Source organism: Cupriavidus sp., assembly GCF_057315035.1.
The window spans coordinates 1-52,216 of record NZ_DBHKYV010000053.1 but is presented as its reverse complement, the minus strand read 5'-3'; the positions used below and the strand labels follow the sequence as shown (position 1 = coordinate 52,216).

Annotated in this window: 53 protein-coding genes; 20 read left to right on the top strand and 33 right to left on the bottom strand. The window is 64.3% G+C overall.

What is annotated here, in order from left to right:
- From ACO550_RS35975 to pruA, 3 genes are all read right to left on the bottom strand, one after another.
- The coding region (locus ACO550_RS35975) for an ATP-binding cassette domain-containing protein (RefSeq protein WP_315597149.1) at positions 1-175 on the bottom strand (175 nt) is incomplete at its 3' end.
- A 110-nt stretch (positions 176-285) separates the two neighbouring features.
- The gene (locus ACO550_RS35970) at positions 286-1,494 is read right to left on the bottom strand and encodes an ABC transporter substrate-binding protein (protein WP_315597145.1); all 1,209 of its coding nucleotides are present in this window, start codon (positions 1,492-1,494) and stop codon (positions 286-288) included.
- A 37-nt stretch (positions 1,495-1,531) separates the two neighbouring features.
- The gene (pruA, locus tag ACO550_RS35965) at positions 1,532-3,157 is read right to left on the bottom strand and encodes an L-glutamate gamma-semialdehyde dehydrogenase (protein ID WP_315597144.1); all 1,626 of its coding nucleotides are present in this window, start codon (positions 3,155-3,157) and stop codon (positions 1,532-1,534) included.
- A gap of 118 nt (positions 3,158-3,275) precedes the next feature.
- On the opposite strand from pruA, the gene ACO550_RS35960 reads away from it, so the two are divergent.
- On the top strand, positions 3,276-3,947 hold the full coding sequence (locus ACO550_RS35960; RefSeq protein ID WP_315597143.1) for a GntR family transcriptional regulator: 672 nt from the start codon (positions 3,276-3,278) through the stop codon (positions 3,945-3,947).
- Between the two features lie 57 nt (positions 3,948-4,004).
- Here ACO550_RS35960 and ACO550_RS35955 read toward each other — a convergent pair whose 3' ends face one another.
- On the bottom strand, positions 4,005-4,604 hold the full coding sequence (locus ACO550_RS35955) for a helix-turn-helix domain-containing protein (protein WP_315597142.1): 600 nt from the start codon (positions 4,602-4,604) through the stop codon (positions 4,005-4,007).
- 98 nt (positions 4,605-4,702) lie between these two features.
- On the opposite strand from ACO550_RS35955, the gene kbl reads away from it, so the two are divergent.
- Together kbl and ACO550_RS35945 are read left to right on the top strand one after the other, a co-directional pair.
- Positions 4,703-5,905 (top strand): glycine C-acetyltransferase, encoded by a 1,203-nt coding sequence (gene kbl / locus ACO550_RS35950; RefSeq protein ID WP_315597141.1) that lies wholly within the window; start codon positions 4,703-4,705, stop codon positions 5,903-5,905.
- Entirely contained in the window at positions 5,902-6,861 is a 960-nt protein-coding gene (locus ACO550_RS35945; RefSeq protein ID WP_315597140.1) for an L-threonine 3-dehydrogenase, read from the top strand. Before kbl ends, ACO550_RS35945 begins: the two co-directional genes overlap by 4 nt.
- 1 nt (position 6,862) lies before the next feature.
- Here the strand turns inward: ACO550_RS35945 and ACO550_RS35940 are convergent, their stop codons facing one another.
- The 12 genes from ACO550_RS35940 to ACO550_RS35885 all read right to left on the bottom strand — a co-directional run bounded on the left by ACO550_RS35940 (position 6,863) and on the right by ACO550_RS35885 (position 18,691).
- Positions 6,863-7,360 carry a type II secretion system protein gene (locus tag ACO550_RS35940; protein WP_315597139.1) on the bottom strand — a complete coding sequence of 166 codons (498 nt, stop codon included), beginning with the start codon at positions 7,358-7,360 and terminating at the stop codon, positions 6,863-6,865.
- On the bottom strand, positions 7,332-7,754 hold the full coding sequence (locus tag ACO550_RS35935) for a type II secretion system protein (RefSeq protein ID WP_315597138.1): 423 nt from the start codon (positions 7,752-7,754) through the stop codon (positions 7,332-7,334). The genes ACO550_RS35940 and ACO550_RS35935 overlap by 29 nt, the downstream gene beginning before the upstream one ends.
- A gap of 1 nt (position 7,755) precedes the next feature.
- On the bottom strand, positions 7,756-8,238 hold the full coding sequence (locus ACO550_RS35930; RefSeq protein ID WP_315597137.1) for a prepilin-type N-terminal cleavage/methylation domain-containing protein: 483 nt from the start codon (positions 8,236-8,238) through the stop codon (positions 7,756-7,758).
- On the bottom strand, positions 8,235-10,121 hold the full coding sequence (locus ACO550_RS35925) for a secretin N-terminal domain-containing protein (protein ID WP_315597148.1): 1,887 nt from the start codon (positions 10,119-10,121) through the stop codon (positions 8,235-8,237). Before ACO550_RS35925 ends, ACO550_RS35930 begins: the two co-directional genes overlap by 4 nt.
- Positions 10,122-10,182: 61 nt before the next feature.
- Entirely contained in the window at positions 10,183-10,746 is a 564-nt protein-coding gene (locus ACO550_RS35920; protein ID WP_315597136.1) for a hypothetical protein, read from the bottom strand.
- Positions 10,743-11,273 carry a hypothetical protein gene (locus tag ACO550_RS35915; protein ID WP_315597135.1) on the bottom strand — a complete coding sequence of 177 codons (531 nt, stop codon included), beginning with the start codon at positions 11,271-11,273 and terminating at the stop codon, positions 10,743-10,745. Before ACO550_RS35915 ends, ACO550_RS35920 begins: the two co-directional genes overlap by 4 nt.
- Positions 11,270-11,788: a hypothetical protein gene (locus tag ACO550_RS35910; RefSeq protein WP_315597134.1), complete on the bottom strand. Its 519-nt coding sequence runs from the start codon at positions 11,786-11,788 to the stop codon at positions 11,270-11,272. Before ACO550_RS35910 ends, ACO550_RS35915 begins: the two co-directional genes overlap by 4 nt.
- Entirely contained in the window at positions 11,785-12,540 is a 756-nt protein-coding gene (locus ACO550_RS35905; RefSeq protein ID WP_315597133.1) for a hypothetical protein, read from the bottom strand. Before ACO550_RS35905 ends, ACO550_RS35910 begins: the two co-directional genes overlap by 4 nt.
- Positions 12,521-14,236, bottom strand: coding sequence for a GspE/PulE family protein (locus tag ACO550_RS35900; RefSeq protein WP_315597132.1), 1,716 nt, complete (start codon positions 14,234-14,236; stop codon positions 12,521-12,523). The genes ACO550_RS35905 and ACO550_RS35900 overlap by 20 nt, the downstream gene beginning before the upstream one ends.
- Entirely contained in the window at positions 14,233-15,408 is a 1,176-nt protein-coding gene (locus ACO550_RS35895) for a type II secretion system F family protein (protein WP_315597131.1), read from the bottom strand. The genes ACO550_RS35900 and ACO550_RS35895 overlap by 4 nt, the downstream gene beginning before the upstream one ends.
- 7 nt (positions 15,409-15,415) lie before the next feature.
- Positions 15,416-15,859, bottom strand: a complete 444-nt coding sequence (gspG, locus tag ACO550_RS35890) for a type II secretion system major pseudopilin GspG (protein WP_315597130.1) — start codon at positions 15,857-15,859, stop codon at positions 15,416-15,418.
- Positions 15,860-15,961: 102 nt separating this feature from the next.
- Positions 15,962-18,691 (bottom strand): glycoside hydrolase family 18 protein, encoded by a 2,730-nt coding sequence (locus ACO550_RS35885; protein ID WP_315597129.1) that lies wholly within the window; start codon positions 18,689-18,691, stop codon positions 15,962-15,964.
- Positions 18,692-18,950: 259 nt separating this feature from the next.
- Here ACO550_RS35885 and ACO550_RS35880 point away from each other — a divergent pair, with 259 nt between their 5' ends.
- The 7 genes from ACO550_RS35880 (at position 18,951) to msuE (ending at position 25,724) form a co-directional block, all read left to right on the top strand.
- Positions 18,951-19,415 (top strand): MarR family transcriptional regulator, encoded by a 465-nt coding sequence (locus tag ACO550_RS35880; protein ID WP_315597128.1) that lies wholly within the window; start codon positions 18,951-18,953, stop codon positions 19,413-19,415.
- A 5-nt stretch (positions 19,416-19,420) separates the two neighbouring features.
- Positions 19,421-21,397 carry an FUSC family protein gene (locus ACO550_RS35875; protein WP_315597127.1) on the top strand — a complete coding sequence of 659 codons (1,977 nt, stop codon included), beginning with the start codon at positions 19,421-19,423 and terminating at the stop codon, positions 21,395-21,397.
- Positions 21,397-21,606, top strand: coding sequence for a DUF1656 domain-containing protein (locus tag ACO550_RS35870; RefSeq protein ID WP_315597147.1), 210 nt, complete (start codon positions 21,397-21,399; stop codon positions 21,604-21,606). The genes ACO550_RS35875 and ACO550_RS35870 overlap by 1 nt, the downstream gene beginning before the upstream one ends.
- On the top strand, positions 21,603-22,604 hold the full coding sequence (locus tag ACO550_RS35865) for an efflux RND transporter periplasmic adaptor subunit (RefSeq protein WP_315597126.1): 1,002 nt from the start codon (positions 21,603-21,605) through the stop codon (positions 22,602-22,604). Before ACO550_RS35870 ends, ACO550_RS35865 begins: the two co-directional genes overlap by 4 nt.
- On the top strand, positions 22,601-24,094 hold the full coding sequence (locus ACO550_RS35860) for an efflux transporter outer membrane subunit (RefSeq protein ID WP_315597125.1): 1,494 nt from the start codon (positions 22,601-22,603) through the stop codon (positions 24,092-24,094). Before ACO550_RS35865 ends, ACO550_RS35860 begins: the two co-directional genes overlap by 4 nt.
- 108 nt (positions 24,095-24,202) lie before the next feature.
- Positions 24,203-25,015, top strand: coding sequence for a MetQ/NlpA family ABC transporter substrate-binding protein (locus ACO550_RS35855; protein WP_315597124.1), 813 nt, complete (start codon positions 24,203-24,205; stop codon positions 25,013-25,015).
- A 145-nt stretch (positions 25,016-25,160) separates the two neighbouring features.
- Positions 25,161-25,724 carry an FMN reductase gene (msuE, locus tag ACO550_RS35850; protein WP_315597123.1) on the top strand — a complete coding sequence of 188 codons (564 nt, stop codon included), beginning with the start codon at positions 25,161-25,163 and terminating at the stop codon, positions 25,722-25,724.
- Between the two features lie 53 nt (positions 25,725-25,777).
- Here msuE and ACO550_RS35845 read toward each other — a convergent pair whose 3' ends face one another.
- The 5 genes from ACO550_RS35845 to ACO550_RS35825 all read right to left on the bottom strand — a co-directional run bounded on the left by ACO550_RS35845 (position 25,778) and on the right by ACO550_RS35825 (position 31,808).
- Positions 25,778-27,259, bottom strand: a complete 1,482-nt coding sequence (locus ACO550_RS35845) for an amidase (protein ID WP_315597122.1) — start codon at positions 27,257-27,259, stop codon at positions 25,778-25,780.
- A gap of 180 nt (positions 27,260-27,439) precedes the next feature.
- Complete coding sequence (fghA, locus tag ACO550_RS35840; protein WP_485995117.1) at positions 27,440-28,288, bottom strand: S-formylglutathione hydrolase; 849 nt, start codon at positions 28,286-28,288, stop codon at positions 27,440-27,442.
- Positions 28,289-28,297: 9 nt separating this feature from the next.
- Positions 28,298-29,404 (bottom strand): S-(hydroxymethyl)glutathione dehydrogenase/class III alcohol dehydrogenase, encoded by a 1,107-nt coding sequence (locus ACO550_RS35835; RefSeq protein WP_238265859.1) that lies wholly within the window; start codon positions 29,402-29,404, stop codon positions 28,298-28,300.
- A 99-nt stretch (positions 29,405-29,503) separates the two neighbouring features.
- Entirely contained in the window at positions 29,504-30,865 is a 1,362-nt protein-coding gene (locus tag ACO550_RS35830) for an NTP/NDP exchange transporter (RefSeq protein ID WP_315597120.1), read from the bottom strand.
- 19 nt (positions 30,866-30,884) lie between these two features.
- Complete coding sequence (locus ACO550_RS35825) at positions 30,885-31,808, bottom strand: aldo/keto reductase (RefSeq protein ID WP_315597119.1); 924 nt, start codon at positions 31,806-31,808, stop codon at positions 30,885-30,887.
- Between the two features lie 248 nt (positions 31,809-32,056).
- Between ACO550_RS35825 and ACO550_RS35820 the strand changes: the two genes are divergently transcribed.
- From ACO550_RS35820 to ACO550_RS35795, 6 genes are all read left to right on the top strand, one after another.
- Positions 32,057-32,923 (top strand): branched-chain amino acid ABC transporter permease, encoded by an 867-nt coding sequence (locus ACO550_RS35820; RefSeq protein WP_485995118.1) that lies wholly within the window; start codon positions 32,057-32,059, stop codon positions 32,921-32,923.
- Positions 32,924-32,934: 11 nt separating this feature from the next.
- Complete coding sequence (locus tag ACO550_RS35815) at positions 32,935-33,930, top strand: branched-chain amino acid ABC transporter permease (RefSeq protein WP_315597146.1); 996 nt, start codon at positions 32,935-32,937, stop codon at positions 33,928-33,930.
- On the top strand, positions 33,927-34,679 hold the full coding sequence (locus ACO550_RS35810) for an ATP-binding cassette domain-containing protein (RefSeq protein WP_315597117.1): 753 nt from the start codon (positions 33,927-33,929) through the stop codon (positions 34,677-34,679). The genes ACO550_RS35815 and ACO550_RS35810 overlap by 4 nt, the downstream gene beginning before the upstream one ends.
- Positions 34,672-35,391, top strand: a complete 720-nt coding sequence (locus tag ACO550_RS35805; RefSeq protein ID WP_315597116.1) for an ATP-binding cassette domain-containing protein — start codon at positions 34,672-34,674, stop codon at positions 35,389-35,391. Before ACO550_RS35810 ends, ACO550_RS35805 begins: the two co-directional genes overlap by 8 nt.
- 200 nt (positions 35,392-35,591) lie before the next feature.
- The gene (locus ACO550_RS35800) at positions 35,592-35,876 is read left to right on the top strand and encodes a hypothetical protein (protein ID WP_315597115.1); all 285 of its coding nucleotides are present in this window, start codon (positions 35,592-35,594) and stop codon (positions 35,874-35,876) included.
- A 55-nt stretch (positions 35,877-35,931) separates the two neighbouring features.
- Complete coding sequence (locus ACO550_RS35795) at positions 35,932-36,438, top strand: GNAT family N-acetyltransferase (protein ID WP_315597114.1); 507 nt, start codon at positions 35,932-35,934, stop codon at positions 36,436-36,438.
- Here ACO550_RS35795 and ACO550_RS35790 read toward each other — a convergent pair.
- The 4 genes from ACO550_RS35790 to ACO550_RS35775 all read right to left on the bottom strand — a co-directional run bounded on the left by ACO550_RS35790 (position 36,428) and on the right by ACO550_RS35775 (position 39,705).
- On the bottom strand, positions 36,428-36,733 hold the full coding sequence (locus ACO550_RS35790) for a c-type cytochrome (protein WP_315597113.1): 306 nt from the start codon (positions 36,731-36,733) through the stop codon (positions 36,428-36,430). The two genes, ACO550_RS35795 and ACO550_RS35790, sit on opposite strands and share 11 nt — an antisense overlap.
- Entirely contained in the window at positions 36,730-37,989 is a 1,260-nt protein-coding gene (locus ACO550_RS35785; RefSeq protein ID WP_315597112.1) for a PQQ-dependent sugar dehydrogenase, read from the bottom strand. Before ACO550_RS35785 ends, ACO550_RS35790 begins: the two co-directional genes overlap by 4 nt.
- Before the next feature lie 159 nt (positions 37,990-38,148).
- The gene (locus tag ACO550_RS35780) at positions 38,149-39,330 is read right to left on the bottom strand and encodes an ABC transporter substrate-binding protein (RefSeq protein WP_315597111.1); all 1,182 of its coding nucleotides are present in this window, start codon (positions 39,328-39,330) and stop codon (positions 38,149-38,151) included.
- Positions 39,331-39,510: 180 nt separating this feature from the next.
- Complete coding sequence (locus ACO550_RS35775; protein WP_315597110.1) at positions 39,511-39,705, bottom strand: DUF1059 domain-containing protein; 195 nt, start codon at positions 39,703-39,705, stop codon at positions 39,511-39,513.
- A gap of 164 nt (positions 39,706-39,869) precedes the next feature.
- On the opposite strand from ACO550_RS35775, the gene ACO550_RS35770 reads away from it, so the two are divergent.
- Complete coding sequence (locus ACO550_RS35770) at positions 39,870-40,517, top strand: DsbA family oxidoreductase (protein ID WP_315597109.1); 648 nt, start codon at positions 39,870-39,872, stop codon at positions 40,515-40,517.
- Between the two features lie 156 nt (positions 40,518-40,673).
- Here the strand turns inward: ACO550_RS35770 and ACO550_RS35765 are convergent, their stop codons facing one another.
- The 4 genes from ACO550_RS35765 to ACO550_RS35750 all read right to left on the bottom strand — a co-directional run bounded on the left by ACO550_RS35765 (position 40,674) and on the right by ACO550_RS35750 (position 45,013).
- A complete protein-coding gene (locus tag ACO550_RS35765; RefSeq protein WP_315597108.1) occupies positions 40,674-42,032 on the bottom strand; it encodes a GntT/GntP/DsdX family permease in 1,359 nt (452 codons plus the stop codon).
- A gap of 175 nt (positions 42,033-42,207) precedes the next feature.
- Entirely contained in the window at positions 42,208-42,600 is a 393-nt protein-coding gene (locus ACO550_RS35760) for a RidA family protein (RefSeq protein WP_238265870.1), read from the bottom strand.
- Between the two features lie 14 nt (positions 42,601-42,614).
- Entirely contained in the window at positions 42,615-44,105 is a 1,491-nt protein-coding gene (locus ACO550_RS35755) for an amidohydrolase family protein (protein WP_315597107.1), read from the bottom strand.
- Between the two features lie 2 nt (positions 44,106-44,107).
- A complete protein-coding gene (locus ACO550_RS35750) occupies positions 44,108-45,013 on the bottom strand; it encodes a MurR/RpiR family transcriptional regulator (protein WP_315597106.1) in 906 nt (301 codons plus the stop codon).
- Between the two features lie 135 nt (positions 45,014-45,148).
- On the opposite strand from ACO550_RS35750, the gene ACO550_RS35745 reads away from it, so the two are divergent.
- The 3 genes from ACO550_RS35745 (at position 45,149) to ACO550_RS35735 (ending at position 48,108) form a co-directional block, all read left to right on the top strand.
- Positions 45,149-46,417, top strand: coding sequence for an alanine racemase (locus ACO550_RS35745; protein ID WP_315597105.1), 1,269 nt, complete (start codon positions 45,149-45,151; stop codon positions 46,415-46,417).
- Positions 46,418-46,436: 19 nt separating this feature from the next.
- Positions 46,437-47,372, top strand: coding sequence for a PfkB family carbohydrate kinase (locus tag ACO550_RS35740; RefSeq protein WP_315597104.1), 936 nt, complete (start codon positions 46,437-46,439; stop codon positions 47,370-47,372).
- Positions 47,373-47,466: 94 nt separating this feature from the next.
- Positions 47,467-48,108 carry a bifunctional 4-hydroxy-2-oxoglutarate aldolase/2-dehydro-3-deoxy-phosphogluconate aldolase gene (locus ACO550_RS35735; RefSeq protein ID WP_315597103.1) on the top strand — a complete coding sequence of 214 codons (642 nt, stop codon included), beginning with the start codon at positions 47,467-47,469 and terminating at the stop codon, positions 48,106-48,108.
- A 130-nt stretch (positions 48,109-48,238) separates the two neighbouring features.
- On the opposite strand, the gene ACO550_RS35730 is transcribed toward ACO550_RS35735, so the two are convergent.
- From ACO550_RS35730 to ACO550_RS35715, 4 genes are all read right to left on the bottom strand, one after another.
- Positions 48,239-48,370: an entericidin A/B family lipoprotein gene (locus tag ACO550_RS35730; protein WP_315597102.1), complete on the bottom strand. Its 132-nt coding sequence runs from the start codon at positions 48,368-48,370 to the stop codon at positions 48,239-48,241.
- A gap of 143 nt (positions 48,371-48,513) precedes the next feature.
- Complete coding sequence (locus tag ACO550_RS35725; RefSeq protein WP_315597101.1) at positions 48,514-49,851, bottom strand: EAL domain-containing protein; 1,338 nt, start codon at positions 49,849-49,851, stop codon at positions 48,514-48,516.
- Between the two features lie 470 nt (positions 49,852-50,321).
- Positions 50,322-51,635 (bottom strand): CNNM domain-containing protein, encoded by a 1,314-nt coding sequence (locus ACO550_RS35720; protein ID WP_315597100.1) that lies wholly within the window; start codon positions 51,633-51,635, stop codon positions 50,322-50,324.
- Between the two features lie 110 nt (positions 51,636-51,745).
- Positions 51,746-52,096: a HigA family addiction module antitoxin gene (locus ACO550_RS35715; RefSeq protein WP_315597099.1), complete on the bottom strand. Its 351-nt coding sequence runs from the start codon at positions 52,094-52,096 to the stop codon at positions 51,746-51,748.
- Between the last annotated feature and the right edge of the window lie 120 nt (positions 52,097-52,216).

Here is a 52,216-nt window from a genome sequence, read left to right as displayed (position 1 = left end):
TGGTGGGCTCCAGGAATTTGGTAAGCAGGTTGAAGCAGGTGGTCTTGCCCGCGCCGTTCGGTCCGATCAAGGCATGGATCGAACCGCGACGCACCTGCAGGTCCACCCCGCTGACCGCTGAAAAGCCCTTGAAGGACTTGGTCAGGTTGCGGACTTCCAGTACGTTGGTGGTCATCTGATGCGTAAAAGAATGCGTGGTTGGCTCCCCTCTCCCGCGTGCGGGAGAGGGGTTGGGGGAGAGGGCAGGCCGTCAATCGACCCACCACCCAACCCGATGCGCGTGTTTTACTTCTTCACCAGCGAGCAACGCGATTGCGACAGCGGCTGGAAGGCTTCTTCGGCCGGCACGGTGGCCACGAGCTTCAGGTAGTCCCACGGCGTCTTCGATTCGGCCGGCTTCTTGACTTCCATCAGGTACATGTCGTGCATCATGCGGCCGTCGGCGCGGATGTAGCCGTTCTTGGCAAACGCATCGTTGATCTTTGCCTTCTTGAGCGCGGCCATGACGGTGTCGGAGTCGTCGCTGCCGGTGGCCTGCACGGCCTTCAGGTAGTTCAGCACCGCCGAGTACGTGCCGGCATGGACCATGTTCGGCATGCGCTTCATGCGTGCGAAGAAGCGGGTGCCGAATTCGCGTGTTTGCGGATTCAGGTCCCAGTACCAGGCATCGGTCATCTTCATGCCTTGCGTGAGCTTCAGGCCCAGGCTGTGCACGTCGCTGATCGTCATCAGCAGGCCCACCAGCGTCTGGTTCTTCGGCAGGCCGAAGTCGTTGGCGGCCTTGATCGCATTGATGGTGTCGCCACCGCCATTGGCCAGCGCCACCACCTGTGCTTTCGAAGCCTGCGCCTGGAGCACGAACGACGAGAAGTCCGACGCGTTCAGCGGGTGCTTGACCTGGCCTACCACCGTGCCGCCCGACGACTTGACAACATCGGCCGTGGCGGTCTCCAGCGATGCACCGAACGCATAGTCGGCGGTCATGAAGTACCAGCTCTTCAGGCCCTGCTTGACCATCGCCTTGCCGGCCACGTTGGCCAGCGCGTACGTGTCATATACCCAATGCACGATATACGGCGAGCATTCCTCATTGGTGTGACGCAGGTTGGCGCCGCCGGTGATCAGCGAGATGCGCTTTTTCTCCGACGCAATGCGCGAGACGGCCAGCGCGACCGACGAGTTCGGCAGGTCGACGATGGCATCGACGCCGTCGCGGTCGATCCATTCACGCGCCTTGGCGCTGCCAATGTCGGCCTTGTTCTGATGGTCGGCGGTGACCAGTTCGATTTTCTTGCCGGGCAGGCCATTGCCGAAGTCCTCGATAGCCAGCTTCGCTGCTTCAACGGAACCCTTGCCGGCGTAGTCCAGGTACACGCCCGACAGGTCGGTCATCACGCCGATCTTTACGGTATCGCCGGAAATGGCTGCATTTGCCGCGCCGGCGAATATGGTCAGGCTGAACGCCAGGGCAGACAACAGGGTGGCTCGCTTCATCTTTTTCTCTCCGTGGTGGTGTGGCTTGAAATCTGGCTTACGCTGCCATGTGCGGGTAGCGGTATTCGACCGGTGGCACGAACGTTTCCTTGACGGTGCGCGGCGATACCCAGCGCAGCAGGTTCAGCGGAGAACCGGCCTTGTCGTTGGTGCCGCTGCGCCGCGCGCCGCCAAACGGCTGCTGCCCGACCACGGCGCCGGTTGGCTTGTCATTGATATTGAAGTTGCCCGCGGCAAAGCGCAACGCATCGGATGCCTGCGCAATGGCAGCGCGATCGGTGGCGAAGATCGCGCCGGTCAATGCATAGGGGCTGGTGCCGTCCACCAGCGTCAGCACTTCGGGCCACTGCTTGTCGGCGTAGACGTAGACGCTGAGCACCGGGCCGAACAGTTCGGTTTCCATCAGCGTGTGGCGCGGGTCGTCGACTTCGAGCACGGTCGGCTCGATGAAATACCCGACGCTGTCGTCGCCCTTGCCGCCACTCACGACCTTGACACCGCTGTCATCGGCAGCACGCTGCAAATGACCGTTGATACGGTCAAAGGCGCGGCGGTCGATCACGGCACCCATGAAGTTGGTGAAGTCGGTCACGTCGCCCATGCGGATCGTTTCGACCATTGCCACCAGGCGCTCACGAACCTTCGGCCACAGCGACGCCGGCACATAGGCGCGCGATGCGGCGCTGCATTTCTGGCCCTGGTACTCAAACGCGCCACGCAGCAGCGCCACTGCCAGCGTCTCGGCATCGGCCGAGGCGTGCGCCAGCACGAAATCCTTGCCGCCCGTTTCGCCGACCAGACGCGGATAGCTGCGGTAGCGCGACACATTGCGGCCGACCTCGCCCCACAGCGTGTCGAACACGGCCGTCGATCCCGTGAAGTGGATACCTGCCAGTTCCGGCCGTTCCAGCACCGCATTGCTGACCGCCACCGGATCGCCCGGCACGAAGTTGATCACGCCCTTTGGCAGGCCGGCGGCTTCCAGCAGTTCCATGAACAGGTAGTTCGACAGCGATGCCGTGGCAGCCGGCTTCCAGAGCACCGTGTTGCCCATCAACGCCGGTGCAATCGCGAGGTTGCCGCCGATGGCGGTGAAATTGAACGGTGTTACCGCGTAGACAAAGCCTTCCAGCGGACGGTACTCGAGGTGATTGCGCAGGCCCGGCGACGAGATCGGCTGACCGGCCGCCAGTTCATGCGCGAACTGGACATTGAAACGCAGGAAGTCGATCAGCTCGCAGGCCGCGTCGATTTCAGCCTGGTATGCGGTCTTGCCCTGGCCAAGCATCGTCGCGGCATTGAGCTTTGCTCGCCACGGACCGGCCAGCAGGTCGGCCGCCTTGAGGAATACGGCCGAGCGCTCGGCCAGCGTGGCTTGGCTCCAGTCACGTTGCGCGCCGACGGCCGCTTCGATGGCGGACTGGATCGTTGCATTGTCGGCGTTGTGGATTCTGCCCAGCAGTTTGGCGTGCACATGCGGCGCGCGTACGTCAGCGGTGCTGCTGCTGGCGATGCGCTCGCCGGCTACCACGGCGGGCACGTCCAGGATGCGGGTTTGTTGTGCGTCCAGTTCCGCGATCAGCGCGGTGCGTTCGGCTGAGCCGGGCGCATACGACAGGACTGTTTCATTAGTGGTTTTTGGATAGGAATTGTTTGCAGACATATACGCTGTAATTGCTATTGGATATCTAAATTTCTAAATTGGATCCAATATAGCAGCGCAAATATTCAGGCACAATAGGGGCTTCACTCGAATCGCACACCGATCTCCAGCACCTCCCATGTCCACGCAACCGGGCCGCGCAAGCGCTCCTACCAAGGGTTTACCCCAAATCATTCGCGACCAGCTTCGCTACGAAATCCTGAAAGGCACGCTCGCTGCCGGCGTGCAATTGCGTCAGGACGCCTTGGCGGAACGCTTCAACGCGAGCCGGATTCCCGTGCGGGAAGCCCTACGACAGTTGGAAACGGAAGGGTTGGTGACTTACCAGCGCAATCGTGGCGCGGTGGTGTCCGGCATGGATGTCACGCAGATCTGCGAACTGCTCGATATCCGCGTGGCACTGGAATGCCATGCGGCGCGGCTCGGTGTGCCGAACATGGTTCAGCAGGACTTCCAGCAGATGCAGGAGATCCTCGACGCGTACTCGAAGTCGGAGTCGCTGGTGGAGTGGGCCGAGTACAACCGGCGCTTCCACCTGGCGCTATGCGCGCCTGCCAACAACCGCAAGCTGCGGCGGCTGATCGAGGAGTTCTGCCTCAATACGGACCGCTACACGCACGAGCAGATGTCACTGGCTACCGGCAAGGAAGGCCCGCAATCGGATCACTACAGCATCCTGGAAGCCTGCAAGGCGCGCGACGCGGAAAAAGTGGCTGAACTGCTCGAGGAACACATCCTGGAGACCAAGCGCAACCTGCTGGCCAGCGAACGGATGAAGGAAGAAGATTGATTTGGTTTTCTCCCCTCTCCCGCGTGGCGGGAGAGGGGAGCAAAACAATGCGGTGCTTTAACCCGGATGCACCACCACCAGCAGCGCGGTTGCCACGCTCTTGCCCGGGTTGGCAATCGCATGCGCGACGTCCGCGCCGTAGCGTGCCGTCTCGCCATGCTTGAGCTTCTTCTCGTCTCCCCCTGATCGCACCGTCATCGCACCGCTAAGCACCGACAGGTGTTCCTGCGTGCCGGTGTCATGCGCATCGGATGCCAGCACGCCGCCGGGCTGGATCGATAGTTCGTACCATTCGAAACGCCCCGCAAGGTCGATTGGCCCCAGGATGCGCAGTTCGCAGCGCGTGTCCGGGCTCTTGAGCGCCGGAATCGCATGCGGCTGCACCACGGTGATGGCCGGCGCCGGTGCGGCCGCGCCTTGCGCCAGGAAATCGGTCAGGCTTACACCCAGCGCGTTCGCCAGCCGCCACAGTACCGCTACCGTGGGATTGGCCAGGTTCCGTTCGATCTGGGAAAGCATAGACTTGGAGACACCGGCGCGTCGCGACAGGTCGTCCAGCGACAGTTGCTGGCTTTGCCGCAGCGCCTGCAGTGCGCTGCCAACCGCAGGTGGCCCTTCGGTGGCGGCTGGCGGTTTGGCGGGGGAGGGTTGCGTCATCGACATCTGTTCGTTATAGTGCACGACACGTTCGTTATATAGAACACGTTCGATTTATCGATCGAATGATCCGAGACACTACCACCGGGAGTCTGGCCATGTCGAGTGCCGAGGCTTTTTATGCATCGATCCGTGCGGAACTGGATGCCATCCGCGACGCTGGGCTGTACAAGCGCGAGCGAATCATTGCCACGCCGCAGGGCGCAACCATCCGTACCGCGGACGGCCGCGAAGTCATCAACCTGTGTGCCAACAACTATCTTGGCCTGTCGGCGCATCCGAAGGTGATGGAAGCCGCCCATGCGGCGCTCCGCACGCATGGCTACGGCATGTCTTCGGTGCGCTTCATCTGTGGCACGCAGGACCTGCACAAGCAGTTGGAACAGCGCCTGGCGCGCTTTCTGGGCACCGAGGACACGATTCTCTACGGCTCGGCGTTCGATGCGAATGGCGGCCTGTTCGAAACACTGCTTGGGCCCGACGATGCGGTGATCAGCGACGAACTGAATCATGCGTCGATCATCGACGGCATCCGCTTGAGCAAGGCGCGCCGCTATCGCTACAAGCACAATGACCTGGATGACCTGCGCGCGCAACTGCAGCAGGCCGATGCCGATGGCGCGCGCTTCAAGCTGGTTTTCAGCGATGGTGTGTTCTCGATGGACGGCACGGTGGCCCGGCTCGACGAGATTCGCAAGCTCTGCGATGAATTCGGTGCGCTGCTGGGTATCGACGAATGCCATGCAACCGGCTTCATGGGCCAGCGCGGCCGCGGCACGCATGAGGCGCGCGGCGTGTTCGGCAAGATCGACATTATTACCGGCACGCTCGGCAAGGCATTGGGCGGCGCATCGGGGGGCTTCACTTCAGGCCGCAAGGAGGTGGTGGAACTGCTGCGCCAGCGCTCACGCCCCTACCTGTTCTCGAACACCGTGGCACCGGCGATCGTCGGTGGCAGCATTGCCGTCCTGGACCTGCTCGAAGGCAGCACCGAACTGCGCGACAAGCTCGAGCGCAATACGAAGTTCTTCCGCGATGGCATCGTGAGGCTGGGATTCGATATCAAGCCGGGCGACCATCCGATCGTGCCGATCATGGTCTACGATGCCGAGAAGGCGCAGCAACTGGCCGAGCGGCTGCTCGAACTGGGTGTCTACGTGGTGGGCTTCTTCTATCCCGTGGTACCGAAGGGCCAGGCGCGTATTCGCGTGCAGTTGAGTGCGATACACGATGAAGGCACGTTGCAGGTGGCGCTCGACGCGTTTGCAAAGGCTGGACGAGAGCTGGGGTTGATTCAATGACTGCACCCAAGATCCTGATCGTTGGTGCCAATGGCCAGCTCGGCTCGGAGCTCGCATTGGCACTGGCGGAGCGCCATGGGCGGGAACAGGTGGTCACGTCGGACGTGGTGCCGACCAGTCGCCACGTGCATATTGCCCATGAAATGCTGAACGTGACCGACCGTGGTGAATTGACCACCGTGATCGAACGCCACGGCATCACGCAGATCTACCTGCTGGCGGCGGCGCTGTCCGCCACCGGGGAAAAGGCGCCGCAATGGGCCTGGAACCTGAACATGACGGGCCTGCTGAACGTGCTCGAAGCCGCGCGGCACCACGGCATCGAGCGGGTATTCTGGCCCAGTTCGATCGCCGCATTCGGCCCCACCACGCCGCGCGTCGACACGCCGCAGAAGACAGTCATGGAACCGACCACGGTCTATGGCATCTCGAAGCTGGCGGGCGAGGGCTGGTGCCGCTGGTATCACGAGAATCATGGCGTGGACGTACGCAGCGTACGGTATCCGGGCCTGATCTCGCACAAGACGCCGCCCGGCGGGGGCACCACGGACTATGCCGTGGATATCTTCCATTACGCCGTACGGGGCGAGGCCTATACCTGCTTTCTCGAAGCCGATGAACGGTTGCCAATGATGTACATGCCGGATGCGATTCGCGCCACGCTGGAACTGATGGAGGCGCCAGCCGAAAGCGTACGTGAACGCGGCAGCTATAACCTTGCGGGCATGAGTTTCACGCCGGCCGAGATTGCGGCCGCGATCCGTCAGCGTGTGCCCGGCTTCGAGGTCCGCTATGCACCCGACTATCGGCAGACCATTGCGGAGGGCTGGCCCGATTCGATCGACGACAGTGCCGCGCGTAGCGACTGGGGCTGGCAGCCACGCTTCGACCTGCGACAGATGGTCGACGACATGCTGGCGAACCTGCGCGCGACGCAGGCTGTCACTGCCGCCTGAACTATTCTTGACGGGGTTGTCCGGGCCAGTAGGCAAAGCGCCATGCCGCGTAGCTGGTGGCCTGGGAGAAATGGTCCTCGCCAGCGTGAAAGCCGTCGCGCTTCAGTGGTCGCGTCTCGGACGCGCTATGCACGCCCAGGAAGCCGTCGCCGGGTGCCTGCAGATATCTCCAGTCCGCTCCGGTCATCGGGTCGCGCCAGGCGCGGCGCAGCCAGCGCCGCGTCTGTCCGGTGCGCCGGTCTTCCACGAGGTCGTCCAGCGTTTTCGGATAGCTGCCGTCGCCATTCTCGACGTATTGGCGGATTGCTTCGCGGATTTCGGCGCCGACGTGGCGTAACAGGAATTCCTGCTCGCGCTGCACACGCGCCTGCCAGACCTCGCCGATCTTTATCATGCCGATGCCGGTCACGGCGACCATGGCCAGGCACCACAGCAGTGTGAAGCCCGCCTGCCTGGCGCGCAGTACGCGCCTAGAAGTCGCGGTACGGTGTGCCGTCATGCGCCTTCCCCTCGGCCGAGCTACGGATATCGAATACGCCTTGCATGGTATCGCCAGGAACGTCGTGGATTGCTTCGGGATTCGCCGGAGGCGGTACCAGTTGCCAGCCATTGGCACTGCGCGTGATCGGGTCCAGCGGAATCTGGCGCAGGTAGGATTTTTCCACCAGTGTGTCCAGCGAGCTGGGGTAGTGACCGGTATCGGCGTGGTAGCGGTCGATGGCCTCGCGCATGGTCAGCAGGTTGTGCCGTAGCACGGTTTCCTCGGCGCGTTCGGTCTGGGTGGCATAGCGCGGCACGGCCAGCGTCATCAGTACGGCCATGATGGCCAATACAACCAGCAGTTCGATCAGCGTAAAGCCGCGGCGATTGCTTCGGGAAGAAAGGGCGCGCATCTTACCAGTCCCGGTAGCGGATGCCATTCAGGCCGACCTCTGTCGATCGTGAATGGACATCGAACACGTCATCGCCGGCTTCGGGCGCATCGGGCGGGCTCGCATACGACCGCAGTCCCCACGTTTCGGCCGCCGGCAGTCCGGGGCACGCGCACATCGGGTCGCGTGGAATCCTGCGCAGAAAGTACAGCTTCGCTGCGGCCGGGTTGCGGATATCGGTCACTCCGTCGGTCAATGCGGACAGTGTGGCGGGGTAACCCGACGCTCCCACCATGCGGGTCATGCGGCCACCCTCGAGGGCGGCCTTGTGCGCATCGATTGCATTGCGGATCTGCCACAATGCCTGGCGCAGCTCGGTTTCGCGCGCCTGCCGGGCGGTCAGGCTTGCCAGGGGCCACGCCACCAAGGCCAGCGTGGCGAGCAGCGTCAGCGTCACCAGCATCTCGATCAACGTGAATCCGGCGCGGCCGTGACGGTATGTCATTGCGTTTGCTCGATGGTGGGTGCTTCGGCCAATGCGGGCATTGGCTTGACGGCTTGCGCGGGGCGGGCAGCCGTTGTCCTGGTCTTTGCCGCGGGCGTGCGCGGCGTGGCTTTGTCGGGTTGAGTGGACTCAAGTGCGAGCGGAGCGGTAGTGATCTGGGCCAGCGGACCGCTGTTGAACCGCGTGACATGGGCTGCCGGCACCGGGAGATTGCGCACGATACGCGGCGTGATCAGCAGCACCAGTTCCGTCGAGGAGTCCTTCTTGTAGCGGGTACCGAAGATGCGGTCGAGTACGGGCAGGTCGCCGAGGCCGGGAATGGCGTGACCATTGCCTTGTTCCATGCGTTGCAGCAGCCCGGCCAGCACCTGGGTTTCGCCGTCGCGGGCCGTCATTTGCGTCTCGGCCTTGCGCGTGCCGATCTGGTAGGCCATCAGGCCGGTCTGCGTCTTGATCGTGTTGACCACGTTCGATACTTCCAATGCCACCTTGACGCCGATCTCACCGTCCTGCGTCAGCGTGGGCGTGACGTCAAGTTGCAGCCCGACGTCCTGGTAGGCGACCGATTCGGTCACCACGCCGTTGCCATTGACCGTGGTCACCACGGGCAGCCGGTCGCCAATCATGATCTTGGCCTTCTCGCGGTTCTTGACGCGGATACGCGGATTGGCCAGCAATTCCCCCTGGCCAGTCTGCCGGGCCAGGTTGGCTGTCAGGACCGGGTCGCCGAGGTTGACGCCGATGTTGTTGCCATTGAGATTGCGCAATTCGTTCCAGGTGACGACGCCGGGCAGCTTGGCCGCACCGGAAACCGACGCGGAGATGCTCGACGGATACCGGATTCCCAGGTTGAGTTCGCTGTTGCTGTTCACTTCCAGCACTTGCACATCGAACATGACCTCGGACTGCGGCAGGTCGTGCGCGGCCACCAGGCGCTCGGCCACGGCGATGGACTCGGGTGTGTCACGAATCACGAGCATGCCAAGCCGCTCGTCCACGTATACGTCCTTGCTCTTCACGATCTGCTTGAGCATGGCCATGACCTGCTTGGGGTCGGCATTGTTCAGGTAGAACGTACGGGTGGTCAGGTCGCGATACTGCTGGACCTTGTCCGCGGCCCTGGGATAGATCAGCAGCGTGGTGTCATTGAGCAGCTTGCGGTCCAGGTTGTTGGTCCTCAGGACCAGGTCGACGATGGCTTCCACCGAGGTGTCTTTTGCCGATACCGTGGCGCGCAGGTCCGGCGGCACATCCTTGTCCAGTACGAAGTTGAGTTTCGACATGGAGGAGATCGTGGTCAGTACGCTCGACAGCGGCTGGTCGCGAAACTGCACCGAGATAGGCTGGCGCAGTGACGCGGCCAGGCTGCGCGCAGGCTGCTGGATGTCCGCTGCCTGCACGGCCTCGAGTTCGAGGCGCAGCGCGCGGGCGCCGGTGTGGCGGGGGTCCAGTGCCAGCGCCTGGTCGACCTGCTCGAGTGCGGCGGTACTGTCAGCGGCTGCCTGTTCCCGACCCTGCTGCAGCAGGTCTTCGATTTCCCGGCGTGCGGCGGCGCGGGCGGCGCCTTCCTGCGCGCGTGCGTTGCCCGGATCGAGCGACAGTGCTTCGGCAAACGATGCCGCTGCGGCATCGGGTGTGGTGGTCTCAAGCTGGTGCATGCCCTGCAGCACCAGCGTCTGGACGCGTTTCTCGCGCTCAACCTGCAGCCTGAGCTGGTTGGCGGTGTTGTCTGGTTTAGCCGCGGCGGCTGCCGCGGCCTGCGCCAGCGCAGCGTGTGGGCGCTCGCCGGTGCGCGCGCCCTTGCCGGGCAGGCCGGCGCATCCCGTGAGGGTCAATGCGCCAAGCGCCAGGAAGCTGCACTGCAATCTGTACTGCAATCGCACTTTCAAGTGAATCTCCTGCGTAAATCAAACAAGCTGCCGACAAGCTGCCGGAATACGTAAGTCAGTCGGCGGGGTAGCGTTCGATAAAAAGGTCGCGGCGCTGGCCGGTGGCGAGCTCCGTGATATTTGCGCCGGTCGGGCCCACGGCATTCAGGCGATAGCCTCGCCAGTGTTGTCCGGGCTGCAAGCTGCCCGGTGCATCGCAACCCGAACAGGCGATACGTGAGGCGTCGGCGTGGTTCAGCATCACCATGACGCCGCGGCTGTCTTGCCAGATCGCGCTGATCTCCAGCGTCGGGCGTGGCGGCGTGACGGTATCCGGCGGCAATGCAGGATCGAATGTCGGCAAGGCTTCGTCGCCGGACGGCGCCCTGGCACCGAGCCGCCATTCGGGTAGCCTGAACAGGTCGGCGCGTGGCACGTCTGCCAAGGGTGCGGCTGCAGCAACTGATGCGGTGGACGCAGCGACTGAGGGGGCGACTGAGGCGGCGACTATCCGGTTACGGTCGACATGCTTGCGCACGGATGGCATGGAATCTGTGCTGGTGTTGTCGATCCATGCCAGATACGTGGTGGCGCAGGCAGTGGCCAGCAAAACCAGCAGCAGCGGACGGATGGCGGTCACGATGCGGTCTCCACGAGATAGCTGAGGTTGACGAGCGCATTGACGGCGCCACGTTGATCGCCCGAACGAACAAACGATACGGACTCGACGCGTGCGCCCGGCAGCCGTTCCACGGCATCAAGGTATTCGCGCAGCGCGGGATAGTTGCCGTCGATCGCATAGCGCAGCGTATGGCGCACCAAGCGTTGGCCGGCTTCAGGGCGCGACGTGAAGTCGATCTCGGTAAGGGCGATGGAATGCAATAGCGCGAGTTCGGCGTTCTTGCGCAGGAAGTTCGTGTACGTTGCTGCCGCGGGCATCGATTGGCTTGCCGTATCCGCGTGTACACGAGCGGCATCGTTCTCCAGTCTTGCGCTGTCGTCGATCAGGGCAGTCAGGGACGTCAGCCGCATCGATTGCGCGGCGCGTTCGGGCCGGATACCGCCGAAGAGCGCAAGCGATGCGCCGAGGATCAGGCAAAAGCCAACCAGACCAAAGCCGCTGCAGCAATGGCAGGCGTAGCGTAGCGTCCAGTAGAGCCGGTTCACGGTGTGGCCTCCTGCCAGCGCAGTTGCAGCGTGGCTTCCACACTGCCGCGGCCGCTGGCGTCGGTGTTGCGCTGTTGGCGAACCAGCTGCACGTTCTTGAGCTGTGGCGCGGCGTTTAGCGCGTCGATCAATGCCAGTAACGAGGACTCGTCGCGCGCCTCCAGTTCGACCCGCTGGCTACGTGTATTGCCGTCGACGTCGATGCGCGCATATGACACGCTGTCGGATGCGGTCCGCTCGAGCCAGTCGAGCGCTGGTGCCAGCGGCTGTGTTTGCCGGTGCAAGATTTCGGCGCCGGGGCCTGCCGCGCGCCGGGCATTGCGTTCGCCGGCAAGTTTGCGTTTGAGGGTGGTGTGCGCGGCCTCGGCCTCGGCAACCGCGCGTTCCACGGCGCGCAGCGCCACCAGGCCATGGATGGCCCACGCGCACATGGCCAGGCCGATGGCCAGCACCGCCAGGCCTGCCACGCCTTGGCGCCGCCGCCGCGGCAGGAATTCAGGGAGATCGGCTGTCATGGGTGGGCCTTCAAGGCTGGCAGGTGGGGGCCAAGCCAGTGGATCCGGGTTGGCATGGCGGACCTCGCGTGCGGGTCGGTCTCGCTGATCAGGACCAGGCTCGCGGGCACCTGGTTGCCTGAGCCGAGCGCAAGGTTGACCAGCCCGGCCTCGACGAGGGTCAGGTCTTGCGAGGTGCCGGCCAGCGTCGTCATGGCGACTACGGCTGCCTGCTGGCGTAGCGCGTAGTACAGCGTGCCGTGCTCGTGGATGGCGATTGCAGACGCCGCAGCCGGCAGCACGCGGCGGTAGCGGTGCAGCGCGTGCGTGAAGGTGGATGTCACGCTGCGCAGGCGCACATCGTGGCGCGCGGCACGCTTCTGCAAGGCCTCGATCAGTCCGGCATCGGCGATCGCCGCCAGCCGTGGTTTGCCGTAGCGGGCGTGTCCCAGCGCGATGTGGCATGCGTGCTGCTCGATACCGAGCGTGTCGCAGGTGGCGCGGGTCCAGCCCAGCCAGTCCTCGTCGGAAACCAGTCGGGTCTGCCAGGGTACGGCGACATGCCAGACCCATGGATGGCCGAGCCGGACCGATACAGCTTTGCCGCGCGCATGCGGCAGCAGGGTATCGACGGCATCCAGCATCGCATCGATCCCGGCGGCAACGTTGTGGTAGCGGGCCGGTGCGTCAATGGCCATGCCACGCGCCTCGGCCCGCAGGCAGAGCGCATCGCGCAGCAGCCAGAGACCGAACTCACTCGGTGAACGTGACACGATTGGCCTCCTGCAAGGTGGTGACGCCGTGGGCGACGAGTTCCAGCGTGGCGTGGCGCAACGAGCGGAAGCCGCCCTCGCGTGCGATCCTGCGCTGCGCTGCCGAGGGGGCTTGCCTGAGCATGGCGTCGCGTTGCCGGTCGTCGATGCGTAGCACTTCGGTGACGGGGCGGCGCCCAAGATAGCCCGTGCCGTGACAGGCATCGCAGCCGCGTCCTGCGCGCCATTGCCAGTCCGCGACGTCCGTCCGGCTCAGACCGGAGCGGATCAGCAGCGCTTCATCGGCCACCGCGTCGACCACGACCTCTTGTGCGCAGTGCGGACAGACGGTGCGGACCAGTTGCTGGGCTACCACCCCGATCAGGGATTCGACCAGGCTATGGGGCGTGATCCCCATGTGCAGGAAGCGGTCTAGCACCGAGAAGGCACCATTCGCATGAACACTGGTCAACACCAGGTGGCCGGTCAATGCGGCCTGCACGGCAATCGCGGCGGTCTCGCCGTCGCGAATTTCCCCGACCAGGATCTTGTCCGGGTCGTGGCGCAGGATCGAGCGCAGGCCACGCGCGAATGTCAGGCCCTTGCGATCGTTGACCGGGATCTGCAGGATGCCGGGCACTTCGTACTCGACCGGGTCTTCGATCGTGATGATCTTGTCCTGGCCAGTATCGAGTTCCGACAACGTGGCATATAGCGTGGTGGACTTGCCGGACCCGGTTGGCCCGGTGACCAGCAGCAGCCCATGGGGCATTGCCGCAAGCGCCCGGATGGCGTTCACGGCATGGTTGGCGTGACCGAGCCGGTCAAGCCGCAACCGGGCGCCATCGCTTGCGCCACGCTGCTTGTCGAGCACCCGCAATACCGCATCCTCGCCGTGAATCGATGGCATGACCGAAACCCGGAAATCGACTTCGCGACCCGCCACCGTGGCCTTGAATCGCCCGTCCTGCGGAATGCGCCGTTCGGCGATATCGAGCTCGGCCAACACCTTGATCCGCGAGATCGCCTGTTCGGCCGTGTCATGGCCTTGCACCGTTGCGGCATGCAGCAATACGCCATCGACCCTGTAACGCACCGCCAGCCCTTCGGGCAGCATTTCGAGGTGGATATCAGACGCAGCCACGCGCAAGGCGTCATAGAGCGTGGAATTGACCAGCCGTACCACAGGGCTGGTGTCCTGCGCGAGGCTGGCCAGCGAAATGCCGGGCCCGGCATCGCCCTGATGGGCTTCATCGGGGCCAGCCGCGACCTGGGGAAGTGCGCGCTGGCGAGTGCCATGAACCGCCAGCGCGGCTTCCATGGCGGCACTGGCCACCACGGCTTCGATGTATGGCTGCCCAGCGCTGGCAAGCTGTCGCGCCAGACGTTCGCGGATGGCGAGTTGGGTGGGGTCGGTCAAGACCAATGTCAGCATCGGCGTGGCCGAAGCAGTATCCATCGGCGCCAGCAGGCAACCGTGCCGCATGGCATCGGCGTAAGGCAACAGGTCGAAACGGGGCGTGGCCGCAATCAGGGCGGTAGCGTCAAGTACGGGCAAGCGCAGCAGCTTTGCCACGTGCGCGGCGGCAGCGTCGCCATCGACGCCGGCGGCCTTGGCCACCAGCATCTGGAGATCGGCTTCCGGGGAACGCATGCGAAGCGCGTACAACTGATGCAGCGAAGGCAGGGTGGCGGCTTTCGATGTCACGCGGTTCATTGCATGCTCCCCGCCAGTTCGAAGATCGGCATGTAGAGCAGGAACACAATGCCGCCCACCAGCACACCCACCACCAGCATCAGTAGCGGCTCGATCAGCCTGGTGGCGGTATCGATGGATCGATCGAGCGCTTCGTCACAGAACTGCGCGGCCCGTTCGCACATCTCGGGCAGTTCGCCGCTGCGCTCTCCGACGCGCAGCAGGCGCTCCGACACCGGTGTGGTCAGGCCGTGGCGCGACAACGTATCCGCCACGGGAAGGCCAGTCTCGATATCGTCGATGGCGCCAGTCATGGCTGTGCGCATAGCGGTGGGAAGCAGTGGTGCGGCCAGGCGCAGGGCCGGTACCAGCGCCATGCCTCCGGACAGCAGCAGGCCACTGGTGCGGTAGAGTTTGGTGAGCGCGAGCAGCCGCTGGAGTGCCCCCAGTTGTGGAATTCGCCATGCCAGCGCGCCAAGGCGCCGCGGCAGGTTCGTGCGTCGCGCCGCGCCGATGAATACCAGCAGTCCCGTGACCATGGCAATGCCAATCGTGCCGCCCCTGGCTTCCACGGTCTGGCCCCACCAGAGCAGCCAGCGCGCGGCTGCCGGCAGTTCGCGCATCGACGCGTAGACGTGGCTGAAGCGTGGGATGACAAGGAACAGCAGGAAGCTCATCACGCCCGCGCCGATGGCGATCACCACGGCCGGATAGATCATCGCGCTGACGGCCTTCTTGCGTACCGCGCACAGGCGGGCCTCATAGTGGTGATAGCGCGATAGTGCTTCGGCAAGGTGCCCGGCGCGCTCGGCCGAAGCAACCGTGGCGATGTAGAGCGCCGGAAATGCATGCGGCAGCCCGGCCAGCACGCGCGACAGTGGCAGTCCTTCATGGAGACCGTGGACGATGCGGTCGAGCACATGGCGGGTGAGATTTTCCGGCGATGCCATGGTTTTGTCGCGCAGCGCTTCCACGGACTCGATCAGGGACAGACCCGCGTTGAGCAGGGCAATCAGTTCCTGCGTGAACAGTGGGGTCGAGAATGGCGCGGCGTGGCGCAGGCGCAGTACGCCGCGGCAGGCCACTACGTGTTCGCCGCTTGCCGCGTGGCGGCGGGCTTCGACGGCGTTCGGCGCAGTGACGATGCGCTCATGGAGCTGGCCGTGGCGGGCGATGGTCAGGCGGTATTGCATGCGTGCCTCACCATGTCAGGTCGGCGGCGTGGCCAGTGCCGCCGGGCTTTTCGTCGGAGCCCGTGGAGAACAGGTCGAAGTCCTTGTCGGCGGTGCCCGGTTGCCTGTAATGGTAGGGATGGCCCCACGGATCCGCGGGAATCTCGCGCGTCAGGTATGGCCCTCCCCAGCGCTGCCGGCCTTCCACGGGCATTGTCAGCAGTGCTTCGAGGCCTTGTTCGGTCGTCGGGTAGCTGCCCATGTCGAGCCGGTAACGTTCCAGCGCATCGCCCAATGCCTTCAGTTGGCCGGAGGCCGTCTTGACCCTGGCCTTGTCCAGTTCGCCGAATAACCTGGGTCCGACATAGCCGGCCAGCATGGCGATGATCAGCAGCACTACCAGCAACTCCAGCAACGTGAAGCCAGTTGCCCGGCGTTTGCCGCTGCGTGTGTTGTGACTCGGTAAAGACATAGTGAATCCCGAAAAACCAGAAAGCCGTCGACGATGCTGTGCATCGACGACGGCATGGGCGGTGGCGGTGGTCATCCGGTCACCGCAAGGGCACTGCCAGGGTTAGCGCTTGATGCCTTCCATCACGCCGATCAGCTCGCCGTTGTCGTCACCGGCAAGGTTGCTGGCGAAGACCCCGGCCGCACGTGTGTTGCGCACCACGCCGATCTTGTCCTGCACGAGCTGCTTGTTGTCGTAGGACCAGAAGGTCCATCCGTCATAGCGCCATGCACCCTTGCCGCTCGTATCGAGATAGGAGCTGAAATTGCGCAGTGCCTTGATGTCGCGGTAGTCGCGCACGCTTTGCGTGAAATCGCCGTTGATCGGGCTGCCCGCCATCCAGAGTCCCTTGCTGTTGCCGGGACGGACGTTGGTCCAGCCATGACCGTGGAACGGGATGCCAAACACCAGCTTCTCCTGCGGCAGTCCGGCGTTGTAGGTATCCCAGATGGTGCCCGTCAGGCTGCGCTGCTTCATCGTCGGAACGTTGGTCCAAGGGCTGCCCTGGCTCATGCGCAGACCTGATGCGTGCCCGGTCTGGCCTTTCCACGCACCGACAAAGTCGTAGGCGCGGACATTGATCCAGTTCAGTTCGGTCGCGATGGCAATGGCCGTCTTTTCCACGGGAATGTCCTCGGCCACATTCAGGCTGGCAGTCAGCAGGTAGTTGCTGCCCACCTGATTCAGCGCATCGCGGAAGGCCTGTACGAGCTTGAGATAGTTGTCCCAGTCGATCGGATTGGCCTTGCTTTCGCGAATGTCGTCCCGGTGGGGCGACAGCCATTCGAGGTTGATGCCGTCGAACACGTCCTTGGCCAGGCCTGCCCCGCCAGTGCTGGACTTGCTGGCAGCCAGATTGCCCTTGATATAGGTATCGACGCAGCTTTCGGCCAGTGCCTTGCGACCCGCCCCGGTGTTGGCCGCCTGGGCGAAGCGGTCGTTCAGGCCAGCGCCACCGATCGAGATCAGTGTCTTGACCGGGTATGCCTTCTTGAGCTTGAGCAACTGGTTGAAGTTGCCACCGAGCAGATGCTTCATGTCCGCGTCGGCCTTCCCGTCAACCGATTCGGCTGCCGTGAAGCGTTTGCCATAGTCGGCGAACGGGTCGCTCGGGCTGCGCGTGGTGCCGGTCTGGCAGCGGTAGAGGCCGTCGTTGCCACGATGCAGGCTGGCATGGCCGTAGTTCAGGTAAGTCAGCCTTCTTGCCGCACCGGTCTTGACGATGTCGCGAACCAGATAGTTGCGGCTGTAGATGGCATCCTGCATATAGGTGCCGCCGAGCTGGCCGGCCTTGGGTGCCGGCACCTTCGTGCGCGGCGTGGCTGGTACATCGCCGTCATCGGGATCCTGAGGGTCAACGGGTTCCACCGGGTCGGTCGGGTCGACCGGATCAACCGGGTCGACGGGGTCGACGGGGTCAACCGGGTCTTTCGGATCTACCGGATCTACCGGATCTTTTGGATCCACCGGGTCCTTCGGATCCTTTGGGTCCACCGGGTCCACCGGGTCCTTCGGTTCCGTCGTGGAGCTCTTCCCGATGGTGAGATCGAGTTCGATGTCGAGGGTGCGCTGCGACTGGTCAGCCATGTCGCCAACGGCGTTGCGCACGGCGATCCGGTAGGGCAGCGCATTGCGGAAGCGCGAACCAAGACTCGGCTGGAGCAAGCCCTTGTTGTCGTCGGGGTGGAACTCGAATACCAGAGTTTCCACGGCCTGGCCCGGCTTGGCCAGGCGGCATGCAGCCGGCGTGGCCTCGCCGCTGCCATCGTTGCTGGCCGACTTGTACGCACGCAGCGTAATCGCGATAGCGGTGCCGTTCTCGTCCGCGGCCGGCACATTGAACCGGTCCGTCATGCCGCTCGGGCAATGGACCGTACCGCTATCGGGCCCCGTCCTGTTCATATGCGTGGTGGTGGCATACCAGCCGCTACGCCCCTGGTCGGCAGGCATCGGCAGGACGAAACGCGTGGTCTTTGCGTCAACCCTGACAGGCGTCACCTCGGGGTTGCGATGAACGATATCGACGCCAACGTTGAACGTCTTCAGCACCGGGCGATTCGGAAGATCGTTGGCAATGGCCTGGATGCCGGTGCGGTGCCGGACCTGCGTCACGTAGCGCGTGCCTGGACGCAGCCTCGGGTTGTCCGCTGGTTCATACCAGACCACCAGCGTGCCGGGGCCCGCCGGGCCTCCATGTGCATTGATCTCGGTGCGCACGCCGTCGTAGCCAGTGCCCGTGGTGTTGCGTTGGGCACGCAGTCGCACGGTTTCGAGCGACCCCGGTCGCGAGGTGTCCTCTGCCATGACCTCAAGGATTGAGAACTTGCCCTCGACCACCGGCCGGTAACTGCGGCCAGTATCGTAGCCGGCCATTTGGGTAACGAAGTGAACGCTGGTGCGTTCCTTGTTCGGCACCACATAGGTCACCGGTGCGGGGGTAGCACCGGCCGCGACCGAGAGCTGCAGATCCGGCGTGGCCGACGGCGCGACATATGCGCCGATATCGAACCACAACGGCGCGCGCGGACTCCACGCTTGCCCGAAGTAGATTGGATGGTCCACGCCGGGTTGCTGGCCGGGGTGCGCGAACCGCTCGTTGCTCCAGACGCGCTTGCCGAACTCGACGCAGTACTGCGGAGGGTAGGCGTCGGCGGGCTTCCACGTGTCAACGTAACTGCATTGGTCCGGGCTGGTAGGGCGGGCGGCAATCGCGCTGTTCATGCCGCATACGAGCATCGCCAGGGCGGCCGACGAGATCGCCGCCTTTTTTGGGAAGGTTTTTTTCGTTTCCATGTTCGAGGAAGGGGTTTGGTCACGCCAGAACCGGTTCGGCGCTCCGAATCTATTTGTGGTGTGCGGGGCGTCAAATAGGAGGAATCCGAAAACACGGGTCGTTTGCGCCTGGCAGGGCGGACTGAACGATTCCTGTGTGCATCGAACGATGGCGTGGTCACCCGCCGAAGAACGCATGTGCCCGATAATCCTCTCGTGTTGAACTAATTCGCAAGAAAATCATTTGCATCCTAATTAATTCACGTCTATCATTCGACCCATGCCACAAATCGACGCCCTCCGATTCGCCTTCACCGGCCAGCTGATGCTGTCCGGCCGTCAATGGCGACAGATCAGCCAGGCTGCAGTGACCGCCCACGGCATTTCCGCCGCCGCCGCCGCGCCCTTGCTGTTTATCCGTCGCCTTGGCGGCGGTGTGCGCCAGGTGACACTGGCCGACTACGTTGGCGTGGAAGGTGCGACGCTGGTGCGCCTGGTAGACCAGCTGTGCGCGGCCGAGCTGGTGCGCCGCGAGGTGGATCCCAGCGACCGGCGCGCCAACGTGCTCTCGCTGACCGAGGCTGGCGACCGCATGGCCGAGCTGATCGAGGTGGAACTGAAACAGTTGCGCGCCGAGGTGTTTGCGGACATCAGCGAAGCCGACATGGCTGCATCGCTGCGCGTGCTCGACGCGCTGGCGCGTGCCGCGGCATCCGCATCGTCGTCGGGCAAGCAGGAGTCGTGATCAGCATGGGCACCTGGCCTTCCGCCCGGGACTGGATTTTCTCGTTCAAGGCGTTTATCGCCGCAATGCTGGCGCTGTGGATTGCGATGTACCTGGGCTTGCCGCGTCCGTACTGGGCGATGGGGTCGGTCTATATCGTGGCGCATCCGCTCACGGGCGCCACGCGTTCCAAGGCCTTGTACCGCGTGCTCGGTACGCTGATCGGCGCGGCCGCCGGCGTGGCCATGGTGCCGCCGCTGGTCAATTCGCCGCCCCTGCTGATGGGCGCCGTGGCCATCTGGGTCGCGTGCCTGCTGTACGTGGCGTTGATGCATCGCACGCCACGCAGCTATGTCTTCATGCTGGCCGCGTATACCTTGCCGCTGGTCGCGCTGCCATCGGTCGACAACCCCGTCGGCATCTTCGACCTCGCGGTGGCGCGTTCCGAGGAAATCTGCCTGGGCATCCTGTGCGCGTCCGTGGTCGGTGCCGTGGTGATGCCGGCCAGCGTTGCCAACGTGCTGCGCGACAAGTCGCGCCAATGGATGGCGGATGCCACGCTGTGGGCTGGCGACATGCTGTCCGCGAGCCCCGGCGCCAAGGTGTCGCAGCATCAGAGCCGTCATCGTCTGGCCGCCGATATCCTGGCACTCGATCAACTGATCAGCCAACTCAGCTATGACGCCGAAAGCGCGGTGCGTGTGCGCGCCGCACGCGAGCTGCGCGGGCGCATGACCATGCTGCTGCCGGTGCTGTCATCGCTGGCAACGATTGTTGAATCGATGCAGGCCGCCGGTGGCTTGCCGGCACCGCTGGCCGCGCAGATGCAGGCGGTAAAGGCATGGATCCAGCGTGGTGCGTCAGGCGAGAGCCGACCGGAGTTGACCGCCACGCCGCTGGAGCCAGGCTGGAACGCCGCCCTGGTTACCGCCGCCGAAGACCGGCTGCAGCAGATGGTGGCACTGTGGCACGACTGCGTGACGCTATGCGTGCGCCTTGGCGAAAAGCATATCGAGCGTGACTGGGCACCCGAGTTCCTGCGTTGGGAAGTGGGCCGTGCGCGCCACTACGACCACGGCATGCTGCTGTTTTCCACGGCGACCGTCGCCATGGCGATCTACGCCATGGGCATGGTGTGGATCCATACCGGATGGGCAGATGGCGCGGGTGCCGTGGCGCTCGGTGCGATCTCGTGCTGCTTCTTTGCCGCGCTGGACGAGCCGGCACCGATGATCCGATCGTTCTTCAACTGGAACGTGGTCTGCCTGCTGATCTCGCTGGTGATGCTGTTCGCGGTGCTGCCGATTGCGCATGACTTCGAGATGCTGGTACTGATGTTTGCCGTGCCGTACCTGATCATCGGCCTGCTGGTGGCCCAGCCGCGCCTGGCGATGATCGGCATGCCGCTGGCGGTTGTCACGGCCAACGATATCGGCATCCAGGGAGCGTACAGCGCGAACTTCCAGTCGTTTTTCAACAGCAATATCGCGGGTATCGCTGGCATTGCCTTCGCACTGGTCTGGACCCTCGTGGTGCGGCCATTTGGCACGCGTGCGGCCACGCGCCGCCTGGTACGGTCGGGCTGGAGCGATATCGCCGAGAACGCGCTCGGCAAGCATCCGGATTCGCATACCCAGCTGCGCGCCCGCATGCTGGACCGCCTGGCACAACTGGTGCCCCGGCTGGCCGCGAGCGAAAGCGAAGTGTCGACCGATGGCTTCAGCGAGGTGCGTGTGGAACTGACCGCGCTGGCGTTGCAGCGCGAAATGGCGGCGATGCCCGATGACGAGCAACATGCGGTGCGCCGCGTGCTGCGCAGTATTTCCACCTACTACCGCGCGCGCCTCGACGGCACGGCCGACGTACCGCCCGATGCGCTGCTGACCCGCCTCACCAACGCGCAGCAGAAGGTGCGGTCACGCGTGGCGCTGGCCGCGCTGGTCGACATGCAGGTGGCCCTGTTTCCGCCGGCGCTGCCGGCACCCGTTTCCGGAAAAGCATGATGCCCGGTGAAATCAGTATCTATGGCGTGTTCATTCCCAGCCTGCTGGTATGGATGCTCGCTGCCTTCATCATCACCAGTGCTGCACGCGCGGTGTTGACGCGCGTGGGCTTCTACCGGCTGGTGTGGCACCGTTCTCTCTTCAATCTGGCGCTGTACGCAATCGTCCTGGGTGGGGTGGTTGCCATGGTGCCGTGGCTGCAATCATGAAATTCAGACTCTCTTCGCTCGGGCCAGTCGTGCTGACGCTGGCCGTCACCGCCGTTGGCGTGGTCGTGGTCAAGCACCTGTGGGATTACTACACGGTAGCCCCATGGACGCGTGACGGGCATATCCGTGCCGACGTGGTTCAGGTAGCGCCCGATGTTTCGGGGCTGGTCACGCGCATCGCGGTCAAGGACAACCAGCATGTGAAGGCCGGCGACGTGCTGTTCGAAATCGATCACGAACGCTATGCGCTGGCCCTGCGCCAGTCCGAAGCCACCGCCGCTGCAGTGCGTGCCAATCTTGCCCAGGCACGCCGCGAAGCCTCGCGTAGCCAGAAGCTTTCCGACGTGGTGTCGAAGGAAATCATCGAAGAGGGCCTGGCCAAGGTACAGCAGGGCGAAGCCCAACTGGCGCAGGCCGAAGCAGCCATCGGCGTGGCGAAGCTGAACCTTGAGCGCACCAGGGTGGTGAGCCCGGTGGAAGGCTATGTCAACGACCGCCTGCCGCGCCTGGGTGACTATGTGGTGACCGGCAAGCCGGTGCTGTCGATGGTCGATTCGAAGTCGTTCCACGTGGAAGGCTACTTCGAGGAAACCAAGCTGCAGGGCATTCATGTCGGCAGCCCGGTCGATATCCGCATCATGGGCGAAAAGCGCGTGCTGCAAGGCCACGTGCAGAGCATTGCCGCCGGTATCGAGGACCGCGACCGGACCAATGGCTCGAACCTGCTGCCGAACGTGAACCCGACCTTCAACTGGGTGCGGCTGGCCCAACGCGTGCCGGTGCGGATCCAGTTCGACCAGATGCCGGATGACGTGCGGATGGTGGCGGGCCGTACCGCCACGGTGTCGGTCAAGGGCGATGCCAATGCCGCTGCAGAGCCGGGCGAAAAGCCGGCCGACAAGCCTGCCGCGCCGGCGGCGGCTGTCGAGAAGAGTGCCTCGCATGACAAGGTCGCGCTGGCCGGCAAGAGCGCGTCCGCAACCGGAGCCCTGCAGTGAATCGCATTGCCCGTGCCTCGCTGGTGGCCATGTTGCCGCTGGCGCTGGCCGCCTGCATGACCGTCGGCCCTGACCACAAGGTGCCCGACAATGCGGTCGTGAAATCGACCGCCGCCAATGGTCCGTTCGCTGGCACCGACAACGACGCGGTGTCGATTGGCGACGTTCCCAACGACTGGTGGCGCCTCTACGACGACCCGCATATCGATGGACTCGTGCAGCAGGCGCTGGTGGCCAACACCGACCTGCGCGTGGCCGCGGCCAACCTCAAGCGTTCGATTGCCGTGTATCACGAGGTCGAAGCCGAAAATCTTCCCGAGGCAAAGTTCCGCGCCAGCGCCGAGCGCGGCCAGATTGCCGGCGAGCCGTTGCTGCACGAAGAGAAGATCCCGGTGATGAATTTCGGCGACATCGGTTTCGAGGTGTCGTACCTGATCGATTTCTGGGGCAAGCTCAAGCGGGCCGACGAAGCCGCGCTGGCCGCCGCGCAAGCCAGCCATGCCGCGCTGGACCAGGCCCGGGTAGGGGTCGTGGCGGAAACCGTGCGTGCCTATGTGCAAGGCTGCACGGCCACCCATGAACTGCATGTGGCCGCGCATCAGCTCGACCTGCAGGAACGCGGCGTGAAGCTGGCGCAGAAGCTGGTGGATGCGGGCCGCGGCCAGCCGACCGATCTGCTGCGTGCGCAGGCGCAGGCCGATACGCTGCGCTCGGTTTTGCCGAAGTATCGCGCCGAACAGGAAGGCGCGGCCTATCGCCTGGCCGTGATGCTCGGCAAGCCGCCGACCGCGCTCGATGTCGAGAGCGTGGCCTGCGAGCATGTGCCCACGCTGAAGCAGGCGCTGCCGGTTGGCGATGGCACCGCGCTGCTCAAGCGCCGTCCCGACGTGCGCCAGGCCGAGCGTGAGCTGGCCTCGGCCACGGCCAAGATCGGCGTGGCCACGGCGGACCTGTTCCCCCAGATCCGCATTGGCGCATCGGCAGGCTTCACCGGTATCCTCGATCACCTTGGCCAGGCGCCGACCGCGCACTGGGGTTGGGGCCCGGCATTGTCGTGGACCATTCCCACCAGCGGTACGCGTGCGCGCATCCACAACATGGAGTTTGGTGCCGAGGGTGCGTTGGCGCATTTCGATGGCGTGGTGCTGAAGGCATTGCGCGAAACGCAAAGCGCGTTGTCGGCCTATACGCATGAACTGGAGCGCAACCAGTCGCTGCGTTCGGCACGTGACAAGGCGGACGAAGCCGCGCGCCAGAACCGCCAGTTGTGGCAGGCGGGGCGCTCGCCTTACCTGCAGAGCCTGGATGCCGACCGCACGCTGGCCAATACCGATGCCGCACTGGCTGCATCGGACGCGCAGGTCGCAATGGACCAGATCAACCTGTTCCTGGCGCTCGGCGGCGGCTGGCAGAACGCGCCGGCCATTGCCAGCCATCCGGTGGGCAAGAAGGCCGGCGAGCCGGCCGAGACTCAACCGGAAGCGCATTGAGGTAAGCTTGCGCCTCGGCCGCACCTATCCGGTGCGGCCGGCCGCCGTCCACACAGAGGGAATGGCGGCACTGGCGGTACTCCTCGATTCCCAGGAACAACAATACCTATGAAAATGCTCTCGATCTCGAAGACCCTGGCTGCCGCTACCGTGGCACTGGGCGTGGTGGCAGCTGGCAATGCAGTCGCACAGGAACAGACGGTTCGCGTCGGTACGGTCAGCGGCCCCGATGCCGAAGTCTGGCAGGTGGTGCAGAAGGTGGCCAAGAAGAACGGCCTGAACGTGAAGGTCGTGGAGTTCAACGACTACGTGCAGCCTAACGCCGCACTGGATGCCGGCGATCTCGATGCCAACAGCTTCCAGCACCAGCCTTACCTGGACAGCCAGATCAAGCAGCGCGGCTACAAGATGGTCAGCGTGGGCTTCACGTATATCTCGCCGCTGGGCATTTACTCGAAGAACCTGAAGTCGCCGAAGGATCTGCCGCAAGGCGCCAAGGTGGCGGTGCCCAACGACCCGTCGAACGAGAACCGTGCGCTGCTGTTGCTGGCGGCACAAGGTGCGATCAAGCTGAAGCCCGGTGTTGGCACCAATGGCGTGAACGCCACGCCGCTCGATATCGCCGAGAATCCGAAGAAGCTGAAGATCGTCGAACTCGATGCCGCGCAACTGGCCCGGGCCCTGCCGGATGTTGCTGCCGCCGTGATCAACACGAACTATGCACTGGCGGCAGGGCTGCAGCCGACGGGCAACGCCATCGCGCTGGAAGACATTCACAGCCCGTACGCGAACATCATCGTGGTGCGCACGCAGGACAAGGACAAGCCGTGGGTCAAGAAGCTCGTGGCGGCATACCAGTCCGAAGAAGTGCGTCAGTTCATGAAGGCGCAGTTCAAGGGTGCGATGGTGCCGTCGTTCTAAGCAACGACAGCCGGCATTCTTGCTTCATGCGAAACGGCGGCCAATGGTCGCCGTTTTTGCATCTATGCATATTCCAAATGGTTCGTTCGCGTGGCAGTCACGCGGCGCTAAGGTACGGAATCGATTCCCGCCCCGGAGATACATTGTGTCCACACCGCTGAAAGTCGTCGCCGTCAACGGCAGCGCTCATCAACCGTCGCGCACGCTGGTGCTGATCCAGGCGTTGCTGGCCGAACTGGACCAGCGGCTGGTACTCGACACGCAGATCGTCGACCTCAGCGAGATCGCCCGCCCACTTGGCGCCGCACTGACGCGCGACGAACTGTCCGCCGATATCGAGGCGCAGATCGCCGCAATCGAATCGGCCGACCTCGTGATTGCCGCCGCGCCCGTGTATCGCGGTTCGTTCCCGGGACACTTCAAGCATCTGTTCGACCTGGTGGGCATGGACGCACTGGTCGACAAGCCGGTACTGCTGGCAGCTACCGGTGGCAGCGACCGCCATGCGCTGGTGCTCGAGCATCAGTTGCGACCGCTATTCAGCTTCCTGCAGGCGCTGACGCTGCCGATCGGCGTATACGCGTCGACGGCCGATTTCGATGGTTACCAGGTTGGCAACGGTGCACTGGCCGAGCGCATCAAACTGGCGGTGGAGCGTGCGGCGCCACTGTTTACCGCTTCGGCACGGCAGCTAAGGCGCGTGGCCTGAAGCACCGATTGTTTGCTCCCCTCTCCCGCTGCGCGGGAGAGGGGAGCGATACCTCAGCCTTCCAGCACCGGTGGTAGCCGGTCACCGACCCAGTCGCGCACCTTCTCGTACGCGGCTGCCAGGCGCAACACGCTGAGATCGTCGCGCGGACGTCCGATCAGTTGCATGCCCATCGGCAGACCCTCTGCATTGAATCCGACCGGCACGCTGATCACGGGGCAACCCGACAACGTCCACGCCACGACGACTTCCATCCAGCGGTGATAGGTGTCCATCTGGCGCCCGGCAATCGACTTCGGCCAATGCTCGGTAACGTCGAACGGAAATACCTGGGCAGTGGGCACGGCAATGTAGTCGAACTGCGCAAACGTGCGCTGTAGCGCCTGATGCCACGCACTGCGCTGGACACTGGCGGCGTACAGGTCGGTGGCCTTCATGTCGAGCGAACCTTCGATCTCCCAGATGGCCTCGGGCTTCAACTGCGCGCGGGTCGACGGGTTTGTGTAAAGCGCCATGCGCGCATTGCCGGTCAGGAAATGCCGATGCGCAAGCCAGATCTGCCAGATCTTCTCGGGCGGATAGGGGGCGGCGATGCTCTCGACGCTGACCCCGAAATCGGGGAAGAAGCGTAGCGCCTGCTCGCACATCGAAAGGATGCCGTCTTCCATCGGCAGGTAGCCACCCCAGTCGCCCAGCCACGCCACGCGCTTGCCCGACAGGTCTGCATCGAGCACGGCGCCCACGTTCTGCGGTGTCAGAGTCGACAGCACCGGGTCGCTGGGCAACGCCTGCGGGGTGCGGTCATCGGGACCAGCTTGGGTGGACAGCAGCAGCGCCAGGTCTTCCACATTGCGCGCCATCGGCCCTTCGCAGCCCAGTTGCGGCAGAAACAGCTCGGGCGCCGGACCATAGGGCACGCGGCCGGCCGATGGACGAAAGCCGAACACATTGCAGAACGCCGCGGGATTGCGCAGCGAACCACCGAAGTCGCTGCCATCGGCAACCGGCAGCATGCGCAGCGCGAGTGCCGCCGCGGCACCGCCACTGCTGCCGCCTGCGGAACGCGTTGGATCGTAAGGATTACGTGTGGCGCCATACACCGGATTGAACGTATGCGATCCGAGCCCGAACTCGGGCGTGTTGGTCTTGCCGATCAGGATGGCGCCGGCATTGCGCACGCGCTCCACCACCACCGAATCTGTGGCGGGAACGTTGTCCTTGAAGATCGGCGATCCATACGTGGTACGAATGCCGCGCGTCATTGCCAGATCCTTCGGCGCCTGCGGCATGCCATGCATCCAGCCCGCGGACTTGCCGGCCGCCAACGCTTCATCGGCAGCTTGCGCTTCGCGCATCAGCGTTGCTTCGTCCTGCTGCGCCACGATGGCATTGCTGCCCGGATTGACCACGGCAATATGCGCCAGATACGCCGCCATGACTTCGCGGCTCGACAACTGCTTCGCGTGAATGGCCTCGGAAAGCTGCCTTGCAGACAGCATGACGATGGGGTTGGGGCGGTAGGTGGAGGCTGTCATGGTCATTGATGAGGCGTGAATGGTCGATAAGCGCCAACCCTCTCCCCCGGCCCCTCTCCCGCATGCGGGAGAGGGGAGCAAACCATCAGCCGTCGTTGTGCCCATGGTGGTCTCCCCTCTCCCGCGCGCGGGAGAGGGGCGGGGGAGAGGGCCGGCGCCTGAACTGCTACAGGCTCAGCTTCAAAGCCGCTCAGCATGATGCCGGACATGATCGGCCACGAACGTCGTGATGAAGTAATACCCGTGGTCGTAGCCCTCATGCCGGCGCAAAGTCAGCGGTTGGCCAACCTTGGCGCAGGCCGCTTCAAACGCTTCCGGATGCAGTTGCTCGGCCAGGAATTTGTCTGACAGTCCCTGGTCGACCAGGATGCCGGCCGGGAAGGGCGCCGTGGTTTGCTGCGCCATCAGTGCGCTGGCATCGTGTTGGGCCCAGCGCGAACGATCCTCGCCGAGGTAGCCGGTGAACGCCTTCACGCCCCACGGACACTTCGATGGGGTGGCGATTGGCGCGACTGCCGAGACCGAGCGGAAGCGCTGCGGATAGCGCGGCGCCAGTACCAGTGCACCGTGGCCGCCCATCGAATGGCCGAAGATGCCGACGCGTGCCGCGTCGGCGGGCAGCTTGCTGGTGACGAGGTGGAACAGTTCATCAGCCACATAGCTTTCCATGCGCCAGTGCATGCGCCACGGTGCCTCGGTGGCATCGACATAGAAGCCGGCACCTACGCCGAAGTCCCACGCATCGGCCTCGCCGGGCACATTCGCGCCACGCGGACTGGTGTCCGGCGCCACCAGGATCAGGCCGTGTTCCGCGGCGTATTGCTGCGCGCCGGCCTTGATGGCGAACGTTTCCTCGGTGCAGGTCAGGCCGGCCAGGTAGAACAGCGTCGGCAGCGGTTGCGCGTCCGCTTTCAGCGCCTGGGGCGGAAGGTAGACCGAGAACCGCATCGGCAGCCCGATCGCTGCCGACTGGTGCTGGTAGAAGCGCTGGACGCCGCCGTGGCAGCCGTGTTCGGACAGCAGTTCCATATCGCTTCCTTAGTACAGCACCACCGAGCGGATCGACTCGCCGCGCTTCATCAGGTCGAAGCCTTCATTGATGCGGTCGAGCGGCAGCGTATGCGTAATCAGGTCGTCGATATTGAGCTTGCCTTCCATGTACCAGTCGACGATCTTCGGCACATCGGTGCGGCCGCGTGCGCCACCGAATGCCGACCCCTTCCACTCGCGACCCGTAACCAGCTGGAACGGACGCGTGGAAATCTCGGCGCCGGCTTCGGCCACGCCGATGATGATCGACTTGCCCCAACCCTTGTGGCAGCACTCGAGTGCCTGGCGCATGACCTGCGTATTGCCGATGCATTCGAACGAGTAGTCGGCACCGCCATCGGTCAGTTGCACGATATGGTCGACCACGTTCGGGACGTCCTTCGGATTGATGAAATGCGTCATGCCGAACTTGCGCGCCATGGCTTCGCGGCCCGGGTTGAGGTCGACACCAATGATCTTGTCGGCGCCTACCATCTTGGCCGCCTGGATCACGTTCAGGCCGATCCCGCCGAGGCCGAACACCACCACGTTGGCACCGGCCTCGACCTTGGCCGTGAACAGCACCGCGCCCACGCCAGTGGTAACGCCGCAGCCGATATAGCAGACCTTGTCGAACGGTGCGTCCGGACGGATCTTGGCCAGTGCGATTTCCGGCACCACGATGTGGTTGGCGAAGGTGGACGTGCCCATGTAGTGGAAGATCGGCTTGCCGTCGATCGAGAAACGCGAGGTGCCATCGGGCATCAGGCCCTTGCCCTGCGTCGAGCGGATGGCCTGGCACAGGTTGGTCTTGCGCGACAGGCAGAACTTGCACTGGCGGCATTCCGGCGTGTAGAGCGGAATCACGTGGTCGCCCGGCTTCAGCGAGGTCACGCCGGGGCCGACGTCGGTGACGATGCCCGCGCCTTCATGGCCCAGGATGGCCGGGAAGATGCCTTCGGGATCGGCACCGGACAGCGTGTAGTAATCGGTGTGGCAGATGCCCGTTGCCTTGATTTCGACGAGCACTTCACCGGCGCGCGGACCGTCGAGGTCCACTTCTTCCACGGTGAGCGGGGCGCCGGCTTTCCAGGCGATGGCGGCTTTGGTCTTCATGAGGCAACTCCTGTGCGAATAAGGTAGGGCGGCACGCAGGTCCGCCGACAGGCCATGACTATACGGGCATCGGCGTGTCGCGGCCAGACGGCTGCGCGATTATCGGCTGCCCTTGGCGGGGTGGGGCAGCACAGTTGGCGTGGAATCGGTTGCGGTCAGTTGGCCTTCATGACGCTGCCCGAGCCATCGGCCCAGCCATGCCCAGGCCACGGCCAACGCGGCACCGGCCAAAGCCACGGTAGCCGGATGCCCGGACAATGCGTCGATGGCTGTCCTGACCCAGGCGCTGACCGCATCGCCGGCGCGATAGATTGCCGTGTCGATGACGTTCTTGGCCTTGTACTTGGTCTCGGGATCGACCACGGTGAACAGCATCTCGCGGCCGGGCCGCAGCATTGCGTATTCCCCCACGCGCCGCACGATCATGGCTGCGGCCAATACCCCGAAGGTAGGCCACATGGCCAGCAGCAGGAAGCCGCCGGTCACGGCCAACGGCACGGCAGTCAGCAACGCGGTCACGCCATAGCGGCGCGCCACGCGTCCCGAGAAGAAGATCTGCACCAGGATCGTCAACCCCTGCACGGTGGCGTCCAGCGCGCTGAACACCTGGGTCTGCTGCGCGCGCGTGGGGAAGGCGGCGGACACCAGTCGCGCCTGCTCGAAATACAGGAACGTGCTCGAGGTCGCCAGCAGGATCACGAACAGGCTGATGCCAAGCAGGTAGCGCGAACGCATGACCAACGCCAGGCCGGCCCACAGTCCGCCACCGACCGGCTGCGTGGGGTCCGAAGATGCAGTCGATGCCGGCGATGCCGCATCGGGCGTGCCGGCGCCATGCATGCGCCGCCAGCGGAACAGATAACCCACCCCAGGCAGCGTTGCCGCGAGTAGCGCCGCCGACAGCAGCATCAGGCCGGTCAGTCCGATGCGGCCCACCAGCCAGCCACCGAGCACCGGTCCGGTGAGCCCGCCGGCGCTGGCGCCGGCCGCGATCAGCGCGAACAGCCGCCGCGCCTGTTCCGCGCGAAATACGTCGGCCATCAGGCTCCAGGCCACCGATACCACGAACAGGTTGAACACCGACAGCCAGACATAGAACACGCGCGCCAGCCACACGTTGTCGGGCATGGCGCGGGTGGCCAAGGCAAACACCAGCAGGTTGACGATGAAGAACGCGTAGACCCAGGGCACGAAGTGCCGGCGCGGCAGCCACTTGCAGCATGCGCCGTACAGCGGGATGGCTGCCAGCATCACCACAAAGGTTGCCGTGAATAGCCATTGCAGATTCTGCACGCCGCCTGCGATACCCATCGTCTCGCGTACCGGACGCAGCATGAAATAGCTTGCGAACAGGCAGAAGAAAAACATGAACGCGGCCACTACCGCAGACCGTTCTTCAGGCCGCACGCCAAGCAGTTTGCCCGGGCGTGCCGGTTCGGGGGACAGGTCCGGGGTATTCATGCGCGTCGACCAGCGGAGATCAGGCCAGCGCCGCGGCAATGCGCGCGCGTTCGCGCGTGTCGGGCATGCGTCCGAACGCGGCGCCGAGGTTGTCGGCCATGTTCTTCGGCTTCGAGGTGGCCGGAATGGCGGTGGTCACGGCCGGATGGCTGACGATGAACTTGAGGAACAACTGCGCCCACGACTCGCAATCGATCTCGGCGGCCCAGTCGGGTACGGGCTTGCCCTTGACGGCCGAGAACAGCCGGCCATCCTGGAATGGCCGGTTCACCAGCACGGCCACGCCGCGTTCCTGGCACAGTGGCAACAGCGTTTTCTCTGCATTGCGCTCGGCCAGCGAGTAGTTGACTTGCAGGAAGTCGAGCTTCTCGCTGCGCAGTATCTGCGCGAGCTGTTCGTGCGCATCCTCGCGGTAGTGGGTGATGCCGATATGGCGCGTCTTGCCCTGTTCCTTCCATTGCCGCAGCAGCTTCAGGTTGTCGCGCCAGTCGATCAGGTTGTGCACTTGCAGCAAATCCACGCTGTCCGAATGCAGGGCCGCGCGCGATGACGTGAACTGCCCCATGGCATTGGCCGCGCTGGTCGATATCTTGGTGGCCACGAACACCTTGCCGCGGGCATTGGCGGACTGCAGCAGGTCGCCGGTCACGGATTCCGCGCTGCCATAGCTGGGCGCAGTATCGACCACGGCATTCGGTATCCGTTGCAGCAACATGGCCATGACCTCGACGAGCGGCCCGCGCTCGTCGGCACCCTTGCCCACGTTGAACGTGTCGGCCGTGCCCATGCCGATCACGGGCAGTTGCTCGTTGGTGCCGGGAATCTTGCGCCGCAGCGGCGCTTCCACGGTGGCGGCCTGCGCGGTGGCGGCAAGCACCGGCCCAGCCGGCAGCGCGGCCAGCGCCGTGGACATTCCCAGAAAGGTGCGGCGGTCAATGGGCATGACGACATTCCCCCGACAGTCAGGTGCGATGACCTTAGCGCGTGGGCGGGGCGAAGTAAAGGAAGGAACCGGGAAGGAACCCGGGAAGGAACCGGGAAGGATCCGGGAACGGAGCTCGGCGGGCCACCCGTCGCCAGCGCGCGGCACGGGTCGGGCCCGATTGCAAAAATGCGGCGCGCACTGAACAATCGGCGCGAGTTTTTCAAGATTCCCGCAGCGGTCATCCACCCATAAAGGACCCGATCGTGATATCGAGCTTGCCGGGCGTGCTGTTCGACGGCGTGACATACGGCAGTCTGCTGTTCCTGATCAGTATCGGCCTGTCCGTGACGATGGGGCTGATGAACTTCGTCAACCTGGCCCACGGCGCGTTTGCGATGCTGGGCGGCTATGTGGCGGTGGTGTCGATGAACCGGCTCGGGATACCGTTCCTGGCGGCATTGCCGGTGGCATTCCTGGGGGCGTCACTGGTGGGTTGGCTGCTCGAACGCACGCTCTATCGCCGGCTGTATCGCGCGAGCCATCTCGACCAGGTGCTGTTTTCGATCGGCCTGACGTTCATGGCAATGGCCGGCGCCACCTGGCTGTTCGGTCCCGGGCAGCAGCCGGTGGTACTGCCCGACTTCCTGATCGGACAGGTCAAGATCGGCGGCCTCGAACTGGGCGCCTACCGGCTGTTCCTGCTGGCTGTGGTGGTCGTGATCACGCTGGCGCTGGGCTGGCTCGTGGCGCGTACGCGTTTTGGCGCGCAGGTGCGCGCGGCGGTCGACAACCAGCAAGCGGCGCGCGGCCTGGGTATCGACGTGGAGCGCGTGTTCAGCCTGACCTTTGCGCTGGGCTCGGGGCTTGCCGGGCTTGGTGGTGGCCTTGGCATCGATGTGCTGGGGCTCGATCCCGCGTTCCCGCTCAAGTACATGGTGTATTTCCTGCTGGTGGTCGCCGTTGGCGGGGCCGGCAGCATTCGCGGATCGCTGGTGGCCGCGCTGGTGCTGGGCGTGGCCGACGTGGCCGGCAAATACTACGTGCCCCAGGTGGGTGCCTTCGTGATCTACGCGATGATGGTGCTGCTGCTGGTGGCCTTTCCGGCCGGGCTCTACGGGAGGCGCACCACATGACGGACCACATGATGGCCCAGCGCCGGCATCGCTTGCCCGATGGCCGCTGGCATGGGGCCGAGATTGCCTTCTGGCTGGTGCCGCTAGCAGTGTTCTTCGCGCTGCCCGGCTATCTGATCCTTGGTAGCCAGATCCTGATTACCGGCCTGTTCGCACTGTCGCTGGACCTGATCCTGGGCTATGCGGGCATCGTGTCGCTGGGGCACGCCGCGTTCTTCGGCCTGGGCGCCTACACGGCCGGACTGCTGGGCGCGCATGGCTGGGGCGAGCCATTGAGCGGTTTGCTGGCGGCAGCGGCGGTGGCGGCCTGCGCCGGATGGCTATGCAGCTTCCTGGTAGTGCGCGGCGGCGATCTTACGCGCCTGATGGTGACGCTCGGCATCGGCCTGATGCTGTTCGAGGGGGCCAACAAGGCCGCCTTCGTGACCGGCGGTGTCGACGGATTGTCAGGGGTGACCATGAACCGGTTACTGGGCGTGTTCGAGTTCGATCTGTTCGGCAAGACGGCCTACGTATATAGCCTGGTGGTGCTGTTCCTGCTGTTCGTGCTGGTGCGGCGCATCGTGGCATCGCCATTCGGACTGTCGTTGCGCGGCGTTCGCGATGGTGCGCGCCGCATGCCGGCGCTGGGCACCAATGTGCCGGGCCGCCTGCGCGCGGTCTTTACCCTATCGGCCGCGATTGCCGGCGTGGCCGGGGGGCTGCTGGCGCAGACCACGCAGTTCGTTGGCATGGACGTGCTCGGCTTTCCGCGTTCGGCGGAGTTGCTGGTAATGCTGGTACTTGGCGGGACGGGGCGGCTCTATGGCGCATTGATCGGCGCGGCGCTGTTCATGATCGCGCAGGACGTGCTGGCCGGCATCAATCCGGTCTACTGGCAGTTCTGGATCGGTCTGCTGCTGGTGCTGATGGTGCTGTTTGCCAAAGGCGGCGTGATGGGCGCAGTCGCTGCACTGGCATCACGTCGGCGCGCCGCATCGGTAACCGGACAGGGAGCCGACGCATGACGGACACGCTGCGCACCGAAGGCTTGTGCAAGTCATGGGGTGGTTTTGCCGCCAATACCGATGTCTCGCTGACGTTCGCGCCGGGCGCGCGCCATGCGTTGATTGGTCCCAATGGCGCGGGAAAGACCACCTTCATCAACCTGCTGACTGGCGCATTGCCGCCGACATCAGGCCGCATCTGGCTTGGCGAGCGCGAGATCACCGGCCTGCCGCAGCATGCGCGCGTCAGACTCGGCATGACGCGTACCTTCCAGATCAATACCCTGTTTCCAGGGCTTACGGTGCTGGAGTCGGTGATACTGGCCGTGGCCGAGCGTAGCGGCGCATCGCGCATCTGGTCACGCACCGTGGCATCGCAGGCCGAGCTCGTGGAGCAGGCCATGTCGGTGCTTGCGCTCTTGCGGCTGGAACAGGATGCCGATGTCGAGACGCGTCAGTTGCCGTATGGCAAGCAACGCCTGCTGGAAATGGCACTGGCCCTGGCGACGCGACCTTCGATCCTGTTGCTCGACGAGCCGGCCGCGGGCATTCCCGCTGCCGAGAGCGCCGAGCTGTTTGCGGTGATTGCCGCATTGCCGCGCGACATCACGATCCTGTTTATCGAGCACGACATGGACCTGGTATTCCGCTTTGCCGAACGCATCACGGTGCTGGTGGGCGGACGCGTGCTGACCGAGGGCACGCCGGCCGAGATTGCCGCCGATGCGCGCGTGAAGGAGGTCTATCTCGGGGAGGCCGCGCATGACTGACCTGCTACGCATGGAAGGCGTCAGCGCGGGCTACGGGGATGCCATGGTGCTCGACCGTGTCGACCTGACGCTGGCGCCCGGTGACAGCCTGGCGTTGCTGGGGCGCAATGGCGTGGGCAAGACCACCTTGCTGGCCACCTTGATGGGCTTCACGCGCGTGCGCGAGGGGCAGCTTCATTGGCAGGGGCGCGACCTGGCAAGAACGCCGCCGCACCGGCGTGCGCAAGGCGGCATCGGGTGGGTACCGCAGGAACGCTGGGTGTTTGCGTCGCTGACCGTAGAGGAACACCTCAGTGCCGTAGCGCGGCCGGGACCCTGGACCGTGCCGGGGATCTATCGGATATTTCCGAGGCTCGAAGAACGGCGGCGCAATCTTGGCAACCAGCTGTCGGGTGGTGAGCAGCAGATGCTGGCGATCGCCCGGGCGCTGATGGTCAATCCGTCGCTGCTGTTGCTCGACGAGCCGATGGAAGGGTTGGCGCCGATTATCGTGCAGGAGTTGCAACGGGTGATTGCCGGCTTGATTGCCGAGAGCGGCATGGCGGTGATCGTGGTGGAGCAGCACGCGCGGCTGGCGCTGGCCATGACACGGCAGGCAATGGTGCTGGACCGCGGGCGGGTGGTGCATCGCTCCGGAAGCGCCGCGCTGCTGGCTGACCAGGCACTGCTCGACCAACTGGTGACGGTGCGTCGGGGCGCGGGTGTGCGATAGGTTCAAGTCGTCACGCAGCTCTGGGAAGTTTCCGAGTTTTTTCAGATTCGTCTCATATCCATGGCGTGGCACGCACGCCAGAATGGGTCGGTCGTTACGTTGTGACGCGCGGCCGAGTGGCCCGCTGCCACGTCGTTTCCCGTATCCCGTTTATCGCTGACCGGCTGACCGGCTGACCGGCTGACGAAAGGAGTCTTGCCATGGATCCGAATCTGAATGATGGCTGCAACCTGTCCATCCGCACCTCGACCCATACCTCGAACCGTACCTCGAACCCCTGTGCGAAGAGGCGGGCGCTGCTGCAGCTTGAAAAGGTAAGCGGCGGCATGGCCGTGCTGACCGTTGCGGTGGCGCATGCCTCTGCCCCGGAATTCTCGAATGAAGGCGCCGCATTGATCCTGCGCTTGCTGCGCCAGGAATCGGCGCGTGCGCTGGCCGTGCTGGTTCCCGATCCGCCAACTCCAGATACTGGCGCACAGCCCTGACGAGCCCTTGTCCTGAGCCCCTTGCCATTCCACTCTCACCTTACCGATGCCAGATATGGATGTCCGTACGATTTGCCCCGACGACCTGGAACTGGTCTGTCGCCATCGCGAGGCCATGTTCCAGGAGGCCGGCTTTGCCGCCGATACCTTGCGCACCATGACGCTGCACTTCCGCGACTGGCTTCGGCCGCGTCTGCTCGACGGCAGCTATTTCGGCTTCCTGCTCATGAACGGGCGCAGGCCGGTGGCAGGCATCGGCCTGATGCTGATCGACTGGCCACCGCATCCGGCGCATCCGGAGCAGAGCAGGCGTGGCTATGTGCTGAACGTCTACGTCGAGCCGCTGCATCGCAAGCGCGGGCTGGCCAGGCAACTGATGGCGATGGCCGAAGCCGAGTTCGCGCAGCGTGGCGTGGCATTCGCGGTGCTGCATGCCACCGAGGCGGGCAGGCCCTTGTACCAGCGGCAGGGCTGGCGGCAGACCTCGGAAATGTCGAAGGCGATCGTCCTTTCGACCAGCCCTTCGAACAGCCGCTCGAACGGTCCCTCGACTAGGGCTTGAGGCTGCTGTAGTAGGCAGCCAGATTGGCAATGTCGGCCTCGGTCAGCGGCTTGGCCATCATGTTCATCATCTCGTCCTTGCGCGCGCCGGTCTTGTAGTCCTTGAGCGCCTTGGCCAGGTATTGCTCGACCTGGCCGCCTAAATTGGGCGCTTCGGGTAGCTTCGACTTGCCGTCCAGCCCATGGCAGGCCTGGCACTGCACGGCCTTGGCGCGCCCCGCCTGCGCATCGGCCGCCAGTGTCGGGGCAGTCGCGCAGGCGGCCAGCAGCATCGCTGCAGATTGCACCAGTCTCATTTGGCGCCCGTGTACGAGATGCGATAGATCGCGCCCGCGTAGTCGTCGGAAACCAGCAGCGAGCCGTCCTGCAATTGCTGGACGTCGACCGGGCGGCCCATGTACTCGCCATTCGGCGTGAGCCAGCCTTCGGCAAAGATCTCGGTCTCACCCGCCGAACCGTCCGGCTTGACGGCCGTATAGACGATCCGCGCACCAATCGGCTTGGTGCGGTTCCACGATCCATGCTCGGCGGCAAATACGCCGCCCTGGTACTTGGCCGGGAACATCTTGCCGGTGTAGAACGACATGCCCAGGTCGGCCGCATGGGCTGCGTATTCGACTACCGGGAAGACCACGTCGTTGGGCGGTTGCGCATCCTTGTACTCGACTGTGCGTACCTTGCCGCCGCCGTACCACGGGAACCCGAAGTTCTGCCCGCCCTTGGTGGCGCGGTTCAGTTCGCCCGGCGGCTGGTCGTCGTCCATGCCGTCCACCTGGTTGTCGGTGAACCACAGGGTCTTGTCAGCCGGATTGAAGTCCAGGCCTACCGAATTGCGTACGCCGTGCGCGTAGACCTCGCGGTTCTTGCCGTCCTGGTCGAGCCGGATGATGCCGGCCAGGCCGTTCTTGTCCAGCGCGGCCAGCTTGTCCTTGGGCGGGACATTCCATGGCTGGCCAAGCGCTACGTAGAGTTTCTTGTCCGGGCCGATGCGGCAAGCGCGGGCGCCGTGGTTGAAGCTCTCGAACTCAAGCGGGATCAGCTTGCCTTGCGGCACTACCACAGCGGCTGCCACATCGGGACCGCCTTCGCCGAAGAACTGCGCGGCGGGGAAGGCCAGCACGCGGTTCTGCTCGGCCACATAGAGAATGCCGTCCGGCGAGAAGCAGACGCCGTTGGGAACCTTGAACGTGATGGCGCTGGCAAACTGCACCACGTCGTCAGCCACGCGGCGCTTGGTGCGGTCGGTGACCTGCCACACGCGATTCTTGCGCGTACCGACAAAGACCACGCCGGTGGACGGCTCGATGGCCATATGGCGCGCCTCGGGTACCACGGCGTAGAGTTCGATCTTGAAACCCTGTGGCAGCTTGATGGCCTTGAGGTTCTCGCGTAGCGCGTCGGCCTTCTGCCCGGTCTGCGGCACGGTTTCGGCGGGTGCTGCGCCGGTCTGCTTGAAACCCTGAAGTTTCTGCAGGTTGTCGGTGGGGGCTGCGAGCGCGGGCGCGGCGGCCGCGAGCAACGCCGCAGCCACGGCGATGGCTGTGCTCTTCATCGGGATGTCTCCGGAGTTCTGGTCGTGCGGCGGCCCATACAGCACCGCCAGACAAGGTTAGGTCAGCATTACCTGCAAGGGAAATGCACAATCCTGACAACCCGATGAAAGATTTCGAATTCTGCCGCGCGCGTTCTTTCAGTCCAGCCTTGCTGCCGGCTACTTGCCGGAGTCCTTCACGTTTTCGAATTTGTCGAACTCGACGTTGTAGAGCTCGCCGTTGACCTTCTCGACCTTGCGGATATAGACGGTCTGGATCACATCGCGCGTGGCCGGGTCGATCGTGATGGTGCCGCGCGGGCTGGTCAGCTTCATGCCCTTGAGCGCCGCCAGGAATTTGTCGCCATCGGTCGCGCCATTGGTTTTCTTCAGCGCTTCGTAAATGGCGCCCATGCCGTCATAAGCAGCCACCGCCATGAAGTTGGGGCGGCCCGCGCCAGGGTTGGCGTCGGCGAACGCTTTCAGGAAAGCCTTGTTTTCCTTCGAATCGTGCGCGGCCGAGTAATGGAACGACGTGATGACGCCTAGCGTGGCGTCACCCATGGCGGGTAGCACATGGTCGTCGGTCAGGTCGCCGGTGGCAATCACGCGAATGCCCGCCTCGGCCAGGCCCCGCTCGCGGAAGCCCTTCATGAAGGCCACGCCTTGCTCGCCGGCTGGCAGGAACAGGAACACGGCCTCGGGCCGGGCGTCCTTGATACGCTGGATAAACGGCGCAAACTCGGGGTTGCGCAGCGGTACGCGGATCGATTCGACGATCTGGCCGCCACCGCCCAGGAAATTGGTCTTGAAGGCGGTTTCGGCATCGAGCCCCGGCGCGTAGTCCGCCACCAGCGTTACCACCTTCTTTATATTGTTGCGCACCGCCCAGGTGGCCATTGGCGCGGAAATCTGGGGCAGCGTCATCGATACCCGCGCAATGTAGTTCGACTTGGTGGTGATTACCGACGACGCGGCGTTGAAGATCACCATGGGCTTCTTCGCCTGCTCGGCGATCGGCGCCACGGCCAGTGCCTCGGGAGTCAGGCCGAACCCGGCCAGCAGATCCACCTTGTCGCGCACCACCAGTTCCTGCGCCAGCCGCTTGGCCACCTCGGGTACCGGACCGGTGGTGTCCTTGACGATGATCTGGATCTTGCGGCCCGCCACGGTGTCGCCATGCAGCTTCTGCCACGCCTTGATGCCGCCTTCCATCTGCTTGCCATAGTCGGCAAAGCTGCCCGAGAACGGTGCAATCAGCCCGATCTTTACCGGGTCGGCGGCATGGGACTGCGGGGCATGGGTGAAGACAGCGAGGGCGCCGCACGCCATCATGGCGCGCCGCAACGGACTGAACGTCATGGATGTCTCCCGGAAGTGCAGCATCGGACGGCTGCATCGATCAGGGAGTGTAGGGGCGCGGCGGGGAGGGCGCAATCCCGTGGGATACGGGGTTTGCCCTTGGAAATGATGATGCCGATGGCCGCTTCAGGAAGGCCCGTTCCCCCGCACGGGCCATTCCTGAGCCGGGGGGCTACTGCCTCAGGCCGGCGGCGTTCCGTCCTTGAAGCAGGATTTGAGCTGGCTGCGCAGTTCGGGGGTGTCCTGGTGCTGGTGCACCTTGACGGCATGCTGAACGGCCGCTTCCAGCAGTTCGTCTTCCGTATCGGCGCTAAGCGCGACCGTGCAGTTCTTTTCGCTCGGAAACTCGCGGCAATCGATATATTTGCGGGCCATTGCTGCCTCCTGGGGGTGGGTTCGGCAAAGACCGGTCGTTGCGGCCGGCACCAGATCCAGTATAGGGCGGCGTCGCTTGGGTAGCCTGCAGACATTGCCATTTCCAGCTACCCTGTCGCCACTTTCGCTCGATGAGCTTTTCAGGAATTACCGGAATTCAAGTCATGACCCAATCACTCAAGATCGATTTTGTCTCGGATATCGCGTGCCCGTGGTGTGCCATCGGGTTGTCGTCGTTGCTGCAGGCGCTCGAGCGTACGCGCGATGTGGTCGATGCCGAGGTGGTCATGCACCCGTTCGAGCTCAATCCGCAGATGGGCCCCGAAGGCGAAGCCATTGTCGACTACCTGGGCAAGAAGTATGGCCGTACCCCGGCACAAATTGCCGAGACGCAGGCAATGATCCGCGAGCGCGGTGCCAGCGTGGGCTTTGCATTCGGTCCGCGCAATTTTGTCTACAACACGTTCGATGCGCATCGGCTGCTGCAGTGGGCCGCCACGCAGGGCAGGCAGTTGCCGCTCAAGCAGGCACTGCTGCAGGCGTATCACGGGGAAGGCAAGGATCCGAGCAACCACGATGTACTCGTGGAGGCGGCGCAGTCGGTGGGGCTGGATGCCACGGAGGCGCGCGAGGTGCTGGACAGCGATGCGTTTGCCGATGACGTTCGTGACGAAGAACGTGAGTACCAGGCCATGGGTATCCAGTCGGTGCCGTCGATCATCTTCAACAACCACTACGTGATCAGTGGCGGCCAGCCGGTGGAAACGTTCGAACAGGCCATCCGGGAAATCGCGAAGGAATCGCGGGGCTGAGCGGACCAGACGGTGTTCTCCCCTCTCCCGCGTGCGGGAGAGGGGCGGGGGAGAGGGCCAGCGTATCAAGCCGAGACAGGTCGCAATTTGAACCTCATGCCCTCTCCCCCAACCCCTCTCCCGCCGTGCGGGAGAGGGGAGCTACGACTGCGCGATTTACACCACTGTCGCCAGGGCCAGCGTGAACAGCAGGGCCACCACCGAGATGATGGTCTCGGCCACCGACCAGGTCTTGAAGGTCTGGGCCACGGTCATGTTGAAGTACTCCTTGACCAGCCAGAAGCCACCGTCGTTCACGTGCGACAGGATCAGCGAACCGGCGCCGGTGGTCAGCACCAGCAGTTCCGGGCGCGTACCGGGTACGCTGGCGGCAATCGGGGCGACGATGCCGGCGGCCGTGGTCATGGCCACCGTGGCCGAGCCCGTAGCGATGCGGATCATCACGGCCACGAGCCAGCCCAGTACCAGCACCGACACGTTTGCATGCGTGGCCACGTCGACGATGGCGGTCGAGATGCCCGAGTCGCGCAGCACGCGGCCAAAGCCGCCGCCTGCACCCACTACCAGCGTGATGATGGCGGTTGGCGCCACGCACTCGTTGGTGAACTTCAGGATCATCTCGCGGTTGAAACCGCGCGCCTTGCCGAAGGTGTAGAAGCTGAACAGCGTGGCAATCAGCAGTGCCATCACCGAGTTGCCGATCAGCTTAAGCACGTCGTTGGCGAAGGTCTTCGGCGTGGCGATCAGGTCGGCCCAGCTGCCGATCAGCATCAGGAACACCGGCAGCAGGATGGTCAGCACCGTGATGCCGAAGCTCGGCAGGTTGCCAGCGCGGGCGCTATCGGCTTCCTCGGTCAGTTGCTCGGCCAGCGGGTTCACGGCGGGCAGCTTGACGTGCTTGTCGATCAGCTTGGCAAACAGCGGGCCGGCGATGATGGCGGTCGGGACACCCACGATCAGCGCGTAGAGGATGGTGTGGCCCATGTCGGCGCCGTAGGCCTGCACGGCCAGCAGCGCCGCTGGGTGCGGCGGGATCAGGCCGTGCACCACGGACAGGCCGCAGACCATCGGGATGCCCACCAGGATCATCGACGTATTGGTGCGCTTGGCCACGTTGAACGCGATCGGAATCAGCAGCACGAAGCCGACCTCGAAGAACACCGGAAGGCCGACGATAAAGGCAATGACCACCATGGCCCAATGCACATTCTTTTCGCCGAAGAAGTTGATCAGCGTCAGCGCAATGCGCTCGGCGCCGCCAGATTCGGCCATCATCTTGCCGAGCATGGTGCCGAGCCCGATCACCAGCGCGATATGGCCGAGCGTGCCGCCGACCCCGGCCTCGAACGACTTGACGATGTCTCCCATCGGCATGCCCACGGCAAAGCCCAGGGCAACCGAGACCACCACCAGCGTGATGAACGGGTTCAGTTTGAATTTGGCGATCAGGATCACCAGCGCGATCACGGCGATCAGCGCATATATCAAGAGCGTGGTTCCGGTAACGGCACCCATGTCTCGTCTCCTTATTGGCGGTTGCCGTCGTCCAGGACGGTCCGCTTCCGCTATGAAAATGCCGCTTGGCGCAGGTGCGTAGCGGCAGGTTGAAAAATCTGTCGGCCGATCTGTAGTCGGCGATTGGCAATCCGCGATCGGCTGGCTCACCGATCACGTTGCCTGGCGCCCGGGGTCAGGCCGTGGGCTTGCGGTAGGCGATGCAGTCCACTTCGACCTTGCAGTCGACCACCATGCTCGACTGCACGCAGGCGCGCGCCGGCGGATTGGCGCCGAAGTATTCCTTGAAGATCTTGTTGAACGACGGGAAGTCGCGCGCATCGTCCAGCCAGACACCGCATCGCACCACGTGCTCGGGGCCGTAGCCGGCCTCGGCCAGGATGGCCAGTACATTCCTGATGGCCTGGTGGGTCTGCGTGACGATATTGCCTTCGACCACTTCGCCGTCGACCATCGGCACCTGGCCCGATACATACAGCCAGCCGTCGGCCTGCACGGCGCGGGCAAACGGCATGTGCGAGCCGCCCTGGCCGGTACCGCCTTCGACGCCAAATCGCTTGATATCCATGGAAACTCCTGTTTTCAGTACTTATGTTCGGTGTTGGGTATGTCGCGTGCTTCGCGCGCGGTGCGCGGCAGGAAGCGGCCCGCGCGCACGCCGGTGGCGGCACGGTGCTGCCAGGTCAGTTCACCATTGACCCAGACCGCGGCAATGCCCTCGGCCGGTTGCATCGGGTCGGTGAAGCTTGCGGCGTCGCGGATCGTGGCCGAATCGAACAGCACGAGGTCCGCCCAGTAGCCTTCGCGGACAAAGCCGCGCTGCGCCAGCCCAAAGCGCTCGGCCGACAGGCCGGTCATCTTGTTGACGGCAACGTTCAGCGGAAACAGTTCGCGATCGCGCGCGTAGTGCCCCAGCACGCGCGGGAATGCGCCCCACAGGCGCGGATGGGGCAATGGGTCGTTGGGCAGGCCATCCGATCCGACCACGGTGGCCGGATGACTCAGGATGCGGTCCACGTCGGCATCTTCCATGCAGTGGTAGACGGCACCGGCGGGCTGCAGACGGCGTGCCGCCTCGAGCAGGTCGACCTGCCATTCGGCGGCGATGTCCGCCAGCAGGCGGCCACCCATGGCGGGATGCGGCTCCGACCACGTCACCTGGATGTCGAAGTCGCTGGTGACCTGCTTGAGGTCCAGCGTCGACGAACTGGCCGTGTAGGGATAGCAGTCGCAGCCCACCGGCTGCCAGCGTTGCGCTGCCTCGAGCGATTGCAACACCTCGCCGCTGCGGCCCCAGTTCGGCACGCCCGCGCATTTCAGGTGCGAGATCACCACGGGTACGCGTGCATGGCGGCCAATGCGCCAGGCCTCGTCCATCGCGTCAAGGATCTCCGCGAACTCGCTGCGCAGATGGGTGGCGTATAGCGCGCCGGCATCGGCCAGTGGTTCGGCCAGCGCGAGCACTTCTTCGGTCGGCGCGCTGAACGCATTGGCATAGGCCAGCCCGGTGGACAGGCCAAGCGCGCCATGTGCCAGCGCTTCTTCCAGTTGCGCGCGCATGGCCGCAATTTCACTGGCGGTGGCGGCGCGGTCGAAACGATCCATATGATTGCTGCGCAACGCGGTATGGCCCACCAGTGCGGCCACATTGACCGATGGTTGCGCCGCGTTGACGGCATCGACATACGTCTTGAAGTCGGGGTACTGGAACGCGTCGGCGTGGCCGAGCAGGTTCATGGGGTCGGGCGGATTGCCGGCCAGCGTTACCGGTGCCGCGCTGATGCCGCAGTTACCCACCACCACGGTGGTAACGCCTTGCGAGATCTTCGGCGTCATGGCCGGATCGCGCACCACGTTGGTATCGTCGTGCGTATGCACGTCGATGAAGCCCGGTGACAGTACCAGGCCGTGGCCTTCGACCACATGCGAAGCGGTGTCGGGGTCGATCGACGCGGCTTCGTCGATGCGGGCAATGCGCCCGTCGCGGATGGCCACGTCGGCCATGCGTGCGGCGGCTCCCGAGCCATCGAGCAGCATCACGCAGCGAATCAGGGTGTCGAACAGGTGTGGCATGGTCAGTCTCCGAGTGGCTGGCGGCTGTCCGGCCCGTCACTGTCCTGGCTTACGCCACGGTGGACGTCGAGCACGTACTTGAGCCGGCGCAGCTTTTCCTTGCTCTGTTCCTGCTGCAGCATCGCGCATTGCGTGGCCAGTACATCCATCACCAGCATCATCGCGTAGCGCGAGGCCGATGGCTTGAAGATGAAATCGGTCTCCAGCGTGCGCACGGGCAACAGCACGTCGGCGCGTGCCGCCAGCGGCGAACCCAACGCGGTTACCGCAATCAGGCGCGCACCATACTCGCGTGCGATATCGCAACTGGCCAGCATCTCGGGCACATTGCCGCTGGCCGAGAACGCCAGCACCACATCGTCGCGCGTCAGCGTGGCCGCCACCATCTTCTGCAGCAGCGCGTCATGGTAGGTCGCCACCGGATGGCCCAGCCGGGCCAGTCGATAGCGCGCTTCATCGGCCATGAACGTGGAGCCGCCGCCCATGCCAAAAGCGTAGACCATGCGTGCGTCGAGCAATAGGCGCGCGGCCCGGGCGATGCGTTCGGGATCGATCAGCTTGCGGTTGACCTCGAGCGTGGTCAGGACATCGGTATGGATGCGCTCGGTCAGCGTGGCCGGCGTATCGGTCTCGGTCACCGCGGGGGCGGGTTGCAGGAACCGCGAGCCGACCGCCGTGGCCTGGGCCAGGCGCAGCTTCAGGTCACGCACGTCACGGCAGCCGATGGCCTTGGCAAAACGTGTGACGCTGGCTTCGCTGACGGCCGCCTTGCGAGCCAGTTCATTGATGCTGGCTGCCGCCGCGCCCGCGAGATCCTCCAGAATCACTTGCGCCACCTTTTGCTCGGCCAGTCGTAGCGACGGGCCGCGCTCGGCAATGCGGGTCAGGATGTCAAAGGGCGCGTTCATGGGCAGTCGCGAGCTGCCGGCAAGTCGATCAGGGATCGGTTCCCGGCATTGCATGTTACTTTCTAACAAGGATGAAATATCGTAGTTTCAAGGCTATCATTACGTCAATCGAATTTTTTCAGGGTGATGCCGGCCATGCGTGAGACAAAGTACCAGACAGGAATGATCGATCCGCTGAACAAGGCGCTGGGCCGTCTTGACGCGCCGTTGGCGCCGGCCGAAGCTGGCCAGCCGGGCTGGCACCTGCTGCGCGAGGAGCTCAGCCTGCCAGCGGCGGTGCTCTACGAAGACCGGCTCGTGCACAACCTCCAATGGATGCGCAAGTTCATGGGCGCGTACGGTGTGCAACTGGCCCCGCATGGCAAGACGACGATGTCGCCCAAGCTGTTTGCGCGTCAACTTGCCGAGGGAGCCTGGGGCATTACGCTGGCAACAGCGCAACAAACCGCGGCGGCAGCGGCGCATGGCGTGAAGCGTGTGCTGATGGCCAACCAGCTGGTGGGGCGCCGCAATATGGAGATCGTGGCCGACTTGTTGCGCGATCCCGGCTTCGAGTTTTTCTCGCTGGTCGATTCGGCCGCGCTGGTTGACCAGCTTGGCGCATTTTTCCGCGCGCGGGGCCAGAAGCTGCAGGTGTTGCTGGAACTGGGCGTGGAGGGCGGCCGCACCGGCGTGCGCGACGCCGCGCAACAGGCCGAGGTGCTGGACGCGCTGTCGCGCTGGCCCGATGCCTTGTCGCTGGCGGGCGTTGAACTCTATGAAGGCGTGTTGCAGGAGGAGGCCGATATCCGCAAGTTCCTGCAGCGCACCGTGGCGGTCACGCGCGAACTGGCGGCAGCGGGCCGCTTCGGCCGCAGCCCGGTGGTCATGTCGGGAGCCGGTTCGGCCTGGTATGACGTGGTGGCCGAGGAATTCTCGCGCACCGACATTGGTGCGCCAATCGACATCGTGCTGCGGCCCGGCTGCTACCTGACCCATGACGTGGGCGTCTATCGCGCGGCGCAGGAGCGTATCCTGTCCAGCAATCCCGTGGCGCAGAAGATGCGGGAAGGACTGCTGCCCGCGCTGCAGCTGTGGGCCTATGTCCAGTCGATCCCCGAGGGGCGGCGCGCGATCATTGGCATGGGCAAACGCGATGCCGCGTTCGACGCCGGCATGCCGATTCCGGCGCAGTTGTACCGCCCCGGCGAAGCAGCGCCCGTGGCCGTGCCAACCCACTGGAAGGTCACCGGCATGATGGACCAGCACGCCTATCTGGAAATTGAAGCTGGCGATGATATTCGTGTCGGCGATATGATTGCCTTCGATATTTCGCATCCATGCCTGACGTTCGACAAGTGGCGCCACATTCCCGTGCTGGACAGCCAGTTGCGCGTCATCGACATCGTGCAGACGTTCTTCTGAACAGGAGTGGCACACACTCATGAGTATCGACATCCTTGCCTACGGTGAACCGCTGGTGGAATTCAACCAGCAGCCCGACGACCCCACCCGCTACCTGCAGGGCTTTGGCGGCGACACCTCCAATTTTGCGATTGCCGCCGCGCGACAGGGTGCCAGCACCGGCTATATCAGCGCCGTCGGTGCCGACAGCTTTGGTGAACGGCTGCTGGCGCTGTGGACGCGCGAACGCGTGGACACGCGCCATGTGAGCATCAATGCGGCGGCGCCGACCGGCGTCTATTTCGTATCGCACGACAACCACGGCCATCGCTTCGACTATCTGCGCGATGGCTCGGCGGCCAGCCGTTATCACCACGAACAGCTACCGCTCGCGGCGATTGCCCAGGCGCGCTACCTGCACCTGTCGGGCATCAGCCTGGCCATCAGTACCTCCGCGTGCGATGCGGGCCTGGCAGCCATGGAGCATGCGCGCAAGGCCGGTGTGCAGGTCTCCCTGGACACCAATCTGCGTTTGCGGCTGTGGTCGCTGGCGCGGGCGCGCGGCATCATGCGCGAGGCGTTTGCGTTGACCGACGTCTGCCTGCCGAGCTGGGACGACATCACCGTGTTGACAGGTCTCGACGACCGCGACGCGATCGTCGATCACCTGCTTGGGTGCGGTGTAGGCATCGTGGCATTGAAGCTCGGCGAGGAGGGCAGCTACGTGGCCACGCCCGAGTCGCGTGCGCTGGTGCCGCCGTACCCGGTGCGTCCGCTCGATGCCACAGGCGCGGGCGACTGTTTCGGTGGGAGCTTTATCGCCCGACTCGCCGCGGGGGCAGACCCGTTCCAGGCCGCGCGCTACGCCAATGTGGCGGCGGCGCTGTCGACCACCGGCTATGGCGCTGTGGCACCGATCCCGCAGGCCGAGACCGTCCTGGCACGACTGGAACAAAACGTCACCGTGATTGCCTGACCCGTTATTGGCATCTGCAGAACCTGCCTGTAGCCGGTCTGTAGCCGGCCTGAAGATGAACACTTCGATTATTGCGAATACTGTGAATACCGCCATGCAAATCCAACCGTCTCCGCTGCTCGCTCGCCTGACCAACGTACCGGTGATTCCGGTGCTCGAATATCACTCTGTCGACGAAGCGCTGCATATCAGCGAGGCGTTGGTGGAAGGGGGGCTCCCGCTGCTGGAAATCACGCTGCGCACGCCGGTTGCGCTCCAGGCAATGGAGGCCGTTGCCAAGGCGTTGCCGCAGGCCGTGGTGGGCGCCGGCACGGTGCTCAGCATCGAGCAACTGCATGCGGTGCGCGATGCCGGGGCCCAGTTCGCGGTGTCGCCGGGTTTGACGCAGAAGCTTGCCGACGGTGCGCAAGGCGCGGGCATCTCGTTGCTGCCCGGTGTGGCCACCGCCAGCGAAGCGATGTTTGCTCTCGAGTCCGGCTTTTCGTTCCTGAAGTTTTTCCCGGCCGAGGCTGCCGGAGGCGTACCGATGCTGAAGTCGCTGTACGGGCCGCTGGCCCAACTGAAGTTCTGCCCGACCGGCGGGATCGACCTTGCCAAGGCCGCCACGTACCTGGCATTGCCGAATGTGGTGTGTGTGGGCGGATCCTGGGTGGTGCCCAAGGACGCGGTGGCTGCAAAAGACTGGAAGCGTATCCGCAAGCTTGCCGAAGAGGCCGCGCAGTTGAAGAAGAACTGAACCGGATCACGCGAACCGATCCTGGCCATGAAGGTAAAAACTACAATGCTGGCCTGATTAACGTGCGAGATCGAAAAATAAAAAACAAAAGGCGCCAGCGGCGCCTTTTGTTTTTGTTTCCTGCCTGGACTTACTTGGCTTTCTCAGCCGAGTTCTCAAGCTTCTGGCCGCCCTTCTGGACGTCCTGGCCCAGACCAGACATGGTGTTGCAACCTGCCAGCAGCGAGGCAACCAGTACACACCAGATCCATCCTTTCTTCATCACAGGCTCCTTTGAGAGATAGTAAGAGGTGGGCACATTTTAACGTTGCCCCACTTGCTGTCGATGCAGGATGTGTGCCAATTTGTAAATACGAAAATCGCTGACAGACGCCGGTGGTTCGTCGTGGCTTGTGCCGCCATGACTCAACCCTTGAGCAGGGTGCGTGCCCGGTCGGCGACGGCGCCATGCGTCTGTAGCAGCCACTGCGCAGGGAAGGGGTGCGCAAGCAGATAGCCTTGCATGCTGTCGCAACCCCAGCCACGCACCACGTCGAGCTGGGCCTGGGTTTCCACGCCTTTCGCGCAGACCGACACACCTTGTGCCCTGGCCCATTCGCAGGCCGCGCGCAGGCTGGTGCTCATGTCGGACTTATGGCTCGCATGGCCAAGATGGCGTGCGTCAAGCGTAACCACGTCTGGCTGTACCAATGCCATTGCGCGACGGCTGGCAGCCGTATCCGTGAAGTCCGCGAGCGCGATGCATACGCCGCCATCGCGTAGTCGCGCCGCCTTGGCGGTGGTTTCGGGCGAGTCCGGAACGATGCCGACTGGCACTTCCACGCAGATCTGGCCCGGTGGAATGCCAGAGGCATCGATGGCGCGGCGCAGCAGGCAGATCGTGTCGTCCGCCTGCAACTGGGAGCTCGAAGCCAGTAGCGTGAACTGCAAGGGACCGACGGGCGTGGCATCGCGCCTCAGTTGCAGCAACTGCTGCAATGTCCAGTTGCTGATCGCGTTCATCATGCCCAACGTTTCGGCCGCGGGCAGGAAATCTTGCGGTGCAACACGGCCCAGCACCGGATGCTGCCAGCGGAGCCGGACCGTATATGCCGCGATCGCGGCCGTGGCAATGGTCGCGCGGGGCTGCAACTGCAGGCTCAGTTCGCCGCGATCGATTGCGCTCGGCAACGCGGCCAGCAGCGTGGCCATGCGCGGTGCGGCAGGGCGAACGGCGGTCCCGATGCCATCGCCGCCGCGCCGGTTCACCCGGAGCATGGCGTCGAAGGCCTGTTGCAGATGGCGCTCGGTGCCGGTATCGGGCTGGCCGACGGCGCTGCCGATGCTGCAAGACAGGAATATCTCGAAGCCATCGACCTGATAGGCGCGGCCGAGGGCGCTAGCAATAGCCTGGCTCAGTCCACGCACATCGTCGGCGCCTTCCGGCAGTACGCAGGCAAGTCCAAGGTCGGCGGGGCCGAGCCAGTGCATGGCCACCGGCATGGCGGCCACGCTGGCAACGCGGGACTTTACCTGCGCCCGCAGGCCGTGGGCTCGCTGCTGGCCAATGCCGTCGCAGGCGTGCGCAAACCGGTCGAGCCGGATGACCAGCACGGCCAGCAGGTGGGCCGTGCCGAAGTGGGTCCGGTGCTCTTCGAGGGCGGCCAGAAACGATGCCGGCTGGATAGCGGCGGAATGTGTGTCGATAGAGGACCCGTCGCCATCAACGCGCGAGGGTGGCGTGTCTTGGCTGTCAGGATCCATCAATTACTCGTGCTGGCAGCGAGTTCATGTGTGCAATGGCCGCCGGCGATACCCGGACTGCGTTCCCGTTCTTGCGTGTCATGTCACGGCGCGCTCTGATGGCGCGGCTCATGCTGATTGTCTTATGGTCTGGTGCGCTGTATTGCGTCGTATTGCGCTGTATTGCGCCGTAGCGTGGTCACGTAGCAATGACCATCACTACCGTCGCATAGCCAAGATCATACGGCAGTAGCGGCAAAATTCGGATAGCTGCGATACAGACGTGGCGCGTGCGTCGCACTTCTGTTTGATTTCAAACAACGCCGGAGGGTGTGCCGCACAAATGGATCTTGACCCGTGCCCGGTAAAGACGATAAGCGGGGCGGGAGCTAGCCGATGGGAGAAAAGGCGAGGCCAGCAGACAGTGCTGCCGGCCCATGAAAAAACGGGCGCATGACGCGCCCGTTCTTCTGTCAATCCACGTTCCGAAGTCAGCTTGTGGTGTCGGAGTCCGGGCCATCGTCCGGGGGAATGCGCGACGCCAGCACCTTGTCGATACGCTTGCCGTCCATGTCGATGATCTCGAACTTCCAGTCGGCCCATTGCACGGTGTCGGCGGTTTGCGGCAGGCGGCCCAGCAGTAGCAGCAGCATGCCCGACAGCGTGTGGTAACGCTCCTTGTCTTCTTCCGGCACGGCGCGCAGGCCTGTGCGGTCCTTGAGTTCGGGAATCGGGATCAGGCCGTCCAGCAACCATGAGCCGTCGTCGCGCTGTACGGCCCATTCCTCGCCGGCGGTATCGGTCTTGAACTCGCCGGTAATCGCCTCGATCAGGTCCTGCAAGGTGACCAGGCCCAGCACCTCGCCGTACTCGTCGATGACAAAGGCGATCTGGCCGCCCGACGAGCGGAAGTTCTCGAGCAGTTCCATGCCGGTAACGCTTTCCGGCACGAACACCGCGGCCTGCAGGACCGCCGTCAGGTCGGCCTTCTCGCCGCGCAGGCGGCGCGCCAGCAACTGCCGGGCGCTGACCACGCCGAGGATATCGTGCATGCCGCCGCGCACCACCGGGAAGCGCGAATGATCGGATTCCTCGATGCGGCGCAGGTTGTCTTCCTCGTTCGATTCGACATCGAGGTAGATCACATCGCCACGCGGCACCATCAGCGACGCGAGTTGCCGGTCATCGAGGCGGAAAACGTTGCGCACCATCGTGTGCTCATGGCGTTCGATCACGCCGGCTTCCGAACCCTCCACGAGCAGCGCGTGGATTTCTTCCTCGGTGACGGCAGGGCCGCGATCGGACTTGACGCCCAGCAGGCGCAGCACCAGTTGCGTGGAACCGGACAGCAGCTTGACGAACGGCTTGGATGCCACCGACAGGAATGAAATCGGACGCGCTGCCAGCCGCGCGATGGCTTCGGGAGCCATCTGGCCCAGGCGCTTGGGCACCAGTTCGCCCAGCACGATGGAAAAATAGGTCAGTCCTGCCACGACGATCGCTGTGGCGACATAGCCGGCCGTGGTCGATGGCATGCCGAATCCCTGCAGCCAGAGGGCCAGCGGTGCGGCCAGCGTGGATTCACCGACCACGCCGTTCAGCACGCCGATCGACGTAATGCCGATCTGCACGGTGGACAGGAAGCGCGTGGGATCCTCGCCGAGCTTCACGGCCGCCAGGGCGCCGCGGTCGCCCTCGTCGATAAATCGCTGCAGACGGGCCTTGCGGGCCGTGACCAGCGCGATTTCAGACATGGCGAACAGGCCGTTCAGCAGAATGAGCGCCAGTAGTATGGCAATTTCCATCAGGGTGCGCGCCCTGTGCGCGCGGGAATTGAAAAGTCAAAGCATACCATTCGCATGTGACGCCGCATTATTGCAGTGGCCCACACATCACCCCCTCGGTCGAGCACGAATCATGCCGTGAGCGGCTGGATTTCGCGCTCTATCGTGGGGCCTGCCGTGGCGCGGGCCATGCGTAGCGCATGGCTCGTGTCCAGTCTGGCCCAGAACTCGGCCGAGGTGCCGAAGTATCGCGCGAGCCGCAGCGCGGTTTCCGGCGAAATGCCGCGGCCCCGCTCGACAATGCCCTCGATACGCGGCAACGGTACGCGCAGGGCGACAGCCAGTGCGTTGGCGGACAACGCATTGGGCGCCATGAATTCGTGATACAGGATGGCGCCCGGTGGCGGCGGTGGAATGACCTCGCCCGTGGCCACGGCTGTGAAGCCAAGGTGAGGCAGGTCGTCGCGCTTGAAGTTCATCATGCTGCGCGGGAAACCTCGGACTTCAGTCCGGGGATGGATAGCGCGGCGTGCGCGGCACGCCCTTTTCCCGCTTCTCCTCTGTAGGGGCTATCTTTGGGACGAAAGTGGTAGCCATATCCG

What these genes read in the sequence shown, in the direction of transcription:
- ACO550_RS35970 (WP_315597145.1), bottom strand. Translation starts at nt 1,494, where the DNA reads ATGAAGCGAGCCACCCTGTTGTCTGCCCTGGCGTTCAGCCTGACCATA.
- pruA (WP_315597144.1), bottom strand. Translation starts at nt 3,157, where the DNA reads ATGTCTGCAAACAATTCCTATCCAAAAACCACTAATGAAACAGTCCTG.
- ACO550_RS35960 (WP_315597143.1), top strand. Translation starts at nt 3,276, where the DNA reads ATGTCCACGCAACCGGGCCGCGCAAGCGCTCCTACCAAGGGTTTACCC.
- ACO550_RS35955 (WP_315597142.1), bottom strand. Translation starts at nt 4,604, where the DNA reads ATGACGCAACCCTCCCCCGCCAAACCGCCAGCCGCCACCGAAGGGCCA.
- kbl (WP_315597141.1), top strand. Translation starts at nt 4,703, where the DNA reads ATGTCGAGTGCCGAGGCTTTTTATGCATCGATCCGTGCGGAACTGGAT.
- ACO550_RS35945 (WP_315597140.1), top strand. Translation starts at nt 5,902, where the DNA reads ATGACTGCACCCAAGATCCTGATCGTTGGTGCCAATGGCCAGCTCGGC.
- ACO550_RS35940 (WP_315597139.1), bottom strand. Translation starts at nt 7,360, where the DNA reads ATGACGGCACACCGTACCGCGACTTCTAGGCGCGTACTGCGCGCCAGG.
- ACO550_RS35935 (WP_315597138.1), bottom strand. Translation starts at nt 7,754, where the DNA reads ATGCGCGCCCTTTCTTCCCGAAGCAATCGCCGCGGCTTTACGCTGATC.
- ACO550_RS35930 (WP_315597137.1), bottom strand. Translation starts at nt 8,238, where the DNA reads ATGACATACCGTCACGGCCGCGCCGGATTCACGTTGATCGAGATGCTG.
- ACO550_RS35910 (WP_315597134.1), bottom strand. Translation starts at nt 11,788, where the DNA reads ATGACAGCCGATCTCCCTGAATTCCTGCCGCGGCGGCGGCGCCAAGGC.
- ACO550_RS35900 (WP_315597132.1), bottom strand. Translation starts at nt 14,236, where the DNA reads ATGAACCGCGTGACATCGAAAGCCGCCACCCTGCCTTCGCTGCATCAG.
- ACO550_RS35895 (WP_315597131.1), bottom strand. Translation starts at nt 15,408, where the DNA reads ATGCAATACCGCCTGACCATCGCCCGCCACGGCCAGCTCCATGAGCGC.
- gspG (WP_315597130.1), bottom strand. Translation starts at nt 15,859, where the DNA reads ATGTCTTTACCGAGTCACAACACACGCAGCGGCAAACGCCGGGCAACT.
- ACO550_RS35885 (WP_315597129.1), bottom strand. Translation starts at nt 18,691, where the DNA reads ATGGAAACGAAAAAAACCTTCCCAAAAAAGGCGGCGATCTCGTCGGCC.
- ACO550_RS35880 (WP_315597128.1), top strand. Translation starts at nt 18,951, where the DNA reads ATGCCACAAATCGACGCCCTCCGATTCGCCTTCACCGGCCAGCTGATG.
- ACO550_RS35875 (WP_315597127.1), top strand. Translation starts at nt 19,421, where the DNA reads ATGGGCACCTGGCCTTCCGCCCGGGACTGGATTTTCTCGTTCAAGGCG.
- ACO550_RS35870 (WP_315597147.1), top strand. Translation starts at nt 21,397, where the DNA reads ATGCCCGGTGAAATCAGTATCTATGGCGTGTTCATTCCCAGCCTGCTG.
- ACO550_RS35865 (WP_315597126.1), top strand. Translation starts at nt 21,603, where the DNA reads ATGAAATTCAGACTCTCTTCGCTCGGGCCAGTCGTGCTGACGCTGGCC.
- ACO550_RS35855 (WP_315597124.1), top strand. Translation starts at nt 24,203, where the DNA reads ATGAAAATGCTCTCGATCTCGAAGACCCTGGCTGCCGCTACCGTGGCA.
- ACO550_RS35845 (WP_315597122.1), bottom strand. Translation starts at nt 27,259, where the DNA reads ATGACAGCCTCCACCTACCGCCCCAACCCCATCGTCATGCTGTCTGCA.
- fghA (WP_485995117.1), bottom strand. Translation starts at nt 28,288, where the DNA reads ATGGAACTGCTGTCCGAACACGGCTGCCACGGCGGCGTCCAGCGCTTC.
- ACO550_RS35835 (WP_238265859.1), bottom strand. Translation starts at nt 29,404, where the DNA reads ATGAAGACCAAAGCCGCCATCGCCTGGAAAGCCGGCGCCCCGCTCACC.
- ACO550_RS35830 (WP_315597120.1), bottom strand. Translation starts at nt 30,865, where the DNA reads ATGAATACCCCGGACCTGTCCCCCGAACCGGCACGCCCGGGCAAACTG.
- ACO550_RS35825 (WP_315597119.1), bottom strand. Translation starts at nt 31,808, where the DNA reads ATGCCCATTGACCGCCGCACCTTTCTGGGAATGTCCACGGCGCTGGCC.
- ACO550_RS35815 (WP_315597146.1), top strand. Translation starts at nt 32,935, where the DNA reads ATGGCCCAGCGCCGGCATCGCTTGCCCGATGGCCGCTGGCATGGGGCC.
- ACO550_RS35810 (WP_315597117.1), top strand. Translation starts at nt 33,927, where the DNA reads ATGACGGACACGCTGCGCACCGAAGGCTTGTGCAAGTCATGGGGTGGT.
- ACO550_RS35805 (WP_315597116.1), top strand. Translation starts at nt 34,672, where the DNA reads ATGACTGACCTGCTACGCATGGAAGGCGTCAGCGCGGGCTACGGGGAT.
- ACO550_RS35800 (WP_315597115.1), top strand. Translation starts at nt 35,592, where the DNA reads ATGGATCCGAATCTGAATGATGGCTGCAACCTGTCCATCCGCACCTCG.
- ACO550_RS35795 (WP_315597114.1), top strand. Translation starts at nt 35,932, where the DNA reads ATGGATGTCCGTACGATTTGCCCCGACGACCTGGAACTGGTCTGTCGC.
- ACO550_RS35790 (WP_315597113.1), bottom strand. Translation starts at nt 36,733, where the DNA reads ATGAGACTGGTGCAATCTGCAGCGATGCTGCTGGCCGCCTGCGCGACT.
- ACO550_RS35785 (WP_315597112.1), bottom strand. Translation starts at nt 37,989, where the DNA reads ATGAAGAGCACAGCCATCGCCGTGGCTGCGGCGTTGCTCGCGGCCGCC.
- ACO550_RS35780 (WP_315597111.1), bottom strand. Translation starts at nt 39,330, where the DNA reads ATGACGTTCAGTCCGTTGCGGCGCGCCATGATGGCGTGCGGCGCCCTC.
- ACO550_RS35775 (WP_315597110.1), bottom strand. Translation starts at nt 39,705, where the DNA reads ATGGCCCGCAAATATATCGATTGCCGCGAGTTTCCGAGCGAAAAGAAC.
- ACO550_RS35770 (WP_315597109.1), top strand. Translation starts at nt 39,870, where the DNA reads ATGACCCAATCACTCAAGATCGATTTTGTCTCGGATATCGCGTGCCCG.
- ACO550_RS35765 (WP_315597108.1), bottom strand. Translation starts at nt 42,032, where the DNA reads ATGGGTGCCGTTACCGGAACCACGCTCTTGATATATGCGCTGATCGCC.
- ACO550_RS35760 (WP_238265870.1), bottom strand. Translation starts at nt 42,600, where the DNA reads ATGGATATCAAGCGATTTGGCGTCGAAGGCGGTACCGGCCAGGGCGGC.
- ACO550_RS35755 (WP_315597107.1), bottom strand. Translation starts at nt 44,105, where the DNA reads ATGCCACACCTGTTCGACACCCTGATTCGCTGCGTGATGCTGCTCGAT.
- ACO550_RS35750 (WP_315597106.1), bottom strand. Translation starts at nt 45,013, where the DNA reads ATGAACGCGCCCTTTGACATCCTGACCCGCATTGCCGAGCGCGGCCCG.
- ACO550_RS35745 (WP_315597105.1), top strand. Translation starts at nt 45,149, where the DNA reads ATGCGTGAGACAAAGTACCAGACAGGAATGATCGATCCGCTGAACAAG.
- ACO550_RS35740 (WP_315597104.1), top strand. Translation starts at nt 46,437, where the DNA reads ATGAGTATCGACATCCTTGCCTACGGTGAACCGCTGGTGGAATTCAAC.
- ACO550_RS35735 (WP_315597103.1), top strand. Translation starts at nt 47,467, where the DNA reads ATGCAAATCCAACCGTCTCCGCTGCTCGCTCGCCTGACCAACGTACCG.
- ACO550_RS35730 (WP_315597102.1), bottom strand. Translation starts at nt 48,370, where the DNA reads ATGAAGAAAGGATGGATCTGGTGTGTACTGGTTGCCTCGCTGCTGGCA.
- ACO550_RS35725 (WP_315597101.1), bottom strand. Translation starts at nt 49,851, where the DNA reads ATGGATCCTGACAGCCAAGACACGCCACCCTCGCGCGTTGATGGCGAC.
- ACO550_RS35720 (WP_315597100.1), bottom strand. Translation starts at nt 51,635, where the DNA reads ATGGAAATTGCCATACTACTGGCGCTCATTCTGCTGAACGGCCTGTTC.
- ACO550_RS35715 (WP_315597099.1), bottom strand. Translation starts at nt 52,096, where the DNA reads ATGATGAACTTCAAGCGCGACGACCTGCCTCACCTTGGCTTCACAGCC.